At 59.9% G+C, this 50499-nt stretch carries 49 protein-coding genes, 6 tRNA genes and 1 pseudogene; 19 read left to right on the top strand and 37 right to left on the bottom strand.

The genetic code is table 11. The features are described from left to right. Nucleotides 1-189 precede the first annotated feature (189 nt). Nucleotides 190-432 (top strand): DUF2790 domain-containing protein, encoded by a 243-nt coding sequence (locus ACW9JE_RS06350; RefSeq protein ID WP_457432255.1) that lies wholly within the window; start codon nt 190-192, stop codon nt 430-432. 8 nt (nt 433-440) lie between these two features. Here the strand turns inward: ACW9JE_RS06350 and ACW9JE_RS06345 are convergent, their stop codons facing one another. From ACW9JE_RS06345 to ACW9JE_RS06335, 3 genes are read right to left on the bottom strand one after another with little or no spacing between them, the layout of a single operon-like run. Then, nucleotides 441-1709, bottom strand: coding sequence for an OprD family porin (locus tag ACW9JE_RS06345; protein ID WP_457432254.1), 1269 nt, complete (start codon nt 1707-1709; stop codon nt 441-443). 17 nt (nt 1710-1726) lie between these two features. Further along, nucleotides 1727-2947, bottom strand: a complete 1221-nt coding sequence (locus tag ACW9JE_RS06340) for a benzoate/H(+) symporter BenE family transporter (protein WP_457432253.1) — start codon at nt 2945-2947, stop codon at nt 1727-1729. Beyond that, a complete protein-coding gene (locus tag ACW9JE_RS06335) occupies nt 2944-4296 on the bottom strand; it encodes an aromatic acid/H+ symport family MFS transporter (protein ID WP_457432252.1) in 1353 nt (450 codons plus the stop codon). The genes ACW9JE_RS06340 and ACW9JE_RS06335 overlap by 4 nt, the downstream gene beginning before the upstream one ends. Before the next feature lie 208 nt (nt 4297-4504). On the opposite strand from ACW9JE_RS06335, the gene ACW9JE_RS06330 reads away from it, so the two are divergent. From ACW9JE_RS06330 to ACW9JE_RS06315, 4 genes are read left to right on the top strand one after another with little or no spacing between them, the layout of a single operon-like run. Continuing rightward, nucleotides 4505-5131 carry a DUF1780 domain-containing protein gene (locus tag ACW9JE_RS06330; protein ID WP_007970534.1) on the top strand — a complete coding sequence of 209 codons (627 nt, stop codon included), beginning with the start codon at nt 4505-4507 and terminating at the stop codon, nt 5129-5131. Then, a complete protein-coding gene (locus ACW9JE_RS06325; RefSeq protein WP_457432251.1) occupies nt 5128-5655 on the top strand; it encodes an MOSC domain-containing protein in 528 nt (175 codons plus the stop codon). Before ACW9JE_RS06330 ends, ACW9JE_RS06325 begins: the two co-directional genes overlap by 4 nt. Before the next feature lie 51 nt (nt 5656-5706). Beyond that, complete coding sequence (locus ACW9JE_RS06320; RefSeq protein WP_008022453.1) at nt 5707-5880, top strand: DUF3094 domain-containing protein; 174 nt, start codon at nt 5707-5709, stop codon at nt 5878-5880. Nucleotides 5881-5940: 60 nt separating this feature from the next. Beyond that, on the top strand, nt 5941-7239 hold the full coding sequence (locus ACW9JE_RS06315; RefSeq protein WP_457432250.1) for an NAD(P)/FAD-dependent oxidoreductase: 1299 nt from the start codon (nt 5941-5943) through the stop codon (nt 7237-7239). A 264-nt stretch (nt 7240-7503) separates the two neighbouring features. Here the strand turns inward: ACW9JE_RS06315 and ACW9JE_RS06310 are convergent, their stop codons facing one another. The 11 genes and pseudogenes from ACW9JE_RS06310 to rluD all read right to left on the bottom strand — a co-directional run bounded on the left by ACW9JE_RS06310 (nt 7504) and on the right by rluD (nt 14619). Beyond that, nucleotides 7504-8367 carry a methyl-accepting chemotaxis protein gene (locus tag ACW9JE_RS06310; protein WP_457432256.1) on the bottom strand — a complete coding sequence of 288 codons (864 nt, stop codon included), beginning with the start codon at nt 8365-8367 and terminating at the stop codon, nt 7504-7506. Further along, nucleotides 8359-9129 (bottom strand): annotated as a pseudogene (locus ACW9JE_RS06305) (MCP four helix bundle domain-containing protein); the annotation flags it as partial. The gene ACW9JE_RS06310 and the pseudogene ACW9JE_RS06305, both read right to left, overlap by 9 nt. Nucleotides 9130-9269: 140 nt before the next feature. Then, nucleotides 9270-9346: transfer RNA gene (locus ACW9JE_RS06300), tRNA-Pro, on the bottom strand. Between the two features lie 93 nt (nt 9347-9439). Next, nucleotides 9440-9515, bottom strand: a tRNA-Lys gene (locus tag ACW9JE_RS06295). 5 nt (nt 9516-9520) lie between these two features. Next, nucleotides 9521-9597: transfer RNA gene (locus tag ACW9JE_RS06290), tRNA-Pro, on the bottom strand. A 93-nt stretch (nt 9598-9690) separates the two neighbouring features. Next, nucleotides 9691-9766: transfer RNA gene (locus ACW9JE_RS06285), tRNA-Lys, on the bottom strand. A gap of 5 nt (nt 9767-9771) precedes the next feature. Next, nucleotides 9772-9848: transfer RNA gene (locus ACW9JE_RS06280), tRNA-Pro, on the bottom strand. A 9-nt stretch (nt 9849-9857) separates the two neighbouring features. Then, nucleotides 9858-9933 (bottom strand) — tRNA-Asn (locus ACW9JE_RS06275). Between the two features lie 306 nt (nt 9934-10239). Beyond that, on the bottom strand, nt 10240-12804 hold the full coding sequence (gene clpB, locus ACW9JE_RS06270) for an ATP-dependent chaperone ClpB (protein ID WP_224534181.1): 2565 nt from the start codon (nt 12802-12804) through the stop codon (nt 10240-10242). A 130-nt stretch (nt 12805-12934) separates the two neighbouring features. Then, entirely contained in the window at nt 12935-13660 is a 726-nt protein-coding gene (gene pgeF, locus ACW9JE_RS06265) for a peptidoglycan editing factor PgeF (RefSeq protein ID WP_457432249.1), read from the bottom strand. Continuing rightward, the gene (gene rluD, locus ACW9JE_RS06260) at nt 13657-14619 is read right to left on the bottom strand and encodes a 23S rRNA pseudouridine(1911/1915/1917) synthase RluD (protein WP_224534179.1); all 963 of its coding nucleotides are present in this window, start codon (nt 14617-14619) and stop codon (nt 13657-13659) included. Before rluD ends, pgeF begins: the two co-directional genes overlap by 4 nt. Before the next feature lie 151 nt (nt 14620-14770). Here rluD and ACW9JE_RS06255 point away from each other — a divergent pair, with 151 nt between their 5' ends. The 4 genes from ACW9JE_RS06255 to ACW9JE_RS06240 all read left to right on the top strand — a co-directional run bounded on the left by ACW9JE_RS06255 (nt 14771) and on the right by ACW9JE_RS06240 (nt 19075). Next, nucleotides 14771-15793 (top strand): outer membrane protein assembly factor BamD, encoded by a 1023-nt coding sequence (locus ACW9JE_RS06255; protein ID WP_175378822.1) that lies wholly within the window; start codon nt 14771-14773, stop codon nt 15791-15793. 135 nt (nt 15794-15928) lie between these two features. Then, nucleotides 15929-16162: a PP0621 family protein gene (locus tag ACW9JE_RS06250; protein ID WP_457432248.1), complete on the top strand. Its 234-nt coding sequence runs from the start codon at nt 15929-15931 to the stop codon at nt 16160-16162. Continuing rightward, nucleotides 16152-17741 carry a sensor histidine kinase gene (locus ACW9JE_RS06245; protein ID WP_457432247.1) on the top strand — a complete coding sequence of 530 codons (1590 nt, stop codon included), beginning with the start codon at nt 16152-16154 and terminating at the stop codon, nt 17739-17741. Before ACW9JE_RS06250 ends, ACW9JE_RS06245 begins: the two co-directional genes overlap by 11 nt. Then, on the top strand, nt 17738-19075 hold the full coding sequence (locus ACW9JE_RS06240) for a sigma-54-dependent transcriptional regulator (RefSeq protein ID WP_457432246.1): 1338 nt from the start codon (nt 17738-17740) through the stop codon (nt 19073-19075). Before ACW9JE_RS06245 ends, ACW9JE_RS06240 begins: the two co-directional genes overlap by 4 nt. A gap of 87 nt (nt 19076-19162) precedes the next feature. Here ACW9JE_RS06240 and thiO read toward each other — a convergent pair whose 3' ends face one another. Genes thiO through ACW9JE_RS06205 form a run of 7 tightly spaced genes read right to left on the bottom strand, consistent with a single transcriptional unit; the run spans nt 19163 to nt 25951 of the window. Further along, nucleotides 19163-20263: a glycine oxidase ThiO gene (gene thiO / locus ACW9JE_RS06235; protein ID WP_457432245.1), complete on the bottom strand. Its 1101-nt coding sequence runs from the start codon at nt 20261-20263 to the stop codon at nt 19163-19165. 57 nt (nt 20264-20320) lie between these two features. Next, nucleotides 20321-20722 carry a type IV pilin protein gene (locus ACW9JE_RS06230; RefSeq protein WP_457432244.1) on the bottom strand — a complete coding sequence of 134 codons (402 nt, stop codon included), beginning with the start codon at nt 20720-20722 and terminating at the stop codon, nt 20321-20323. Nucleotides 20723-20736: 14 nt separating this feature from the next. After that, a complete protein-coding gene (locus ACW9JE_RS06225; protein WP_457432243.1) occupies nt 20737-23844 on the bottom strand; it encodes a pilus assembly protein in 3108 nt (1035 codons plus the stop codon). Then, nucleotides 23831-24310, bottom strand: a complete 480-nt coding sequence (locus ACW9JE_RS06220) for a pilus assembly PilX family protein (RefSeq protein WP_224537559.1) — start codon at nt 24308-24310, stop codon at nt 23831-23833. The genes ACW9JE_RS06225 and ACW9JE_RS06220 overlap by 14 nt, the downstream gene beginning before the upstream one ends. A gap of 14 nt (nt 24311-24324) precedes the next feature. Beyond that, complete coding sequence (locus ACW9JE_RS06215) at nt 24325-25035, bottom strand: PilW family protein (RefSeq protein WP_224537560.1); 711 nt, start codon at nt 25033-25035, stop codon at nt 24325-24327. Next, on the bottom strand, nt 25032-25481 hold the full coding sequence (gene pilV / locus ACW9JE_RS06210; RefSeq protein ID WP_224537562.1) for a type IV pilus modification protein PilV: 450 nt from the start codon (nt 25479-25481) through the stop codon (nt 25032-25034). The genes ACW9JE_RS06215 and pilV overlap by 4 nt, the downstream gene beginning before the upstream one ends. Continuing rightward, the gene (locus ACW9JE_RS06205; protein WP_224537564.1) at nt 25478-25951 is read right to left on the bottom strand and encodes a GspH/FimT family pseudopilin; all 474 of its coding nucleotides are present in this window, start codon (nt 25949-25951) and stop codon (nt 25478-25480) included. The genes pilV and ACW9JE_RS06205 overlap by 4 nt, the downstream gene beginning before the upstream one ends. Nucleotides 25952-26081: 130 nt before the next feature. Here ACW9JE_RS06205 and ACW9JE_RS06200 point away from each other — a divergent pair, with 130 nt between their 5' ends. Then, nucleotides 26082-26627 carry a GspH/FimT family pseudopilin gene (locus ACW9JE_RS06200; RefSeq protein ID WP_457432242.1) on the top strand — a complete coding sequence of 182 codons (546 nt, stop codon included), beginning with the start codon at nt 26082-26084 and terminating at the stop codon, nt 26625-26627. Here ACW9JE_RS06200 and ispH read toward each other — a convergent pair. The 5 genes from ispH to ribF form a co-directional block, all read right to left on the bottom strand. Next, nucleotides 26596-27543 carry a 4-hydroxy-3-methylbut-2-enyl diphosphate reductase gene (ispH, locus tag ACW9JE_RS06195; RefSeq protein WP_175378834.1) on the bottom strand — a complete coding sequence of 316 codons (948 nt, stop codon included), beginning with the start codon at nt 27541-27543 and terminating at the stop codon, nt 26596-26598. The two genes, ACW9JE_RS06200 and ispH, sit on opposite strands and share 32 nt — an antisense overlap. A gap of 162 nt (nt 27544-27705) precedes the next feature. Then, on the bottom strand, nt 27706-28143 hold the full coding sequence (gene fkpB / locus ACW9JE_RS06190) for an FKBP-type peptidyl-prolyl cis-trans isomerase (protein ID WP_224537606.1): 438 nt from the start codon (nt 28141-28143) through the stop codon (nt 27706-27708). Nucleotides 28144-28150: 7 nt separating this feature from the next. After that, nucleotides 28151-28663, bottom strand: coding sequence for a signal peptidase II (lspA, locus tag ACW9JE_RS06185; RefSeq protein ID WP_457432241.1), 513 nt, complete (start codon nt 28661-28663; stop codon nt 28151-28153). Beyond that, nucleotides 28656-31487, bottom strand: a complete 2832-nt coding sequence (gene ileS / locus ACW9JE_RS06180) for an isoleucine--tRNA ligase (RefSeq protein WP_457432240.1) — start codon at nt 31485-31487, stop codon at nt 28656-28658. Before ileS ends, lspA begins: the two co-directional genes overlap by 8 nt. 13 nt (nt 31488-31500) lie before the next feature. Further along, nucleotides 31501-32439 (bottom strand): bifunctional riboflavin kinase/FAD synthetase, encoded by a 939-nt coding sequence (ribF, locus tag ACW9JE_RS06175; protein ID WP_224537574.1) that lies wholly within the window; start codon nt 32437-32439, stop codon nt 31501-31503. On the opposite strand from ribF, the gene ACW9JE_RS06170 reads away from it, so the two are divergent. Beyond that, nucleotides 32347-32622: a hypothetical protein gene (locus ACW9JE_RS06170; RefSeq protein ID WP_224537609.1), complete on the top strand. Its 276-nt coding sequence runs from the start codon at nt 32347-32349 to the stop codon at nt 32620-32622. The genes ribF and ACW9JE_RS06170 overlap by 93 nt on opposite strands. Here ACW9JE_RS06170 and murJ read toward each other — a convergent pair. Beyond that, a complete protein-coding gene (murJ, locus tag ACW9JE_RS06165; RefSeq protein ID WP_457432239.1) occupies nt 32569-34107 on the bottom strand; it encodes a murein biosynthesis integral membrane protein MurJ in 1539 nt (512 codons plus the stop codon). The genes ACW9JE_RS06170 and murJ overlap by 54 nt on opposite strands. 252 nt (nt 34108-34359) lie before the next feature. On the opposite strand from murJ, the gene rpsT reads away from it, so the two are divergent. Then, complete coding sequence (rpsT, locus tag ACW9JE_RS06160) at nt 34360-34638, top strand: 30S ribosomal protein S20 (protein ID WP_007970922.1); 279 nt, start codon at nt 34360-34362, stop codon at nt 34636-34638. 186 nt (nt 34639-34824) lie between these two features. On the opposite strand, the gene ACW9JE_RS06155 is transcribed toward rpsT, so the two are convergent. The 5 genes from ACW9JE_RS06155 to rplU form a co-directional block, all read right to left on the bottom strand. Further along, entirely contained in the window at nt 34825-35289 is a 465-nt protein-coding gene (locus tag ACW9JE_RS06155; RefSeq protein WP_175378840.1) for a CreA family protein, read from the bottom strand. A gap of 12 nt (nt 35290-35301) precedes the next feature. After that, on the bottom strand, nt 35302-36420 hold the full coding sequence (gene proB / locus ACW9JE_RS06150) for a glutamate 5-kinase (RefSeq protein ID WP_224537607.1): 1119 nt from the start codon (nt 36418-36420) through the stop codon (nt 35302-35304). 155 nt (nt 36421-36575) lie between these two features. Continuing rightward, the gene (cgtA, locus tag ACW9JE_RS06145) at nt 36576-37799 is read right to left on the bottom strand and encodes an Obg family GTPase CgtA (RefSeq protein WP_457432238.1); all 1224 of its coding nucleotides are present in this window, start codon (nt 37797-37799) and stop codon (nt 36576-36578) included. Between the two features lie 195 nt (nt 37800-37994). Further along, nucleotides 37995-38252, bottom strand: coding sequence for a 50S ribosomal protein L27 (gene rpmA, locus ACW9JE_RS06140; protein WP_003176049.1), 258 nt, complete (start codon nt 38250-38252; stop codon nt 37995-37997). Nucleotides 38253-38287: 35 nt separating this feature from the next. Further along, entirely contained in the window at nt 38288-38602 is a 315-nt protein-coding gene (gene rplU, locus ACW9JE_RS06135) for a 50S ribosomal protein L21 (protein ID WP_007950961.1), read from the bottom strand. Between the two features lie 239 nt (nt 38603-38841). On the opposite strand from rplU, the gene ACW9JE_RS06130 reads away from it, so the two are divergent. The 3 genes from ACW9JE_RS06130 to ACW9JE_RS06120 all read left to right on the top strand — a co-directional run bounded on the left by ACW9JE_RS06130 (nt 38842) and on the right by ACW9JE_RS06120 (nt 40786). Then, entirely contained in the window at nt 38842-39810 is a 969-nt protein-coding gene (locus tag ACW9JE_RS06130; protein WP_175378842.1) for a polyprenyl synthetase family protein, read from the top strand. 174 nt (nt 39811-39984) lie between these two features. After that, the gene (locus ACW9JE_RS06125; protein ID WP_008028840.1) at nt 39985-40326 is read left to right on the top strand and encodes a zinc ribbon domain-containing protein YjdM; all 342 of its coding nucleotides are present in this window, start codon (nt 39985-39987) and stop codon (nt 40324-40326) included. A gap of 202 nt (nt 40327-40528) precedes the next feature. Further along, the gene (locus ACW9JE_RS06120) at nt 40529-40786 is read left to right on the top strand and encodes a PA4570 family protein (protein WP_224537583.1); all 258 of its coding nucleotides are present in this window, start codon (nt 40529-40531) and stop codon (nt 40784-40786) included. A gap of 135 nt (nt 40787-40921) precedes the next feature. Here the strand turns inward: ACW9JE_RS06120 and ACW9JE_RS06115 are convergent, their stop codons facing one another. The 3 genes from ACW9JE_RS06115 to ACW9JE_RS06105 all read right to left on the bottom strand — a co-directional run bounded on the left by ACW9JE_RS06115 (nt 40922) and on the right by ACW9JE_RS06105 (nt 42586). Continuing rightward, entirely contained in the window at nt 40922-41539 is a 618-nt protein-coding gene (locus ACW9JE_RS06115) for an FKBP-type peptidyl-prolyl cis-trans isomerase (RefSeq protein ID WP_224537585.1), read from the bottom strand. 121 nt (nt 41540-41660) lie between these two features. Continuing rightward, nucleotides 41661-41969, bottom strand: a complete 309-nt coding sequence (locus ACW9JE_RS06110; RefSeq protein ID WP_175378845.1) for a DUF6482 family protein — start codon at nt 41967-41969, stop codon at nt 41661-41663. A gap of 128 nt (nt 41970-42097) precedes the next feature. After that, nucleotides 42098-42586, bottom strand: coding sequence for a TIGR00645 family protein (locus ACW9JE_RS06105; RefSeq protein ID WP_224537589.1), 489 nt, complete (start codon nt 42584-42586; stop codon nt 42098-42100). Nucleotides 42587-42745: 159 nt separating this feature from the next. Here ACW9JE_RS06105 and ACW9JE_RS06100 point away from each other — a divergent pair, with 159 nt between their 5' ends. Further along, nucleotides 42746-44575, top strand: a complete 1830-nt coding sequence (locus ACW9JE_RS06100; protein ID WP_457432237.1) for a hypothetical protein — start codon at nt 42746-42748, stop codon at nt 44573-44575. A 34-nt stretch (nt 44576-44609) separates the two neighbouring features. On the opposite strand, the gene ACW9JE_RS06095 is transcribed toward ACW9JE_RS06100, so the two are convergent. Beyond that, complete coding sequence (locus ACW9JE_RS06095; RefSeq protein WP_224537592.1) at nt 44610-44933, bottom strand: PA4575 family protein; 324 nt, start codon at nt 44931-44933, stop codon at nt 44610-44612. Between ACW9JE_RS06095 and ACW9JE_RS06090 the strand changes: the two genes are divergently transcribed. Further along, on the top strand, nt 44932-45120 hold the full coding sequence (locus ACW9JE_RS06090; RefSeq protein ID WP_224537593.1) for a hypothetical protein: 189 nt from the start codon (nt 44932-44934) through the stop codon (nt 45118-45120). The genes ACW9JE_RS06095 and ACW9JE_RS06090 overlap by 2 nt on opposite strands. A 123-nt stretch (nt 45121-45243) precedes the next feature. On the opposite strand, the gene ACW9JE_RS06085 is transcribed toward ACW9JE_RS06090, so the two are convergent. Next, nucleotides 45244-47682 (bottom strand): Lon protease family protein, encoded by a 2439-nt coding sequence (locus ACW9JE_RS06085; protein ID WP_224537595.1) that lies wholly within the window; start codon nt 47680-47682, stop codon nt 45244-45246. A 277-nt stretch (nt 47683-47959) separates the two neighbouring features. Between ACW9JE_RS06085 and ACW9JE_RS06080 the strand changes: the two genes are divergently transcribed. Together ACW9JE_RS06080 and ACW9JE_RS06075 are read left to right on the top strand one after the other, a co-directional pair. Then, complete coding sequence (locus ACW9JE_RS06080; RefSeq protein WP_224537597.1) at nt 47960-48448, top strand: DUF3015 domain-containing protein; 489 nt, start codon at nt 47960-47962, stop codon at nt 48446-48448. A gap of 93 nt (nt 48449-48541) precedes the next feature. Next, nucleotides 48542-50395, top strand: coding sequence for an Lnb N-terminal periplasmic domain-containing protein (locus ACW9JE_RS06075; RefSeq protein WP_457432236.1), 1854 nt, complete (start codon nt 48542-48544; stop codon nt 50393-50395). Nucleotides 50396-50499: the final 104 nt, after the last annotated feature.

Here is a 50499-nt window from a genome sequence, read left to right as displayed (position 1 = left end):
CCCGAACACCGCTGGGTGTCAGGCAGCCCGCGTCATCGTTGACGTCCATCGCGAGCGTGCTCGCTCCTACAGGGGAGTGCGCGCTGATTGTTACGTATTTCGCAAGACTGAATCAGATCCAGCCATCTTTATCGCGCAAGGCCGATGCCTAAAAATTCAGGCATCAGGATCAACCCGGAATGCAGAAAAATGAAAACATTGACCAGCCTGTTTCTGACCCTCATGGCCACCACGGCCATGGCCGCCGACAACCTGCCTTCCGCAGTCCCTTACAATCCCGCGCAACCGCTGGACATTGCCAAGGTGGTTTCCGTATCGGATACCGCGACAGCCTGCGGCGTGGTGCCGGCGACCATGGTGTATGTGGACCATCAGGGCCAGACCCATCGCGTGACCTACGAGGTCATGGGCAACTGCACCAGCAACCTGTGATCAGTCGCTCATAGCAGCGTCCAGGTGTAGCTCAGGATCAAGCGGTTCTCATCGATATCACTGCGGTAGTTGGAGCGCGCCATGGCATTGCGCACACGGATGCCGAGGCCCTTGAGGCTGCCGCTCTGCAGGACATAGCCAATATCCAGATCGCGCTCGCGATCCTTGCCCTCAAAGCCCTTGCCGGTGTCGACGTTGTTGCCCGAGATGTAACGCACGGTACTGGTCAGGCCGGGTACGCCGAGGGCGGCGAAGTCGTAGTCATAACGCGCCTGCCATGAACGCTCATCAGTGAAGGCGAACTCGTAGGTCGGCACCTCGTTGCCCAGCGGCGAGATGTTGGCAAAGACCCGCGGGAACGCCGTGTCGCCATACATCGCCTGATAGCCGACATAGAACGTGTGACCGCCGCGCTTGGCCGACAGCAGAGAGAAAAACGCCTGATTGTCGATATTGCCCAACAGCTTCTTGCCGTCTTCTCGGGAATCGAAGTAGCCGAGGTTGGCGCCCAGAACCCAGTCGCCCATTGGCTCGCTGTGCTTGAGGCCGAGAAAGCGCTGGTTGTAGATATCTTCCAGCTGCCCGTACCAGGCGCTCACTGAAGTGCGTTTCTCATTGAAGGCGTAATCGGCCCCGGCAAAATTGAAGCCGTCGCTGCTGACCTGACGCTGCGGCACATGGCCGAGCATGGCCTGCATTTTTTCATCCCCCGCCTCGTTGCGCAGGCTGGTTGAACTCAGGTGGCCGGCCTGCAGGGTCAGGCCAGCGATCTCGTTCGAGGTGATGCTCGCTCCCTGGTAACTCGGCGGCAGCAGACGAATATCGCTGAACACCAGCACCGGCAGGTTGGGTTGCAGCTCCCCCGCTTTCAGTTCGGTTTTCGAGAAACGCATTTTCAATGCGCCCTCCAGACGGCTGTAATTACTCGGCGCACGCCCGTCATCACCCACCGGCAGCAGACCGGTATTGACCCGATCCGGACTGCTGTCGAGCCTGAGCCCGAGCAGGCCTATCACGTCCACGCCGAAACCGACGGTGCCCTGGGTGTAACCCGATTTGACGTTGAGGATGAAACCCTGCGCCCACTCTTCGGCCTTCGATTGCGGATTTGTCCCGACGATGTCGGAGTAGTCCCGGCTGAAGTAGTAATTGCGCGCTTGCAAGGTGGCGGTGGTGTCTTCGATGAAGCCTTTTTCGGCGGCTATCGCGCCGGTGGAAAAACTCGAGGCGACAGCCAGGGACAACACGGAACCGGTTGCTGGAGAAATCTGTTTCATCGTTTTGTCTCTTATTTTTATTGATCGACAGGAACAGCTTGTTTTTGTGCAGCACTTTGGCTGCGGGTGGCGGGACGACGGGCGCTCAATATCAGGTGAGTGACCATGCCGAAAATCAGCCCCCAGAAAGCCGCGGACAGCCCCAACAACGACATGCCCGAGGCCGTGGTCAGGAAGGTCACCAGTGCGGCTTCGCGATCACTCGGCACGGCCATCGCACCGGTCAGCGCGCCGGCAATCGCGGCGAACAGTGCCAGTCCGGCCAGGGCCGCAATCAGCTCTTTGGGAAACGCCGAGAACAGTGAAACCAGCGTCGCGCCGAAGATGCCCAGCACCAGGTAGCACAGGCCGCCCACGACCCCGGCCACATAACGCTTGCCGGGATCTTCATGGGCCTCGCGGCCGGTGCAGATGGCTGCGGTGATCGCCGCCAGGTTCAGCCCATGGCAACCGAACGGCGCCAACAGCGCAGTGCCCAAGGCACTGCTGGCGATAATCGGCCTGGAGGGCGTGCCGTAGCCGCTGGCGCGTAACACTGCCATGCCGGGAACGAACTGACCGGTCAGCGCCACCATCACCAGCGGCAGCGCGATGTTCAGCGTCGCACTCAGGCTGAATGCCGGCGTGATCCACACCGGTGTGGCGAAACCGATGACCAGCGCCTCGCGGTGCAGATCGCCGGCGAGCAACGCCATCGAACATCCCACCAGCAGGACCATCAGCACCGCATAGCGCGGCACCAGCCGTTTGCAGATCAGGTAGGTGGCAAACATCGCCAGCACCAGTGCCGGTTTGCTCTGCAGCGAGACGAACAGCCCGGTGCCGAAGCTGAACAGAATCCCCGCCAGCATCGCGGCCGCAACCGCTGCCGGCAGCTTGCCGATGATTCGGTCGAACGCTCCGGAAATTCCCACCAGAAACACGATCAGGCTGCTGATCAGGTAGGCGCCCACTGCTTCGGACATGGAAATCCCCGGCAGCAGCGCCACCAGCAGCGCCGAGCCCGGCGCGGACCAGGCGATGATCACCGGCACCCGGTAGCGCAGACTCAGACCGATCCCCAGCACCGCACTGCCGATGGAAATCGCCCAAACCCAGGACGACAACACCTCCCGCGACAGATGGGCGGCATCGGCAGCCTGGAAAATGATCACCAGGGGACCGGCGTAGGAAATCACCGTGGCGATGAATCCCGCCACGGCTGCCGACAGGGAAAAATCCCGGAGCAACTTGTTCATGACACCTCGCCAACCGCGCTTTGAGGCGCCGCCAGCGATTGCCGGACGCTACGTCGACTGCTGACGGCGAACACGGTCATGGCGATGGCGGCAACCGCACCCGGCAAGGCGAAGGCCATGAAGTTCAGTTGCAGCGGCAGGCTGATCCCGAGCAAGGCACCACCTAGCAACGGTCCAACGATGGCCCCGTTGCGCCCGATGCCCGAGGCCCAGCCAAGGCCGGTGGAGCGGATGGTCATGGAGTAGAACTGCGCGGCGCAGGCGTACAGCAGAATCTGCGAGCCAATAGTAGTGGCGCCGGCAATCGCGATCAGCAGGTACAGCACCGGCATCGGGCTGTTGAAGCCGAGCAAGGTGATCGAGACGGCGCCCACCGCGAAAAACACTGCCAACACTCGCGGCAGGTTGAGTTTGTCACCCAGCACACCGCCGCCCACCGCACCGAAAATCGCGCCGAAGTTCAGCACCAGCAGGAACGACAAGCTCGAACCTAGGCTGTAGCCGGCATTGGCCATCAGTTTCGGCAGCCAGGAACTCAGGGCGTACACCATCAACAGACAGCAGAAGAACGCCAGCCACAGCATCAGCGTGCGCAGCGCCCGGCCCTCGCGGAACAGCTGCAACACCGGTGTGCCAGTGCCTTTTACTTCACTCATGAGCAGTTGATCGTCGGCCTGTGCGGCGTAGGACGGTTCGATGCGCTGCAACACGCTGCGCGCTTCCTCATGGCGCCCCTGGCGCAGCATGAAGCCCACCGACTCGGGGAGGAAATACATGATCAGCGGCAGCAACAACAGCGGCAGCACCGCCACGTAGAACACCGACTGCCAGCCAAAGCTCGGAATCAGCACGATACCCAGCCCGGCGGACAACATGCCGCCCACCGAATATCCGCTGAACATGATTGCGACCAGGGTGCTGCGGATTTTCTTTGGCGCGTATTCGTTCATCAGCGCCACGACGTTCGGCATCACTCCACCGATGCCCAGGCCGGCGATGAAACGACAGAGGCCGAATTCCGTGGGGTTTCGGGCGAAACCGTTGAGCACGGTGAAACCGCTGAAGAGGATCACGCAAATGGTGATGGCTTTTTTCCGGCCGATCCTGTCCGACAGTGGCCCGAAGAACAGCGCGCCGAACATCATCCCGAACAGCGCATAACTGCCCAGTGCCCCGGCTTGCAGAGGACTGAGCCCCCACTCCTTCATCAACATCGGCAGGACCACGCCGTAGATCACCAGATCGTAACCGTCGAAGATGATGATCAGGGCACACCAGAACAGCACCATCCAGTGAAAGCGGTTGAATCGAGCCTTGTCGATAACCTCGTGTACATCGATCTTGCGCATGGCATTTATCTCTTGTTGTTGTTTTTCAGATCGTCGGTAAGACGGCGAACGTCCGTACCGCCGATGCTAGAGATGCCGCAAGCGACTCAATATCCGCGTTGCGCAGATCGTTATCCGTTTTGTGCAGAGGGGTATGTCGAGCGAGGAATTGCACTGGCGAGGCAAACTGTTTTCTTTGCGATCACATTTGAGCGCTAAGCTTGGGCCTATGGATGATTCAGATTACCTACGCCTGCTGACCATCGCGGCCGAGCAGGCCAACGCTTTCCTGTCCAATGCCCGCAAATGGGAGCGTGAGCGTTGGGTCTGCCAGCGCCTGCTGCAAGGCTTGAACATTCCTTACCGCGCCGACGAGTTCGCCCCCGCCGGGGAGCCGCCGGACGTGCTGTTTCGCGATGCCAGTTTTGAAGTGTTTTTCGTGCTTGATGAAGGTCGGCGCCTCAACGATGAGTGGCGCGATGAACTGCAACGTCGGCGCAGTGCATTTTCCTTAAGCCAACTGGTACGCCGCGAAGCCAAGCCCCGGCGCATCCCGGCCAACGAGTTTCTGCTGCGACTGGCGCCGACCTTGCGCAAAAAAGCGCACAACTACAAGGAACGCGGCATGGATCTGGGGGAGCTGGACATCATTGCCTTCGCCAGCCTCAAGCGCGAAGTGCTGGACCTCAACAGCCACTTTCCACCGCCCACCGAGTACCTGCGCCAGGGTTGGCGCTCGCTGTCGCTGGTGGGACCTACCTTTGCTCGCGTGCTGTTCGCGCATCCCGATGCACCGGACTTTCTGCGCAGCAACCTGGGACGAAGCATCGTGTTCGATGTCGGGATCAGCCTGTGAGTCCATTGCAGGAGCTAATTGCCGAAGTCCCGCAAATCGGTCGCGTTCGATGGATCGGTGTTCGCCCCGAACGTCACGCCCCGATGATCGAACTCGATGCAGTCGAAGCACGACTTGAGGCCGGACTTACCGGTGATCGCGCCAGGCCCGGGGTGCGCAACGCGCGACAGGTGACGTTGATTCAGTGGGAACACCTGGCCGTGATCAGTTCGCTCATGGGACGCCCGGATGACAGACCGGTGCTGCCTGAAGATTTACGGCGCAATCTCGTTATCAGCGGTATCAATCTGTTCAGCCTCAAGGGCCGGCGTTTTCGCATCGGCCAGGCGATCTTTGAAACCACCGGCTGGTGTCAGCCGTGCGCGCGCCTTCAGAACAATCTCGGGCCCGGGACATTTCAGGCGGTGCGCGGACATGGCGGAATCACTGCCCGAGTGTTACAAAGTGGAATCATTCGCCTGGACGACAAGGTGAGCGTCGAGCCCATTCCGGACACCGGCTATGCTCCGTTCATCGCTCATTGAATCTGCCTGTAGCTTCTACACATTCAGCAACGTCTACCTGACGAGGCCTTTATGACCAGCCGCCTGAACCCCGATGACCAAAAGCATGTCGAAGAGTACCTGCAGTTGTCCCAGCACCAAGTCGAGCGCCGGCCATTCCGGCCGTGGATGCTCCTGGTGCTGGTATTGGCAGTGACCATTGGTCTTGGCCTGTTGAGCCGATTTATCAGTTACCTGACGCTATGAGCTGCCTTGCGCTCGCTCGGGTAACTGCACCGATTTCTTTTAGCCTTGCGAGTTATCCCCATGTCCCATCGTATCGTTATTGTCGGCGGCGGCGCCGGCGGTCTGGAGTTGGCTACCCGTCTGGGTAAGACTCTGGGCAAGCGCGGCACGGCCAGCGTGATGCTGGTCGACGCGAACCTGACCCACATCTGGAAACCGTTGCTGCACGAAGTGGCAGCCGGTTCCCTGAACTCTTCCGAAGACGAACTCAACTATGTTGCCCAGGCGAAATGGAACCACTTCGAGTTCCAGCTGGGGCGCATGAGCGGGCTCGATCGCGCGCAGAAAAAAATCCAGCTGGCCGCCACCTATGACGAAGCCGGCCTGGAGCTGGTGCCTGCGCGGGAAGTGCCTTACGACACGCTGGTGATTTCCGTCGGTAGCACCACCAACGATTTCGGCACTCAGGGTGCGGCGCAGCACTGCCTGTTCCTCGACACCCGCAAACAGGCCGAACGCTTCCACCAGCAATTGCTCAACCACTACCTGCGCGCCCACGCCGGGCAAAACGTTCAGGACGAGCAGATCAGCGTGGCCATCGTCGGCGCCGGTGCCACCGGGGTCGAACTGGCCGCAGAGTTGCACAACGCTGCCCACGAACTGGCAGCATATGGCCTGGACCGGATCAAGCCGGAAAACATGCACATCACCCTGATCGAAGCCGGTCCTCGGGTGCTGCCGGCGCTGCCGGAGCGCATCGGCGGGCCTGTGCATAAAACCCTGGAGAAGCTCGGGGTCAACGTGATGACCAATGCCGCGGTCAGCGAAGTCACGGCCGACGCCCTGATTACTGCCGACGGCAAGATCATCAATGCCGGCCTGAAAGTCTGGGCGGCAGGCATTCGCGCTCCGGGTTTCCTCAAGGACATCGACGGCCTGGAAACCAACCGCATCAACCAGTTGCAAGTCCTGCCGACTTTGCAAACCACCCGCGACGAGAACATCTTCGCCTTCGGTGACTGCGCCGCCTGCCCGCAACCGGGCAGCGACCGCAACGTACCGCCGCGCGCCCAGGCTGCGCATCAGCAGGCGTCGCTGCTGGCCAAGTCGCTGAAGCTGCGGATCGAAGGCAAGGCGTTGCCCGAGTACAAGTACACCGACTACGGCTCGCTGATTTCGCTGTCGCGTTTTTCCGCTGTGGGTAACTTGATGGGCAATCTGACTGGCAGCGTGATGCTGGAGGGGTGGCTGGCGCGGATGTTCTACGTGTCGTTGTACCGCATGCACCAGATGGCGCTGTACGGATGGTTCCGCACGGCAATGCTGATGCTGGGCAGCAAGATCGGGCGGGGGACTGAGCCGAGGCTCAAGTTGCACTGACACGGTCCAGTGTGGGAGCGGGCTTGCTCGCGAAAGCGGAGTATCAGCCAACATCAGAGTGTCTGGTCCAACGCTTTCGCGGGCAAGCCACGCTCCCACAGGTTTTGCGCCGACTGCAATTTCGGGTTACGACACAAACTCTGTGGGAGCGCGGCTTGCCCGCGATGACGGCATATCAGGCGGCATCAATGTCGACTGGTAGAACGCTATCGCGAGCAGGCTCGCTCCCACAGGTTTTTTCTCCCATCGATTTTTCTGCAGCGCTTAGACTCTGAAACGCCGCACCATCCCCTGCAGTGCATTGGCCAGTTGCGACAGCTCATGGCTTGAAGCACTGGTCTGATCCGCGCCGGCTGCCGAGCGCACCGACAAGTCACGAATGTTCACCAGGTTGCGATCGACCTCCCGCGCCACTTGCGCCTGCTCTTCCGCCGCGCTGGCGATGACCAGGTTGCGCTCGTGAATCTGGTGCACCGAAGCGGTGATGGTTTGCAGCGCCTGGCCTGCGCGTTCAGCGAGAACCAGGGTGCTGGCAGCACGGGTCGCGCTGGCATTCATGGCATCCAGGGCCAGGCTCGAACCGCTGCGCATGCCCTGCACCATCTGCTCGATTTCCTGGGTCGACTGCTGCGTGCGATAAGCCAGCGCCCGCACTTCATCGGCCACTACCGCGAATCCGCGACCGCTCTCCCCCGCCCGCGCCGCCTCGATGGCCGCGTTCAGTGCCAGCAGGTTGGTCTGTTCGGCAATCGCACGAATCACATCCAATACCTTGCCGATATCCTGAGACTGATTGGCCAGCGATTGCACCAACTCGCTGGTGCTCTGCACATCGTCGGACAGCGAACTGATGGCACTGGCCGTCTCACTGACCCGCTCCTGCCCCATTCGCGCCGATTCGCTGGACTGACGAGTGGCATCGGAGGTGGACACCGCGTTGCGCGCAACCTCTTCCACTGCGCTGGTCATTTCATTCACGGCGGTCGCCGCCTGCTCGATTTCGTTGTTCTGCTGTTGCAGGCCCTGGGTGCTGTCGAGGGTCACAGCGTTCAGTTCGTCAGCGGCGGTGGTCAACTGAGTCGCGGAACGGCTGATGCCCTGCAGGGTTTCCCGCAGGTTCTGCTGCATGGTGGCCAGCGCCTTGAGCAGGCGACTGACTTCGTCATTACCCCGGGTTTCGATCGGACGAGTCAGATCGCCTTGAGCCACATGCTCCGCGGCGATCACAGCTTCACTCAGCGGGCGCACGATGCTGCGGGTCAGCAACAAGGCCAGGGCGACTGTCGCCAGGGCCGCAAGGCCGATAAACAGGCTGACGATCGTGCGCGAGGTGTCGTAGTGATCCCGGGATTTTTCGCTTTCGGCCGCAACTTGACGGGTGAAGAGTTCCGCCAGGTCACTGAGTTGCTTGCCCGAGCCGTCGACCACGGTTTTCATATCGACCAGCAACAGTTTGGTCAGCTCGTCGCGACGCCCCTGTTCAGCCAGCGTGAAGGACTGGGCAATGCCGGCGCGGTAAGCGGTGAAGGTACTTTTGAACTGGTCATACAGTGCCCTGCCTTCGGGCGAGGTCACCAGCTTGTCGTAGGCGGCGATTTTCTCGCTCAGCTCCTTGTCCCGGGTATCCATCTGGCTGCGGTATTGCGCGATGTTCTTTGGGTCCTGGTCCAGGGCCATGCGCAGGGAAATGGTGCGGATGCGCAGCATGATTTCGCGGATCTCGTCACCGCCGCGAATGCTCGGCAGCCATTGTTTCTCCACCGCCACCTCGCTTTCGCGGATGCTCGACATTTGTCCCAGGGCAAAAATCCCGAGCAGTGCGACGAGCAATGCGATCAAGGCAAACCCCAGTGCGGCACGGGGGGCAATATTCAACTGACGAAGAAACATAACGAGCGCCTTTGTTTTTATTGGCTTGAGTGAAGGGCTGAACCCCGACAGCTCGTTATCGGCAAGTTGTACGATGACTTGAAGTGCTTTTTTGCAGGCAAAAAAAATCCCCGTATCTTTCGATACGAGGATTTTTAATATGGTCGGGGTAAGGGGATTCGAACTCCTGACATCCTGCTCCCAAAGCAGGCGCGCTACCGGACTGCGCTATACCCCGGTAAAAAAAAGGCACCTTTAAAAGGCGCCTTCTGCGAACAGAGCTTTTGGCGTCTGATCTTAAGATTCGATTCCAGCGAACTGGTCTCAAAAATGGTGGGTCGTGTGGGATTCGAACCTACGACCAATTGGTTAAAAGCCAACTGCTCTACCAACTGAGCTAACGACCCAAAAATGGTCGGGGTAAGGGGATTCGAACTCCTGACATCCTGCTCCCAAAGCAGGCGCGCTACCGGACTGCGCTATACCCCGGTAAAAAAAAGGCACCTTTAAAAGGCGCCTTCTGCGAACAGAGCTTTTGGCGTCTGATCTTAAGATTCGATTCCAGCGAACTGGTCTCAAAAATGGTGGGTCGTGTGGGATTCGAACCTACGACCAATTGGTTAAAAGCCAACTGCTCTACCAACTGAGCTAACGACCCAAAAATGGTCGGGGTAAGGGGATTCGAACTCCTGACATCCTGCTCCCAAAGCAGGCGCGCTACCGGACTGCGCTATACCCCGGCTTGAAATTGGCTCCGTGACCAGGACTCGAACCTGGGACCCAATGATTAACAGTCATTTGCTCTACCGACTGAGCTATCACGGAACTACACATTTCAATTTACATCTACAACGTTGGTGCTTTACAGCGTTCTCTTCAACTCGTTCGCATCGCTGCGTTCGTGTGTCTGAGGCGCGCTATTCTACAATCTTAAGCACCTCTGTCAACCCCCTAAATTGCTTTCAAGTTAATGATTTGCAACTTATTTCAGATTTCTACTCAGTGAGCGGAAACCCTGGCGGGTGACTTACTGCGGGGCGCACTTTACAAGCCTTTTCCTTTAACTTCAACAACCTAATGAAAAAAAGGCCTCGCAATGCGAGGCCTTTTTTTTTGTACCGCCGTTTTGGCTCAGTTGAAAACGATTTCGTCGTTCTCCACGGTGCCCTTCGCCGTGTCTCCCGGCATGAAGCGACCGGAGAGGATCAACTGCGCCAGCGGGTTCTCGATCCAGCGCTGGATCGCGCGTTTCAGCGGCCGTGCGCCATACACCGGGTCGTACCCTACCGCGATCAGCTTATCCATCGCTTCGGGGCTCAACTCCAGCTTCAGCTCGCGCTCGGTGAGACGGCTGCGCAGACGGCTCAACTGGATCTCGGTGATACCGGCGATCTGATCCCGTGCCAATGGCTCGAAGATCACCACTTCGTCGACCCGGTTGATGAACTCCGGACGGAAGTGCGAGGAAATCGCATCCATCACCGCCGCACGCTGGGCCTCACGGTCATCGATCAGTTCCTGGATCTGCGCCGATCCCAGGTTGGAGGTCATGACGATCACGGTGTTCTTGAAATCCACCGTGCGGCCATGGCTGTCGGTCAGACGGCCGTCTTCCAGCACCTGCAGCAGGACGTTGAACACATCTGGATGCGCTTTCTCGACCTCATCCAGCAGGATCACAGAGTAAGGCTTGCGACGCACAGCCTCGGTCAGGTAACCGCCCTCTTCATAACCCACGTATCCCGGTGGTGCACCGATCAGACGAGCCACGGAATGTTTCTCCATGAACTCGGACATGTCGATACGCACCATCGCCTCTTCAGTATCGAAGAGGAACTCGGCCAGCGCCTTGCACAGCTCGGTTTTACCGACACCGGTCGGGCCGAGGAACATGAACGAGCCACTCGGACGATTCGGGTCGGCCAGCCCGGCACGGGAGCGCCGCACCGCATTGGAAACCGCGACTACCGCTTCTTCCTGGCCGATCACACGCTGGTGCAACAGGCTTTCCATCTTCATCAGTTTTTCGCGCTCGCCTTCGAGCATCTTCGACACGGGAATACCGGTCCACTTCGACACGACTTCGGCGATCTCTTCTTCAGTCACCTTGCTGCGCAGCAACTGATTTTCGCTCTTGCCATGCTGGTCGACCATTTGCAGGCTGCGCTCCAGGTCCGGGATCACCCCGTACTGCAACTCGGCCATGCGGTTCAGGTCGCCTTTGCGGCGCGCTGCCTCCAGTTCCTGCCGGGACTGTTCGATTTTCTGCTGGATCTGCGCAGAACCCTGTACCTCGGCTTTTTCCGAGTTCCAGATTTCCTCGAGATCCGAGTACTCACGCTCATGCCGAGCGATTTCTTCCTGCAGTTTTTCCAGACGCTTCTTCGCCGCGTCGTCGCTTTCTTTCTTCAGTGCCTGGGATTCCACCTTCAGCTGAATCAGACGGCGTTCCAGACGGTCCAGCACTTCCGGCTTGGAGTCGATTTCCATGCGGATGCGGCTGGCCGCCTCGTCGATCAGGTCGATAGCCTTGTCCGGCAACTGACGATCGGTGATGTAGCGATGGCTCAGCTTGGCCGCCGCGATGATCGCGCCGTCGGTGATCGCTACCTTGTGGTGAACCTCGTAACGCTCCTTGAGGCCACGCAGGATGGCAATGGTGTCTTCCTCGCTCGGCTCATCCACCAATACCTTCTGGAAGCGCCGCTCAAGGGCCGCGTCCTTCTCTATATATTGGCGGTACTCGTTGAGCGTGGTCGCACCGACGCAATGCAGCTCGCCACGTGCCAGAGCCGGCTTGAGCATGTTGCCCGCATCCATCGAACCCTCGCCCTTACCGGCGCCGACCATGGTGTGCAGCTCGTCGATGAACAGGATGATTTGCCCTTCCTGCTTCGAGAGCTCGTTGAGCAACGCTTTTAGCCGCTCTTCGAACTCGCCGCGGTACTTGGCACCGGCAATCAGCGCGCCCATGTCCAGGGACAGCAGACGCTTGCCCCGCAGGCCATCCGGCACTTCGCCGTTGATGATGCGCTGGGCCAGGCCTTCGGCGATGGCGGTTTTACCCACGCCAGGCTCACCGATCAGGACCGGGTTGTTCTTGGTGCGGCGCTGCAGCACCTGAATGGTCCGGCGAATTTCGTCGTCACGACCGATCACCGGATCGAGCTTGCCGTCTTCGGCGCGCTTGGTCAGGTCGACGGTGTATTTGTCCAGGGCCTGGCGCGCCTCTTCGTGGTTGGGGTCATTGACCGCCTCGCCACCGCGCAGGTTGTTGATCGCGTTCTCCAGGGCTTTCTTGCTCACGCCCTGGCCCAGCAGCAATTTGCCGAGCTTGCTGTTCTCGTCCATGGCGGCGAGCAGCACCAGCTCGCTGGAAATGAACTGGTCGCCCTTCTGCTGGGCCAGGCGATCGGCCTGGTTGAGCAGACGCGCCAAGTCCTGCGACATGTTCACGTCGCCGGTTGGATTCTGGATTTTCGGCAGCTGGTCGAGCTCTTTGGTCAGCTCTTTACGCAGGCTGTTGACGTCGAAGCCCACCTGCATCAGCAGGGGCTTGATCGAACCGCCCTGTTGTTCGAGCAGGGCCTGCATCAGATGCGCCGGCTCGATGGCGGGATGGTCATGACCGACGGCCAGGGATTGGGCGTCGGATAAAGCTAACTGCAATTTACTGGTTAAACGATCTATACGCATGGGTCACCTTCCTTTTGAGCAGGCCGGACCTATAGAACATCCTGAATGAAGAAACCTGCCAGATACCACACTAGATGTGGCCGATTCTGGAAGATTCAAGCGTCGGAGTGTTGATGCAGGTCAGGCAAGTCTAGCGGTCGAGCCAGACCAGGGAGGCAAACCTGCCGGTGCGCGATGCACGGCGGTAAGAGAAGAAGCGCGGGTCGGTCACGGTACAGAATCCGCCACCGTAAACGGCTGTGACGCCGCGAGCGGCCAAGCGCAAGCGGGCTAACGTATAGATGTCTGCCATGAATTTGCCGGCATTTGCACTGGGTACAAAAGCTTTGGCGGCCTCAGGCAATTGTTCAATGAAGACCTGGCGCACTTCCGGACCGACCTCAAAGGCCTGCGGGCCGATGGCCGGCCCCAGCCAGACCAGTACGTCCTCGGGCGCTACGGCCATTGCATCCAGTGTCGCTTCCAGCACACCGGCCGCCAGTCCGCGCCAGCCAGCGTGAGCGGCTGCGACGCGAGTACCGGCACGATCGCAAAACAATGCCGGCAGGCAATCGGCGGTCATCGCCGCGCAGGCGATGCCGGGGGTCGACGTCCAGCTGGCGTCGGCAGTGACGACCTGGCTGGGGTCGGCATGCGCCACGGCAATGCCGTGAACCTGCTTCAACCAGGCCGGCTGCATGGAGAAGTGATCGGTGAGTCGACGGCGATTTTCGGCGACAGCCTCGGGGCTGTCCTCGACATGATCGCCCAGATTGAGGCTGTCGAACGGCGCCAGACTGACGCCGCCCGCACGGGTGGTGACACAAGCTTTGACCCCGGCCGGCGCGGGCCAGTCTGGAATCAGCCAGTCACTCATCCGACAAACGCCTCGCGGTCTTGCTTGAGCAGGGTCAGCAACCAGACGAAGTCTTCCGGCAATGGCGACTCCCAGCTCATGCGCTGCCCCGTGGTCGGGTGCTCCAGTTCCAGGAACCGTGCGTGCAGGGCCTGACGCGGGAAGTGCTTCAGCGACTCGACCATGGTCGGGTTGGCGGCTGGCGGGATGCGGAAACGACCACCGTAGGCCGGGTCTCCGACCAACGGGAAGTTGATGTGCGCCATGTGCACGCGAATCTGGTGCGTACGACCGGTTTCCAGCTTGACCCGCACATGAGTGTGCGAGCGGAAGCGCTCCAGCACGCGGTAATGGCTGACGGCCGGCTTGCCGCCTTCCATCACGGCCATGCGCTGGCGCTGCTGGCCGTGGCGACCGATCGGCGCGTTGATCTTGCCCCCGGCAGTCACCACACCGATCACGATGCATTCGTAGATACGGCTGACACTGCGACTCTGCAATTGGGCGACGAGCTTGGTCTGCGCCTGAATGGTCTTGGCCACCACCATCAGACCGGTGGTGTCCTTGTCCAGACGGTGCACGATACCGGCGCGGGGCACATTGACGATGTCCGGCACATGGTGCAGCAGGGCGTTGAGCAAGGTGCCATCAGCGTGGCCGGCAGCCGGATGCACCACCAGGCCCGCAGGCTTGTTGATCACCAGGATGTCGTCGTCTTCGTAGACGATGTCCAGCTCGATGTCCTGGGCGACCCATTCGCCCTGGGCTTCCTGCTCGGCGGTCAGTTCGAGGATGGAGCCGCCATGCACGATGTCGCGCGGGCGGATGACCGCACCGTCCACAGTCAGGCGGCCTTCTTTGATCCAGGCGGAAAGGCGCGAGCGAGAGTGCTCAGCGAAGAGTTGGGCGGCGACTTGATCGAGGCGTTGGCCGCCCAAATCGGACGGCACCTCTGCGCGAAGTTCAATTTTATCGGACATGCTCGGACTGGGCGTCGGCACAGCCTTTGGTTTCGGCTGCGCGCTTGTGGTTAAATACGGCGTCTTTTGCCCCGAGGCTATTCAACGGGGCGCTCATCATAACAGGACGGCCACGCCCAAGACAGCGGCCGTCATAGGGACGCAAGCCGCTATGCAAGTGAAACACCTGCTGCTGATCGCCATCCTCGCATTGACCGCTGCTTGCTCATCGAAGGAAGTCGTAGACGAGAACCTTAGTGAAGTCGAGTTGTACCAACAGGCTCAGGCTGATCTGGACAACAACAGCTACACCAGCGCTACCGCCAAGCTGAAGGCTCTGGAGTCGCGTTATCCGTTCGGTCGTTATGCTGACCAGGCGCAGCTGGAACTCATCTACGCCAACTACAAGAATGCGGAGCCTGAGGCTGCCAAAGCCGCTGCCGAGCGTTTCATCCGTCTGCATCCGCAGCATCCGAACGTCGATTACGCCTATTACCTCAAGGGCCTGACTTCGTTCGATCAGGACGTCGGCCTGCTGGCCCGTTTCCTGCCGCTGGACATGACCAAGCGTGACCCGGGCGCCGCGCGCGACTCCTATAACGAGTTCGCCCAGCTGACCAGCCGCTTCCCGAACAGCCGTTACGCACCTGACGCCAAGCAGCGCATGATCTACTTGCGCAACCTGCTGGCCGCCTACGAAATTCACGTTGCCGACTATTACCTGACCCGTCAGGCCTACGTCGCTGCCGCTAACCGTGGTCGCTACGTTGTGGAAAACTTCCAGGAAACCCCATCGGTCGGTGACGGCCTGGCGGTGATGACCGAGTCGTACCAGCGTCTGCACCTGGACGAACTGGCTGCCACCAGCCTCGAAACCCTGAAGCTCAACTACCCGAACCACCCGACTCTGGTGGACGGTCAATTCGTGCCGACGGTCGACGAAGCCGACAACCGCTCCTGGCTGAGCAAGGCCACCCTGGGCCTGATCGAATCCCGCCCGCCGCTGCCGCCGGGAGAAACCCGCGCCAACCAGGACGTGCAGAAGCAGTTCCAGGACGCGAAAGACGCGATCCCGAACGAGCTCAAGCCTAAAGATGCCGACGGCGACGTGATCGAAGAAGAAGACCATGAAGCGGAAGGCAACAACGAAGACCGTTCGTGGTTCAGCTACATGACCTTCGGCGTGTTCGACTGACACCACCGGTGGTAAAAGAAAGGGAGACGTGAGTCTCCCTTTTTTATTGCGCCTTTTTTGACATGCGCATTTGCGCTGTGCGCCCGTCATGACCTTGGCTAAACTGCCGGTTCATCAGTCAGAAAGCTGCTCATCATGCTTCGTTTATTATTCTGGATCGCGGTGATTGCCGCCGCCGTATGGTTCTGGCGCAAGTACAAGGGCCAGGCCGCAGTACCCAAGTCCCCCGCCGAGCTGGAAGCGGCACCGATGGTCCGCTGCGCCCATTGCGGCGTGCACCTGCCGCGCGATCGCGCCGTCAGCTACCAACAACAATGGTATTGCAGCCAGGCGCACCTGGAGCAAGGCCCCGGTTCCAGTGATCGCTGAGGCGTCCAGTCAAGGCAACAAACAGGCCCAGCGACTGCTGCGCCTTTATCACCTCTACCGTTTAAGCGTCGGCATCCTTCTGGTGCTGCTGATCTCCAGTAACATGGACAACCAGTTGCTGACATCTGCCAACGACCAGTTGCTGCGCACAGGCAGCTGGCTGTACCTGGTGCTGAATATCCTGCTGGTGGTGTTCTTCGAGAACACCCGGCATCCGGCGCAACTGTTTGGCCTGGCGCTGCTAGATGTGTTGCTGCTATGCGTGCTGTTCTACGCCGGCGGCGGCGTGGCCAGCGCCCTTGGCAATTTGCTGATCGTCTCGGTGGCCATCAGCAACACACTGCTGCGAAGGCGCATCGGCCTGTTGATCGCCGCGATCGGTGCGCTCGGCATCATCGGTTCAAGTCTCCTCCTGAGCTTCAGCCATCCTCCAAGCCCCAATGATTATCTGCAGGTCGGCACCCATGGCGCCCTATGCTTCGCCGCGGCCTTGCTGGTGCAAGGCCTGATCCGTCGCCTGGAAGTCAGTGAAACCCTGGCCGAGCAGAAGGCCAGCGAAGTGGTCGGCCTGGAAGCGCTCAATGCGCTGATCCTGCAACGGATGCGCACCGGGATTCTGGTGCTCGATGAACAACGACGGGTGCAACTGGCTAATCACAGCGCCCTCTCCCTGCTCGGCAGTGCCCAACTGGAAGGTTGCCTGATCGATGATCATTTCCCCGCACTGGTCGAACGTCTGGAGCTGTGGCTGAGCAATCCCACACTTCGCCCCCAGAGCCTGAAAATCGCCGGTAGCGGGATGGAACTGCAGCCCAGCTTCATCGCGCTGGACCCGAGCCCCCAGCACCAGACCCTGGTTTTTCTCGAAGACCTCGCACAAATAGCCCAGCAGGCCCAACAGCTGAAACTCGCCGCCCTCGGGCGCCTGACTGCCGGCATCGCCCATGAAATCCGCAACCCGCTGGGTGCCATCAGTCATGCGGCGCAGTTATTGCGAGAATCCGAGGAACTGAGCAGCGCCGATCAACGTCTGACTCAGATTATTCAAGATCACTCTCAGCGAATGAATCGGGTTATCGAAAACGTCCTGCAACTGTCCCGCCGCCAGCAAACCGTCCCGCAACGGCTGGACCTGAAGCCGTGGCTGGAACATTTCGTCACTGAAATCAGCGAGGGCGCGACCGAGCGCCAGCGCATTCATCTGCACATCGCGCCCGGGGATTTCACGACCCTGATGGACCCGAACCAGTTGAACCAGATTCTCGACAACCTGATCCGCAATGGCTGGCGCCACAGTGCCCAGGACCACGATATTGCGCAGGTCTGGCTTGAATTGTTCATCGATGCCGCAAGTCAGTTGCCCATTCTGGAAATCCTCGACGACGGCTCCGGTGTCGCCCCCGACCATCAGGCGCAACTGTTCGAGCCGTTCTTCACCACCAGTCATCAAGGAACTGGACTGGGGCTCTATCTGTCCCGTGAGCTGTGCGAAAGCAACCAGGCCCGCCTAGACTTCAAACCACGCCAAGGCGGCGGCTGCTTTCGCATCACCTTTGCTCACGGACGGAAACAAAGTTGAACACGAGCCCACGGCAAAAAGTCCTCATCGTCGACGACGAACCGGATATCCGCGAACTCCTGGAAATCACCCTGGGACGGATGAAACTCGATACCTACAGCGCTCGCAATGCTGCGGAGGCCCTGGCCCTGCTCAAGCGCGAGGCCTTCGACCTGTGCCTGACCGACATGCGCCTGCCGGACGGTACGGGCCTTGAGCTGGTCCAGCATATCCAGCAACGCTACCCCAACGTGCCCGTGGCGATGATCACCGCCTACGGCAGTGTCGACACCGCAATCAACGCCCTCAAGGCCGGCGCGTTCGACTTCCTGACCAAACCGGTGGATCTCACCCGACTGCGCGAACTGGTCACCAGCGCCCTGCTCCTGCCCGCCCCCGGCATTGCCATCGACCGGCGTCTGCTGGGCGATTCCCTGCCCATGCGCAACCTGCGCAAACAGATCGACAAGCTGGCGCGCAGCCAGGCGCCGGTATACATCAGCGGCGAATCCGGCAGTGGCAAGGAGTTGGTTGCAAGACTGATCCATGATCGCGGACCACGGGCCAACCAGCCTTTCGTTCCGGTCAACTGCGGCGCCATCCCTTCGGAGCTGATGGAGAGCGAGTTTTTCGGCCATCGCAAAGGCAGCTTCAGCGGCGCCATCGAGGACAAACCCGGGCTGTTCCAGGCCGCCCATGGCGGTACCCTGTTTCTCGATGAAGTGGCCGACTTGCCGCTGCCGATGCAGGTCAAACTGCTGCGGGCGATTCAGGAGAAAGCCGTGCGCAGCGTCGGCGGACAGCAGGAGGTGGTGGTCGATGTGCGCATCCTGTGCGCCACCCACAAGGACCTCGCTGCCGAAGTCGCGGCCGAGCGCTTCCGTCAGGATTTGTACTATCGCCTGAACGTGATCGAGCTGCGGGTGCCGCCCTTGCGCGAGCGTCGCGACGACATCGAACCACCGGCCAACCATATGCTCAAGCGCCTGGCTTCAGACACTGGCGAACCGTTGGCAAAACTTCATCCGCAGGCCCTCGATGCGCTGAAAAGCTATCGTTTTCCGGGCAATGTACGGGAACTGGAGAACATGCTCGAGCGGGCGCATACGCTGTGCGAGAACAAGCAGATCGAAGCCGGCGACCTGCGCCTGGCCGAGGGCAACAGTAGCGCAGAGGCCGGGGTGCCGGACCTCACGCAGATCGATAACCTTGAGGCGTATCTGGAAAATGTCGAACGCCAGCTGATTCTCCAGGCGCTGGAAGAGACACGCTGGAACCGCACGGCGGCGGCACAGCGGTTGAATCTTTCATTCAGGTCGATGCGCTACCGGCTGAAGAAATTGGGTCTGGATTGAGGGCCCTTTCGCGGGCAAGCCTCGCTCCTACAGACGGTGATAACCCTGTAGGAGCGAGGCTTGCCCGCGAATGCATCCAACTGGAAATCAGATACGACCACTCGGCGCATACGGCGCCGGATCAATGATCGGCTCCCTGCCCAGCATCACATCGGCAAACAACTGACACGACGCCGGCGCCAGCACCAGGCCGTTGCGGAAATGACCGCAGTTGAGCCACAGGCCCTCGAACCCCGGCACGCGGCCAATGTAGGGAATGCCCTCCGGCGAGCCCGGCCGCAGACCGGCCCAATGCCCCACCACCTCGGCATCCGCCAATGCAGGAATCAACTCCACCGCGGAAGCCTTGAGGCTTTCAAGCGCCGAGTCGGTCGGCGTCTTGTCGTAGCCTTCGTGCTCCAGCGTGCTGCCAATGAGAATGTGCCCGTCGCGACGGGGAATCGCATAACGCCCCTTGGCCAGCACCATGCTCGGCAGAAAATCCGCCGCGCACTTGTAGAGAATCATCTGGCCTTTCACAGGTTCGACAGGCAGATCCAGGCCCAGGCTCTTGAGCAAGTCGCCACTCCAGGCGCCAGCGGTCAGAACCACTTGATCGCCACGGATCACGCCAGTAGACGTCTGCACGCCCACCACCTTTTCGCCTTCGCGAACAAAGCCGCTGACTTCGCATTGTTCCTGAATCGTCACGTTCGGCAGTGCCTGCAACGCCGCCTTGAGGGATTTCACCAGACGCGGATTGCGCACGTTGGCCACATCGGCCATGTAGATCGCCCGGGAAAAACCACTGCCCAATACCGGCACGGCGTCATGAGCCGCCGAGATATCCACAGCCCGCAGCGGACGTCTCTCCCGCGCGGCCCAGGCCAGGGCTTCGGCTTCATCATCCAGGTCCAGCCAGTACAGGCCGGTGGTGTGTACTTCGGGATCGACGCCGGTGGCGGCAAACAGGCGCTCACCCAGCTGTGGATAAAAATCCTGGGACCAATGGGCCAATGCGGTGACCGCCGGGTTATAGCGCCATGGATAGAGCGGCGAGACGATACCGCCCCCTGCCCAGGACGACTCCTGGCCGACACTGGAACGGTCCAGCAGCACCACGCTCTGCACCTCGGACGCCAGATTGAATGCCGTCAACAGGCCGATGACCCCACCGCCGACAATCACTACTTGCTGTTGCCTGATCATGTATTGAACCAACCGATAAATAGACAGGGGGCGCAAAAGGTGCCCGAAAAAGAAAACTCAACGACCCCAGCAATCCTTGGTGGTCAGGCCGGCGGTGGCATTGACCATGCCCCGGGCACCGGTATTGGCGATGGTGAAATCACCGCACTTGTCCGTTGCCATGCTCGTGCCCGACTTGCGTACCGCCGTCAGCAGAAATCCCTGATCGCTGAGGGTCTGGCTGATGGTGTAGTAATCGTTGCCGCCGCTCAGGCCGGTGGCACCGGTGTAGACGTTTTTCTGGGAATAGAAACGTTCGAGGATCTGCGCCTGTTCCGAGAGCAGGCCGGCCACTTCAGCGCGTCGGCCCTTCTTCAGGTATTCGGTGAAACTCGGGGCAGCGATGGTCATGACGATACCGATGATGGCAATCACGATCATGATTTCGATCAGGGTAAAACCGCGGTTGGATCTGTGCATGCCTCAATTCTCGCTTACTGAATTTGTCGCCACATGATGCGACGGCTGCCGCCGCCGGATTTTTCCACCAGCGTGGTGATGCCGCCACTGGAATCGTTCACGATCTTGCGGGTCGCGCCATTGACGATGGCATTGAGGGTCGGGATGCCCCCGCTGAAGACCACCCCGCTGGAGATCGTGTCGGTACTGTCGACCACGCCGTCGTTGTTGGTGTCGAGCACCGCGTAGTTGAGCATCTTACCGCTGAACGCATCGAGTTCGATCAGTTTGCCGGTACCGAAGCTCGCGCAAGGGTCCGTGGTGTCAACGCTGGCCGTGGTGAAAATGATTCGCCCGAGCACCAGGCTGGCCTGATTGATCACCCGCTCGCCGGTCAGCGCGTTGTTATACACCAATGGCAGGAACCAACCCTTTTTCCCGGGATAGGTCACCTCGTTCTGGCTGGTGGTGACGAACTGCCCGCTACTTCCCGAAAACACGCCGGTGATCGATTGCGCCTGCAAGCTTGCAGTCGTGATCTGCCCGGCACCGCCCTCGGCATCCCAGACGGCGTAGAACGCCTGCAAATCCTTGTTGGTCTTGTCCGTGGTCTCGTTGAATTTGCCGGTGCCGAAGAAAATCTCTTTGCCCCCAAGCGAATTATCCGCCAGCAAAGGTTGAGCGGTGATTGGCTGAGTGGCGCCGCCAACGGTAGTGAACAACGGCTTACCGGAAAACGCCACGCCCCAGCTATCGGGGTTGGTGCTGCTCAGATCGAATTTCCACAGCCGTCCACTCAGGTCACCGCCATAGGCCGCCTGCACCACATTCTGCGAGTTCACGCGCAGCTTGACCGAAGACAGGCCGTTATCGGCGTTGGTGCCATCGGCAACGATCTTCCGGATCAGCGACCCGTCGCGAACATCCACGACATACAACGCCACCACACCGGTGTTGCTGCCATAGCCGTTGGAAATGAACGCGGCCCATCGACCATCGGACAAGCGCGCCACTTCGGGACGTGCATAGGCATAACCCAGATCATTGAAGACGTTCGCGGGATTGGCGGTGGCCGGCGCACTGATTTCCCACAATGCCCTGATCGCATTACCGGCCGAGGCGTCGAACAGTTGCAGCGCATAAAAGGTCCGCCCACCTGCTCCGGTACCGCCCAGCGCGAGGGTCTTCCAGGCACTGTTGAGCTGGGCATCGAACACGCCCACCTGTCCGTCCACCAGAAACTTGTGACTGACGCCGTTGATGTAGGTCGTATCAGCGATATAGCGCAGCGATGGCAGCACACTGGACGGCATGTAGGCGTAACGCCGTGCGCCATTGCCGGAGTTGATCACACTGACGAATCCGTCATTGGCGTTGACCACCAGGCTGGTGTTCATGTTGGCCGCCTTGGTCGCCAGGTAGGTGCTGTAGGAGGTGTCGCCCGACAGGTCGGAAGCGGTTTTCTCGGTGGGGGATGCCAGCACCAGCGGCGAGTTGACGATGTCCCCCAGCAGTACGCTGCGCACCTTCAGGCCCGTTTTGTTGGTGCCCTTACCCCACTCCACCAGATCGTTGCCGGTGATGCCCGTGGGCAAGCCTTGGTTGAGAGCCGTCTGCTGGGGTGTGGAAAAGTTGCCGAAGGCCAGGGTGACTGGCGCGTTGGTCTGAGTGTTCCAGGATTGGTAAGTCGGTGCCGTGGCGCTCGGAATGATGGCGGTGTCGGTGGTCCACTGCACCGCGTTTGTATTGACGGTACCGTTGGCGTTGAAGCCGAACGCCTTGATCGTGCCGCGCCAGTCCTTGGGGTCGTAGCTGGTCTGGAAGTAACTGGTTCCACTGGCGAGAATCGTGCCGCTGGTCACGCCGCTGCCACCGGAACCGGCCTTGGAGGTGATCTCACTCAACGCCTGGGACAATGCCGTGCTCAACCCCGCACTGTCCGTCGCCTGGTAGTACTTGCCCTGACCGTAAGCGGCGGCATCCGACAGCATCTGGTTGGCCGCGGTAAAACCTACGGTGTAGGTGTTCATGTTCTGCTTGGGAAAGTCCGCCGCGTTCCAGCTCTTGTTCGCCAGGTCCACCCCGGCGGAACGCATGTCGATGTCGAAAGCGAACTTGGCGATGTCATCCAGGTAAAGCGTGTCCCCTTCGGTGTCGCCATTGGGGTTATCGCCGTCGTTGGCGCTGTTGCCGTCCCAGTTCGGCAGGCGGGTGCCTCCAAGCGGATCGTTGGTGGGAAACGTGCGGTCGTAGGTCGGCAAGCCGTCGGTGATCACCACCCCATAGTTTTTCTGGCAACGGTATTGGATCGGGCTGGTATAGGTGCTGGGCGTGGAGTTGTAATACGGCGCCAGGCCGCGCATGTAGCGGGTTATTTCGTAATAGGTTTCTGCCAGCGGGGTATTGGCGATCGCACTCAATCCGTTGATCGAGTTGATCAATGCCGTGTAGTTGGCATTCGCCTGCGCCTGGGTGACCGTGCCGCTGACGGGGGACAGGTCGCTGATGGGGCGGGCGATGAAACCGCCAGGCCCGGGGTTGCCGCTGACGGGCGGATTGAAGGTCGACAGACCGATTCGCAGGGAACGGTTGCTGGTGACCAGCGAGGTCGAAACATCCTGCGCCACGCTGATCCGGTAATCGTTGGGAATGGCGCCGGTGGTGTAGTCACGACTCACACCGTTGGCCTGCGATACCAGATAAGACAGATAGTTCGCCGTATAGCGGGTGTTCTGATTGCCCACCGGGTCGGGCAATTTCAGACAGATCGAGCCCAAGCCCAGCAGACCACGATAGAAACCGAACCAGTTGCCATTGGTCGAACAGCCGCCGCGATTAAGGCTCGACAGGGCGATGTTGGTATCGCTCATGTCCAGGTTCTGGCCACTCAGACATGAGAAATCGGAGCTGCAGTTCGCAATCTGTGGGCGGCTGACGGTCGGGTCGAATCCCGCCGCCCAGATGATGTTGTTCATGCTCCCGGAATCGTCGATCAACAGCATTACGTTGGGAGGCACCGCCGCCGCGCTCAGCAACGGAGAATCCGAAGGCGTGAAGGCGTACACCGGCGCGGACAGATACAGGCCCGCCGCGACGCCACACAGCAACCGCCAGATGCGCGAGCGACTGTCAGTACTTGGCATAGATGCTCTCCACCACGCTGCGCGAACTGCCCGCGATGCCGACTGCGGTCACGCGGTACAACGTTGCCGAAGTGTTGCTCGGCACGTTCACCGCCGTGATGGAAGTGCCGATGTTCTGCACGCCATAAAAGCCGTTGCCCGAGGCGATCCAGGTCACTCCCGAAGTGGAGTTGAGCCCGGCGGCCTTGATCGTCGACGACTCGGCCGGCGGAGCGCATTGCGTCGTGCCGCTGCACACTGCCAGCGCATAGCTGTCGAGCTGCACCGCGCTTTCTCCCACCCGCAACGCTGCTTCCGCAGTCTGGAATGACTGGTTGCGCAGGCTCACGCTGCCGGCCATTTTTTCCTGCAATGTGGCGTTCTGCATCGAGGAAATCCCGATCAGCGTCAGCAGCAACAGAAACACCAGACTGACCAGCAGCGCCATGCCTCGCTGGGAAGAAGGTGTCATCGAAGGTTTACGCATCGTCGGCACTCCCCTCATGGCAAGCGATTGCGCAAGGCGGCAACGACGTTGAAGGTCTGTTTGCTCACGCGGTTGGCGGGATCGACGAGTGTCAGGCTCAGTCGCACGCTGCGAATGCGAGCCGGATCGGCCGGATTGGTGCTGTAGCTGGAGGCCGCCGTATCGGTGGCGGAACTGGCCAGGCCAAAGCTCACACTGAAGTCACTGACGTTATCCACCAGGATGGACTGGGTGGGTGTGCCGGCGCCAACGCCCATGGTCAGAGCGCCGTTTTTCAGGCTGTAGATGATTCGCCGGATGGGAAAGGCCAACTGGCCTGTCCCGGGGTTTTGCGCGCCGGCGTACGCCGTCGCGGTGTTTCGACAATCGGAAACCACGGTCCAGGTCGGCGTGCCGCCACTGTTGCCAACGTCCGCGGTCACCAGGGTCAACTTCAGGTTGGCGTTGTCCCAGCTGATCGGCGTGACCTGGCTGGCATTGAACATCGTCGCCGAATTGGCTTCAGTGATCGTCCCCAGGCAGCCGAACATCCCGACCATGCGGATTTCCTGGATCATTTTGCTCAGGACGAAACGCGCATCTTCCTGGATGGCGGCAGCACTGTTCTGACTGACGAAGGTGTTTTTCGCGGCGATGAACACCTGCACCACGCCCAGCACTACGATCAGGCTCAAGGTCAGGGCGATCAAAAGTTCGATAAGGCCGAAGCCTTTCTGGCGGCTCATGGCGTGGCCACCGGGTCGACGGTTGCGCGACTGGTCAGTACGAAGCTGCGACGGGAGTTGGCGGTGTTGGCCGCCCGGGAGTCATCCCAGGTAATGGTGATGGTGTATACGCGCTGGTTGAGGGCGATGCTGCCGGTGGCGGTCGCACCACCGAAACCGACGATATTGTTGGTGAAATCATAGAGGTCCTGGTCCCGGGCCACGCTCAGGTTGCCCGAGGTCGGTGGTGTCACGGTGTAATCGGCGGCGGAGTTGGCGCGAATGCGGTCCATCATGTCGTAGGCGATGAAGCTGGCCTGACTGGTCATGCGCGCACTGTCGGTGTACTTCAGCGCATTGAGTTGAAACGCCGCCGCCCCCAACAGTCCGACACTCAGAATCAACAACGCCACCAGGACTTCAATCAATGTCATGCCTTCCTGTGCACGCTTGCTCCATGAACTCATCCGCAACTTCCACCCAATAGAATTCGTCCGTTCAGACACACATACAGCGTCCTGCTTTGTGCTCCCAGCACGTAGTTGATCACCAACGCTGTCGACGATGATGCCAACCCGCCAAAGCTGTTGAAGTCGATCGCGCTGACTCCTGAGGGTAGCGTCAGACTCGCACCGCTGCTCATCGCAGGCACAACACGCAACACATTGGCGGGCGTTGCGGTGCTGTCGTACACCGACAATTCTCCGGTCCAGACACTGCCCCCCGCGGTGGGGCGCACCCGGATGGCCACTCCCCTGTCGATCGCTTCGAGGCGGGCGAAGTTCAGGCTCCGTTGTAAATCACCGACCTCGGTATCGGCCTGGGTGATTTGCGTGGAACGGGTGAACGCCGGCACCGCCAGAGTGATCAGGACCAGGAAGATCGCGATGGCCACCAGCAATTCGATCAGCGTGAAACCTTTTGAACGATGATCCATCGGTGCCCTCCTTTGCCGTCCGCTATACCTGCAGTTACACGCTAGAACATTCGAGCGCCGAAGCGAGATTGTTTCGCCATTACTCGTGCACGGATTGCACGGGCCATCACACTCCAGGGAGGGAGATGTCATGCATCAACGAGGTTTCAGCCTGGTTGAGTTACTCATGGGACTGACAATTGCCGGGATTGTTCTGCATTTGGTCAGTCCGGCGTTTGCGGCTGTTGTCGAAGCGAATCATCGCGAGGAAGCAGCAAGGTCACTGGCCAACGGAATGCGAAGCGCAAGAAGTGAGGCGATATCGCGCAACCAGACTGTCGTCATTCACGGAATAGACGGCGACTGGGGTCAGGGCTGGCGAATCATTTTGGATATCAGCGGCAGAGGCCATGAAGACGCCAGCAACCCGCTGCTGATCGAACGCCGCAGCGGACGCTCATTGGCCGTGTTCGGCAATCAACATATCACCACCTCCGCACGCTTCAGCCCATTGGGCGCCCCGGAACATAATGGCCGTCAGGCTGGAACGTTATTCATCTGCGCAGCGCGCGAACAGGTGAGTATGCATCAGGTAGTACTGGCGCCCAGCGGCCGAATCAGCCTGCGCAGCAATAAGACTGCACAGGAGTTGTGTGCGAAAGGGCTCAAAGCACCGAACGAACGCGTAGCTCTTTAGGCATGGAGAACGTGATGTTTTCCTCACGACCGGCCAATTCGTCGGCACCGGTAGCACCCCAAGCCTGCAATTGCTGAATCACGCCGCGGACCAGCACTTCCGGCGCAGAAGCGCCCGCAGTGATACCGATGCGCTCGACGCCGTCGAACCAGCTTTTCTGCAGGTCTTCGGCACCGTCGATCAGGTACGCCGGCGTGGCCATGCGCTCGGCAAGTTCACGCAGACGGTTGGAGTTGGAGCTGTTGGGGCTGCCGACCACCAGTACCACGTCGCATTCATCAGCCAGTTGCTTGACCGCATCCTGACGGTTTTGCGTGGCGTAGCAGATGTCGTCCTTGCGCGGACCGCCAATGGCCGGGAAACGCGTACGCAGGGCATCGATGACGCGGCTGGTATCGTCCATGGACAGGGTGGTCTGGGTGACGAACGCCAGTTTTTCCGGGTTGCGCACTTGCAGCTTGGCGACATCTTCCTCGTCTTCGACCAGATAGATCGACCCGCCATTGGCTGGATCGTACTGGCCCATGGTGCCTTCGACTTCCGGGTGACCGGCGTGGCCGATGAGGATGCATTCACGACCGTCGCGGCTGTAACGCGCGACTTCGATGTGCACCTTGGTCACCAGCGGACAGGTGGCGTCGAACACTTTCAGGCCACGGCCGGCGGCTTCGCTACGAACAGCCTGGGACACGCCGTGGGCACTGAAGATCACGATGACGTCATCCGGCACCTGATCCAGTTCCTCGACAAAGATCGCGCCACGGTTGCGCAGGTCTTCGACGACGAACTTGTTGTGAACCACTTCATGGCGCACGTAGATCGGCGGCCCGAAGACTTCCAGGGCGCGGTTGACGATTTCGATCGCCCGGTCCACACCGGCGCAAAAGCCACGGGGGTTGGCGAGTTTGATTTGCATGCTGTGCCTCGTGTCTTGCGCGCAAGAAATAACGGAAACTGTGAAAAACATTGTGGGAGCGGGCTTGCTCGCGAAAGCGGTGTGTCAGACAGCATCTATGTTGAATGTCAGTCAGCATTCGCGAGCAAGCCCGCTCCCACATTTTTGACCGCGTCAGGTCAGTTACAGCGCCTTGACGGAGATGATTTCCACGTCAAAGGTCAGTGTCTTGCCTGCCAGCGGGTGGTTGAAGTCGATGGTCACTTGCGTGTCGTCGAACTCTTTCACCACCCCCGGCAATTCAGTATTGGCCGCATCGTTGAAGATCACCAGCAAACCCGGCGAGAGGTCCATGTTCTGGAACTGCGAGCGCGGGATGATCTGTACGTTCTGCGGATTCGGCTGGCCGAAGGCGTTTTCAGGTTCGACGGTCAGGGTACGTTTGTCCCCTGCCTTGAAACCGAACAGCGCCGCTTCGAAGCCTGGCAACAGGTTACCGTCACCGACCTTGAAGGTCGCCGGGGCCTTGTCGAAGGTGCTGTCTACCGTGTCGCCGTTCTCCAGGCGCAATGCGAAATGCAAGGTGACTTCCGTGTTCTGACCGATACGTTGTTCAGCCAATACCTGTTCAGTCATGAACGGTTTCTCCGGTTTTCTTACTTTTGAACATGTCCAGTGCCAGCATCACCGCGCCTACAGTGATGGCACTGTCGGCAAAGTTGAACGCCGGGAAGTACCAGCGGTTCTGCCAGTGCACCAGGATGAAATCGATCACATGGCCCAGGGCAATGCGGTCATACAGGTTGCCCAGCGCGCCGCCCAGCACCAGTGCCAGGGCGACGGCGAGCCAGGTTTCGTTGCGACCCAGGCGCTTGAGCCAGACCACCAGCACCCCACTGACCACCACGGCGATCAGGGCGAAAAGCCAGCGCTGCCAGCCGGAGCTGTCGGCCAGAAAGCTGAACGCTGCGCCAGTGTTATAGGCCAGGGTCCAGCTGAAGTAATCGGGAATGATCACGATCTGCTGGTACATCTGGAGTCTGTCTTCGAAGTAGAACTTGCTGGCCTGGTCGATGACCAAAACCAGCAAACTCAACCAGAGCCAGCTCAGCCGTCCAAAACGGCCAATGGCATTAGGCATAGTGGCGAACCTCGCCGGCGCCGCTGATGTTATCAACGCAACGACCGCAGATTTCCGGATGCTCCGGGTTCACGCCGACGTCTTCACGGCAATGCCAGCAACGGGCGCACTTGGCGTGAGCCGACTTGACGATCTTCAGCTTCAGGCCGCTGACTTCGGTCACCACGGCGTCAGCTGGAGCCTGTACCAATGGCGCAACGCTGGCGGTGGAGGTGATCAGCACGAAGCGCAATTCGTTGCTCAGCTTGGCCAGGTCGGCAGTCAGGGCGTCTTCGGCGAACAGCGTCACTTCGGCTTGCAGGTTGCCACCGACGGCCTTGGCCGCACGCTGGATCTCCATTTCCTTGTTGACCGCTACTTTGACCGCCATGATGCGGTCCCAGTACGCACGATCCAGCTCGAAGCCTTCCGGCAATTCGCTCAGGCCTTCGTACCAGGTGTTGAGCATCACCGATTCGTTGCGCTCGCCCGGCAGGTACTGCCACAGCTCGTCGGCGGTGAACGCCAGGATCGGCGCGATCCAGCGCACCAGCGCTTCGGAGATGTGGAACAGCGCGGTCTGGCACGAACGACGGGCCTTGCTGTCGGCGCCGGTGGTGTACTGGCGGTCCTTGATGATGTCGAGGTAGAAACCGCCCAGCTCCTGCACGCAGAAGTTGTGGATCTTGGAGTAGACGTTCCAGAAGCGGTATTCGCCGTAGTGCTCTTGCAGCTCGCGTTGCAACAGCAGCGTGCGGTCCACGGCCCAACGGTCCAGCGCCAGCATTTCATCGGCCGGCAGCAGGTCGGTGGCCGGGTTGAAACCGGTCAGGTTCGAAAGCAGGAAACGCGCGGTGTTACGGATACGACGATAGGCATCGGCGCTGCGCTGCAGGATCTGCTCGGAAACCGCCATCTCACCGGAGTAGTCGGTCGAAGCCACCCACAGACGCATGATGTCGGCGCCCAGGGTGTCGTTGACCTTCTGCGGTGCGATCACGTTGCCTAAGGACTTTGACATTTTGCGGCCGGACTCGTCGACGGTGAAACCGTGGGTCAGCAGCTCGCGGTATGGCGCGTGATTGTCGATCGCGCAACCGGTCAGCAGGGACGAGTGGAACCAGCCGCGGTGCTGGTCGGAACCTTCCAGGTACAGATCGGCGCGAGGACCGGTTTCGTGACCCATCGGATGCGAACCGCGCAGGACGTGCCAGTGCGTGGTACCCGAATCGAACCAGACGTCCAGGGTGTCGCTGATCTTGTCATACTGCGGCGCTTCATCGCCCAGCAGCTCGGCGGCATCCAGCTTGAACCAGGCTTCGATGCCTTCGACTTCGACACGCTTGGCCACGATTTCCATCAGCTCGACAGTACGCGGGTGCAGCTCGCCGCTTTCCTTGTTCAGGAAGAACGGGATCGGCACGCCCCAGTTGCGCTGACGGGAGATGCACCAGTCCGGACGGTTGGCGATCATCGAGTGCAGACGCGCCTGGCCCCAGGCCGGGACGAACTTGGTGTCTTCGATGGCTTTGAGCGAACGCTGGCGCAGGGTGTCGCCGGTGGTTGGCTGCTTGTCCATGCCGATGAACCACTGCGCGGTAGCGCGATAGATCAGCGGGGTTTTGTGGCGCCAGCAGTGCATGTAGCTGTGTTCGATGACGGTGGTGTGCATCAATGCACCGACTTCGGTCAGCTTGTCGACGATGGCCGGATTGGCCTTCCAGATGAACTGGCCACCGAAGAATTCCATCGAAGGCACGTACACGCCGTTGCTTTGCACCGGGTTGAGGATGTCGTCGTTGACCATGCCGTATTTCTTGCAGGTCACGAAGTCGTCCACGCCGTAGGCCGGGGCGGAGTGAACCACGCCGGTGCCGGCGCCCAGTTCAACGTAGTCGGCCAGGTACACCGGCGACAGGCGGTCGTAGAATGGGTGACGGAAGTTGATCAGTTCCAGAGCGGAACCTGGAGCGGTGGCCAGCACCGAGCCTTCGACGCCGTAACGGGACAGGCAGGATTCCACCAGCTCCTCGGCCAGGACCAGCAGCTTGTCGCCGATATCGACCAAGGCGTAGGTGAATTCAGGGTGAACGTTCAGCGCCTGGTTGGCCGGGATGGTCCACGGGGTGGTGGTCCAGATCACGATCGAGGCGGGTTTGGCCAGCGACGGCAGACCGAAAGCGGCAGCCAGCTTGGCTTCGTCGGCAATCGGGAAGGCTACGTCGATGGTCGAGGACTTCTTGTTCTCGTACTCGACTTCCGCTTCAGCCAGGGCCGAACCACAGTCGAAGCACCAGTTCACGGGCTTGAGGCCCTTGAACACGAAACCGCCCTTGACGATTTCGGCCAAGGCGCGGATTTCACCGGCCTCGTTCTTGAAGTCCATGGTCTTGTACGGGTTGGCGAAGTCGCCCAACACGCCCAGACGGATGAATTCGGATTTCTGACCTTCGATCTGCTCGGTGGCGTAGGCACGGCACAGCTCGCGGGTCTTGTCCGCGCCAAGGTTCTTGCCGTGGGTCACTTCGACCTTGTGCTCGATCGGCAGACCGTGGCAGTCCCAGCCCGGAATGTAAGGCGCGTCGAAGCCCGACAGGGTCTTCGAGCGAATGATCATGTCCTTGAGGATCTTGTTCAGTGCGTGACCGATGTGAATCGTGCCGTTGGCGTAGGGAGGACCGTCGTGCAGGACGAACTTCGGACGATCCTTGCCAATCTCGCGCAACTTTCCGTACAGGCCAATGCTGTCCCAACGCTGCAGAATCTGCGGTTCGCGCTGAGGCAGGCCGGCCTTCATTGGGAAGGCGGTGTCCGGAAGGTTTAGCGTGGCTTTATAGTCGGTCATTTAAGGCTCTTCATTAGCGATGGGCGCTAGGTGCGGCTAGTGCACGGGCGGCGGCGACATCCGCGTTGATCGCCGTTTTCAACGCCTCCAGAGAGGCAAAACGCTGCTCTTCACGCAGCTTGTGGTGGAAAACCACCGTCAGACGCCGGTCATATAGATCGCCGGCAAAATCCAGAAGATGTACTTCAAGGTGGGCCTTGCCATCACCTTGGACCGTAGGCCGCACGCCGATATTGGCGACGCCGGGCCAGGTCTTGCCGTCGATGTCCACATTGACCAGGTAAACCCCGGTAAACGGCACGCGACGACGCTTGAGTTGAACGTTGGCAGTGGGCGTGCCCAACTGTCGAGCGAGCTTCTGACCGTGCAGCACACGACCGGCAATCCGGTACGGGCGGCCGAGCAGGCGTTCGGCGAGGGCAAAATCGGCGGCGGCCAAGGCATTGCGCACCTGGGTGCTGCTGACCCGGATGCCTTCCAGTTCGACTGTCTGCGCGGCCTCGACGGTGAAGCCCTGCATGACGCCAGCCTGCTGGAGGAAATCGAAATCCCCCGCCCGGTCGCAACCGAAACGGAAATCGTCGCCGACCTCAAGGTGCTGCACACCGAGGCCATCGACCAGAATGGTATCGACGAATTCGCTGGCGCTAAGCTTGCTCAGGCGCTGGTTGAAGGCCAGGCACAGGACCCGGTCGACGCCTTCGGCGGCCAGCAGTTGCAGCTTGTCCCGCAGACGGGTCAGACGCGCGGGCGCGGTGTCGGGGGCAAAAAACTCCCGGGGCTGCGGCTCGAAAATCACCACGCAGCTGGGCACGCCCAACTCGAGCGCACGCTCACGCAGCCGCGCCAGGATAGCCTGGTGGCCACGGTGTACACCGTCAAAGTTGCCAATAGTGGCGACGCAGCCCCGATGCTGGGGGCGCAGATTTTGGAGGCCTCGAACCAGCTGCATAACGCGCTTCTTGCTCATAAAGTGGTCGATTATAACCACACCGGGCGGCCGACGACAGGCAGCACCGCAACCCAAAGTAAACGAGCCGACAAAAATGCCGGCTCGCTGCTGTTTATCGAGGAATGTTCCTCAGCTCAACGCCTTGCGATTGAAGTCGCGCAGGCGGAAGCCCATCAACACTAACATGCCGAAATACGCCACCACACCTGCAACCACCAGGGCGCCCAGGCGCAGGAAGCGTTCGAGCATCTGCCCTTCGCCCCAGGCCGGCATGAAATGCATCCCCGCCAGCAGCACGGCGGACATCACCGCCACCGCCACCACCAGCTTGAAAGCGAATTTGGCCCAGCCCGGTTGCGGCTGATACATCTGCTGCTTGCGCAACTGATAGAAGAGCAATCCGGCATTCAGGCAGGCCCCGGCACTGATAGCGAGCGCCAGACCGGCATGGGCCAGCGGACCAATCAGCACCAGGTTGAAGAGCTGAGTGACTACCAGAGTGAAAATCGCGATTTTCACCGGCGTCCTGATGTTCTGTTGCGCATAAAAGCCCGGCGCCAGCACTTTGATCACGATAATCGCAAGCAAACCGACCGAATAAGCGATCAGCGCCCGCTGGGTCATGGCGGCGTCAAATGCATTGAATTGACCGTACTGGAACAGCGAAACCGTCAGCGGCTCGGCGAGGATCCCCAACGCCAGCGCGCAAGGCAGCACCAAGAGGAAACACAGACGCAGGCCCCAGTCGAGGATCCGCGAATACTCCTGACGATCCTTGTTGGCGTAGGTCTTGGCCAGGGTCGGCAGCAGAATCGTCCCTAGTGCCACGCCCAACACGCCGGACGGTAGCTCCATCAGGCGATCGGCGTAATACATCCAGGACACGGAGCCTGCGACCAGAAACGAGGCAAAAATGGTGTTGATGATCAGGGAAATCTGGCTGACCGAGACCCCGAGGATCGCCGGCAGCATCTGCTTCATCACTCGCCAGACGCCGGTATCGCGCAGGTTGATCCGCGGCAGCACCAGCATGCCGATCTTCTTCAGGTGTGGCAGTTGATAAAGCAACTGCGCCAGACCACCGACCAGAACAGCCCAACCCAGCGCCATCACGGGCGGATCGAAATACGGCGTCAGGAACAGCGCGAAGATGATCATGCTGACGTTCAGCAGGGTCGGCACGAACGCCGGGACTGAAAAGCGGTTCCAGGTGTTGAGGATCGCACCGGCCAGCGAAGACAGGGAAATCAACAAAATATAGGGAAAGGTCACCCGAAGCAGGCTGGAGGTCAGCTCGAACTTTTCCGGGGTGTCGGTGAACCCCGGCGCGGTGACCCAGATGACCCAGGGCGCAGCCAGCATGCCCAGCACCGTGACCAGTGCCAGGACCAGCGTCAACAGGCCCGAGACGTAGGCGATAAAGGTTCGGGTCGCCTCTTCGCCCTTCTGGCTTTTGTATTCGGCAAGAATCGGCACGAACGCTTGGGAAAAAGCTCCCTCGGCGAAAATGCGTCGCAAAAGATTGGGCAGTTTGAAGGCAATAAAGAAGGCGTCGGTCGCCATTCCCGCGCCGAAAGTGCGCGCAATAAGGGTGTCACGAACAAATCCCAGAATCCGGGAAAGCATCGTGATAGAGCTGACGGCGGCCAACGATTTGAGCAGATTCATTGAAAGAGTTTGTGCCTGTCGATAAACAGCAGGCGAACTGTGCGCCTACTTGTGCGATACTCCGCGCCGCAACAGCACAGAGCCAAAGCTCGCGAGTTTACAGGTCACACGCCGGAAAGAAATATCCCGTCGCACCACGCCTACCACTTAGCGGAACGTTTCAAGCGCCCTTGACAAGACTTCAACTCATCGGCATGATTCGCGGCCTATTTTGTTTGCTATTTCCTAAAAAGTCTTTCGAGGAGCTCGACGGTGGCCAACTCACCTTCCGCCAAAAAACGTGCAAAACAGGCTGAGAAGCGTCGCAGCCACAACGCCAGCCTGCGTTCCATGGTTCGTACCTACATCAAGAATGTAGTTAAAGCCATCGACGCAAAAGACGCTGCTAAAGCTCAAGCTGCATACGTTCTGGCTGTGCCTGTTATCGACCGTATGGCCGATAAAGGCATCATCCACAAGAACAAGGCTGCTCGCCATAAGAGCCGTTTGAATGGCCACGTTAAGGCCCTGAACGTTGCCGCTGCTGCCTAAGCGACTCGTTCACTAAAAAACCGACCCAAGGGTCGGTTTTTTATTGCCTGCGATTTAGCGATCACACCGGAAAAAACTGTGGGAGCGGGCTTGCTCGCGAAAGCGGTGTGTCAGCCGACGATGATATCGACTGACAGGACCCCTTCGCGAGCAAGCCCGCCCCCCACATTTTGATTTGCGCTGGACTTATTGAGCGCTCGCCCACGGCAAGATCGGAATCGCAGTCACCGCATTCTGCGGGCTACCCTCGATCAAGCGATCGCTGTACACCAGGTAAACCAGGGTGTTGCGCTTCTTGTCGAGGAAACGCACCACCTGCATGGTCTTGAACACCAGGGAAGTGCGCTCCTTGAACACCTCTTCCCCATCCTTCAGCTCACCCTTGAAGTTGATCGGTCCGACCTGGCGACAGGCGATGGACGCCTCTGCACGATCCTCAGCCAGCCCCAAACCACCCTTCACCCCACCCGTCTTGGCGCGGGACAGGTAGCAGGTCACGCCCTCCACTTTCGGATCATCGAATGCCTCGACGACGATCCGGTCATTGGGACCGACGAACTTGAACACGGTCGAGACCTGACCGATTTCCTCGGCCGATGCCAGCAACGGCATCGCCAGCAGCAAGCCCAACAATCCTTTTGCAAAACGCATTCAGGTATTCCCTCAGACCAGGATCAGGTTGTCACGGTGAACCAGTTCCGGCTCAGCCATGTAACCCAGCAAACCGACAATCGCATCAGACGACTGACCGATGATTTTTTGCGCTTCCAGCGCGCTGTAGTTTGCAAGGCCACGAGCAATCTCCCGACCGTCCGGCGCCACGCACACCACCATCTCGCCGCGACGGAAACTGCCCTGGACCAGTTTCACGCCGACCGGCAGTAAGCTCTTGTTGCCCTGAGACAGCGCCGTTACCGCACCCGCATCCAGCACCAGGGTGCCGCGAGTCTGCAGGTGACCGGCCAGCCACTGCTTGCGCGCCGCGAGCATGCCGCGCTCAGGCGACAGCAATGTACCGATGCGCTCACCCGCCTTGAGGCGATCCAGCACACGCTCAAGACGCCCGCCAACGATGATCGTGTGCGCACCAGAACGCGCAGCCAGACGCGCCGCACGCAATTTGGTCTGCATGCCGCCACGACCCAGCGCACCACCAGTGCCGCCCGCTACTGCGTCGAGCGTCGGATCATCGGCACGCGCTTCGTAAATCAGCTGGGCATCGGGGTTGTTGCGCGGATCAGCGTCGAACATGCCGTCGCGGTCCGTCAGAATCACCAGCAAGTCCGCCTCAACCAGGTTGGCCACCAGCGCCGCCAGGGTGTCGTTGTCACCGAAACGTATTTCGTCGGTAACCACGGTGTCGTTCTCGTTGATCACCGGGATGACCTTCAATTCGACCAGCGCGCGCAAGGTGCTGCGTGCATTCAGATAGCGCTTGCGGTCGGACAGGTCATCGTGAGTCAGCAGAATCTGCGCGGTGTGCCGGCCATGCTCGGCAAAGCTCGATTCCCAGGCTTGCACCAACCCCATCTGTCCGATTGCAGCTGCGGCCTGGAGTTCGTGCATCGCACTGGGTCGCGAGGTCCAGCCCAGACGGCTCATGCCGGCCGCCACCGCCCCGGAGGACACCAGCACCAGCTCGACGCCCGCCTCATGCAAGGCCACCATCTGCTCAACCCAGACACCCATTGCCGCGCGGTCCAGGCCCTTGCCGTCCGCCGTCAGCAAAGCGCTGCCGATTTTCACGACCCAACGCTGCGCACCCGTCACCTTGCTCCGCATCATCTTCAACCTTAGCTCGAGGGCAGCGCGACCTGGCGATGCCCGTAACGTTATTCGTGACTACCAGTTTCCAGAACCATCGATTTCCAGAGCTATCGATTTCCAGATACTAAAACGCCGCTCAATTGAGCGGCGCTTAAGTTTATCGCAACGGATCAGTCACGCACGTAAATGATTTCCGGACCGTCTTCATCATCCACATCTTCTTCATCCCAATCATCGTCACCGATGTCGTGGACCGACTTCACGCCACTGCGACGCAGGGCACGCTGGTCGTCCAGCGCCTGCAACTGGGCACGGGCTTCGTCTTCGATGCGCTGATCGAGATCAGCCAACTCTTCCTTGTAAGACGGATCATTGGCCAGACGGTCGGCACGATCTTCCAGGTAACGCATGATGTCGTGGCACAGGCGCTCGGTGTTCTGCTTGGCGATGGCCGAGATCACGTAAACCGGACCAGTCCACTCCAGGCGATCGACGATTTCCTTGACGCGGGCATCGTGCTCTTCTTCGAGGATCTGGTCGCTCTTGTTCAGGATCAACCAGCGATCACGCTCAGCCAGGGACGGGCTGAACTTGGTCAGCTCGTTGACGATCACTTCAGCCGCGTCAGCGGCATCGGTTTCATCCAGCGGCGCCATATCCACGAGATGCAACAACAGACGGGTACGCGACAAGTGCTTGAGGAAGCGAATCCCCAGGCCCGCGCCATCGGAAGCACCTTCGATCAGACCCGGAATGTCCGCAATCACGAAGCTTTTCCAGCGGTCGACGCTGACCACACCCAGGTTTGGCACCAGCGTGGTGAACGGATAGTCGGCGACCTTCGGCTTGGCGGCCGACACCGAACGGATAAAGGTACTCTTGCCAGCGTTCGGCAAGCCCAGCAGACCCACGTCCGCCAGCACCTTCATTTCCAGCTTGAGGTCACGCTGCTCGCCCGGCTTGCCCGGCGTAGTCTGGCGCGGCGCACGGTTGGTACTGGATTTGAAACGGGTGTTACCCAGACCGTGCCAGCCACCGTGGGCCACCAGCAGCTTCTGACCAGCCTTGGTCAGGTCGCCGATCACTTCCTGGGTAGCGGAGTCGATTACCGTGGTGCCGACCGGTACGCGCAGCACCAGGTCTTCACCCTTTTTACCGGTGCAGTCGGTGCTGCCGCCGTTGGAACCGCGCTCGGCATCAAAGTGCCGGGTGTAACGGTAGTCGACCAGGGTATTGAGGTTCTCGTCGGCGACCATGAAGACCGAGCCGCCATCACCACCATCACCACCGTTCGGACCACCGTTCTCGATGAATTTTTCGCGACGGAAACTCATGCAACCGTTACCGCCGTCGCCTGCCTTTACTCGAATCGATACTTCATCAACAAACTTCATAACAAAACGCCTCTCGCCATACGGACGAGCCGAAAAAAACTAGACATAAGACTCTTGCAAAAATGAGCGCAGCGACCTCAATCCACGACCGCAAACCCAGCGCGCCGACAGCCCATACAAACAGTTTTGCAAGAGACTCACCCCACAAACGAAAAAGCCCCGTCGCGAGACAGGGCTTTTCCAGCGATCGCGCAATTAAGCCGCGACTACGCTCACGTAACGGCGGTTGAACGCGCCTTTTACTTCAAACTTGATCACGCCTTCGATTTTCGCGAAGAGGGTGTGATCCTTACCCATGCCAACACCGTAACCGGCGTGGAATTGGGTGCCGCGCTGACGCACGATGATGTTGCCCGGAATGATTTTCTGGCCGCCATACATCTTGACGCCAAGGCGTTTGGCTTCTGAGTCGCGACCGTTACGGGTACTACCACCAGCTTTTTTGTGTGCCATGAGTTCAATTCTCCTAGTGAGGAATTAGGCTGAAATTAAGCCTGAATACCGGTGATTTTGATCTCGGTGTACCACTGGCGGTGGCCCATACGCTTCATGTGGTGCTTACGGCGACGGAACTTGATGATGCGGACTTTATCGTGACGACCTTGGGAGATCACTTCAGCCACAACGGTAGCGCCAGCAACAACTGGAGCACCGATATTCACGTCGTCACCGTTGGCAACCAACAGAACGCGATCAAAGGTAACGGATTCGCCGGTAGCGACTTCCAGTTTTTCGATCTTCAGGTATTCACCTGGGGCGACTTTGTACTGCTTGCCGCCAGTAACGATTACTGCATAAGACATGGTATTTCTCCGATAATCCTGCTCACCCAGCTCTTTATAAGAAGAGGTATTGGCTGGCATGGCTGCATGGGGCTGGAGGCCCGCTTGCAATTGCGTAAGGCAGGTGCTGCCCAGGAAGTTCAGGGTGCGCGATTGTACGCAAGGCACGAGCGCCTTGCAATAGGCCGTCCATCGCGCCTTGACAGGCCTGGACGTGGGTCCTAGCATGCCGCGCAACCCTTCTGGAGCGACTGTCGCTGATGCAACCCCAAGCTTTCTACCGCGCGGTCGCGGACGATTTTAGCGCCGTCGACGGCATCATCAAGAAGCAGCTGACTTCCCGAGTCCCGCTGGTATCGAAAATCGGCGATTACATCACTTCGGCCGGCGGCAAACGCCTTCGTCCATTGCTGGTATTGCTGTCCGGCAAGGCCCTGGGCCGCGAAGGCGACGATCTGCGCCTGCTGGCCGCGACCATTGAATTCCTGCACACCGCCACCCTGCTGCATGACGACGTGGTCGACATGTCCGGAATGCGCCGTGGCCGTTCGACCGCCAACGCCATGTGGGGCAACGCGCCAAGCGTGCTGGTGGGCGACTTCCTGTACTCGCGCTCCTTCGAAATGATGGTCGAACTGGGCTCCATGCCGGTGATGAAGATCCTTTCGCAGGCCACCCGCGTGATCGCCGAAGGCGAAGTGTTGCAGCTGTCCAAAGTCCGTGACGCCAGCACCACTGAAGAAACCTATATGGAAGTCATCCGCGGCAAGACCGCGATGCTCTTCGAAGCCTCGACCCACAGCGCCGCCGCCCTGTGCGGAGCCACGCCGGAACAGGCCGAGGCCCTGCGCACCTTTGGCGACCACCTGGGCGTGGCGTTCCAACTGGTCGACGACCTCTTGGACTACAAGGGCGATGCGGAAACCCTGGGCAAGAACGTCGGCGACGATCTGGCCGAAGGCAAGCCAACCCTGCCGCTGATCTACACCATGCGCGAAGGCACGCCGGAACAGGCTGCCCTGGTGCGCAAGGCGATCCAGAAAGGCGGTATCGAAGACCTGGAAAGCATCCGCATCGCCGTGGAAGCCTCCGGCTCGCTGGAATACACCGCGCAATTGGCCCGCGACTACGTGGCCCGCGCGATCAAGTGCCTCGAAGCGCTGCCAGCCAATGAGTATCGCGACGCGCTGGTGGAGTTGAGCGAGTTTGCGGTAGCCCGCACGCACTAACTCCCTGCTACCTGTAGGAGCGAGCTTGCTCGCGATGGAGGTCAACGATAACGCTGGCATTCAGAGTGCCAGCGGTGGACTTGAGACCCTCGCGAGCAAGCTCGCTCCTACAGGGATTCTGAAAAACCCTATACAATGTGCGCTTTTTAGCGATCCTGAATTCAAGGAGCCTTAGTGAGCACGTTGCCACCCTGCCCGAAATGCAATTCCGAATACACCTACGAAGACGGCGCCCAGCTGATCTGCCCCGAGTGCGCCCACGAATGGTCCGCCAGCGGCGAAGCTGAAGCTGCGTCCGATGACGCGGTGAAAAAGGACTCGGTGGGCAATGTCCTGCAGGACGGCGATACCATTACCGTCATCAAGGACCTGAAGGTCAAGGGCACCTCCCTGGTGGTCAAGGTCGGCACCAAGGTCAAGAACATCCGCCTGTGCGACGGCGACCATGACATCGACTGCAAGATCGACGGCATCGGCCCGATGAAGCTCAAGTCCGAGTTCGTCAGGAAAGTCTGATTTCGCTGCATTCCATCCCGTGCCCGCCGCGGGATGGCGCTTCACCCTCCCCCATCTCGCTCGAATCCCCGCAATAGCAAAGCGCCAGCCGTTTTGACCTTACGCAATCTTTACCCGGAAAAATCCGCCATTCGCCAATCGTCTCTTGCTATTTATTGAATAGGAATTATTCTCATTGAAACCCAATCAATGGAGATGAGACATGACTTATCTGATCGATGCCTGGCTGGACCGCCCGCACCCGTACCTGAGGATTCTGCATCGGGAAACCGGGGAAGTCTGTGCAGTGCTGGAGGAGGAAGCCTTGAGCGAGCTGCAGGATCAGGGTGACCTGGATCTCAATGGCTTGAGCTCGAACGAGCCGGTGGTGCTCAAGGAAGTGGTGAGGAATCTGTTTCTGTTCTGCTATGCGCGGGCGTTGCGCCCGGTGGCGGATCTCAATGGCAAGTTCCACCCATGAAACGCTGTAACTGTAGGAGCGAGCTTGCTCGCGATGGTGGCTCAGACAACGCGGGCTTTCAGCAAGCCCGCGTTTTCGTTGAAGTCCATCGCGAGCAAGCTCGGCTCCTACAGGTAAATCAGTAATCGGCGAGGATTACAGAACGTCCAGCAGCTCGACGTCGAACACCAGTACGCTGTGCGGCGGGATGCTGCCAACGCCTTGAGCGCCGTAAGCCAGTTCGCTCGGCACGTACAGGCGCCATTTGCTGCCGGCATTCATCAGTTGCAGGGCTTCGGTCCAGCCGGCGATCACGCCGCCAACCGGGAATTCTGCAGGCTGGCCGCGCTCGTAGGAGCTGTCGAACACAGTGCCGTCGATCAGGGTGCCATGGTAGTGGGTACGCACGCTGTCTTCACGGGTCGGCTTCGCGCCTTCACCGGCGGTCAGAACTTCGAACTGCAGGCCAGAAGCCAGAGTAGTGATGCCGTCACGCTTGGCGTTTTCAGCCAGGAAGGCCAAACCTTCGCCAGCGGCTGCTTCAGCCTTGGCTGCAGCTTCGGCCTGCATGATTTCGCGGATCACCTTGAAGCTGGCGGACATCGCTTCCTGGTCAACACGGCTAGGCTGGCCGGCGAATGCGTCGGTCAGACCGGCCAGGATCGCGTCCAGGCTCACGCCCGGTGGCGGGTTGTCGCGCAGTTGGTCGCCCAGCTGACGGCCAATGCCGTAGCTGACGCGGGTTTCGTCGGTGGACAGATTTACTTCGGACATGACACTGCTCCGCTGTGCGAACGCCCGAAACGTGCCGTGCATGCACAGCGCGTCCCGAAGCGCCCGGAACCAAAAAGGGTCAGCAGACTAGCACAGATGCCATGGTGTTGATCAGAGGCCGTCAGCGCTGCGACGTGGAGCGTTGCTCGATCGGCACCTTCAGGATTTCATCGATGCCGCCCATCCCGCACATCTCGTCATGGACCAGGTGGTGCACCAGATTGAAGTTCAGCTTGGGAAAGGAGCGCAGCATGTCACGGGCATGCTCCACCGAGCGCAGGTGCATCATGTGGCCGTGGGTATCGCTCAGGGGGTAGGCGGCGCCGTGCATCCGCGCCTCCAGCAGGTAGATTCCGCCTTCCAGGGAAATCAGGTTCAGCTCATCGAGCTTCCCGGCGACGGCATAGGCATTCAGCTCTTGCAGGTTCATGAACGCACCTCGTGCAATGGCGAGTCATCACACTCACAGGCATATGCCTCGGCGCATCAAAGTACAACCCACCCGCATGACCGCCCGTCTGTTTCCCGTCATTGATGGGAAACAGACGGGCTATGCGATCAGTGCTTGGTCACTTTGTCCAGGTAACCCATGGCGAATGCCGACACGACGAACGTCATGTGGATGATCACGTACCACATCAGGTGCTCGGGATCGACGTTCTTGGCGTCCATGAAGATTCGCAGCAGGTGGATCGAGGAAATCGCCACGATCGACGCCGCCACTTTCATCTTCAGGGAAGACGAGTCCATGGTGCCGAGCCAGTTGAGCTTTTCCTTGGAGTCGTCGATGTCCAGTTGGGAAACGAAGTTTTCGTAACCGGAAATCATCACCATCACCAGCAAGCCACCTACCAGCGCCATGTCGATCAACGACAGCAGCACCAGGATCAGGTCCGATTCGGCCATCGAAAAGACATTGGGGATGACGTGAAAGACTTCCTGGAAGAATTTCAGTGCCAGGGCCAGCAGTCCGAGAGACAGGCCGAAGTAGATCGGCGCCAGCAGCCAGCGGGAGGCATACATTGCGTTTTCGATAAAGCGTTCCATTGAATCTCACACAAGGTCTGAAAATGGCCGCGAGTATAACAGCCGCCCGTTACACCCAGAAACCGTTGGGAAATCCGCCACCTGCGTGTGTATGTCGAAATTTTTCTGCTAGTGTCCAAACCATTGACAGTTCAGTGCCATCGGACAGGAAGACTGGAAATGGATGTGCGTTTACCTTTGACCAGTGTCGCGATCCTTCTGGCGCTAGCGCTGAGCGGCTGCTCGCCCGACGAGGAGAAACACGAGGTCAGCCTTGAGGAAAAGACTGCGCGGTTCGAAAAATCCCTCGATGCCATCACCGACCCCAAGCTCAAGGACGCCGTGGCCGAACTCGGTGGCTCGCTGTTGCTGCTGGAACGGGCGCAGCTCAAGCTCGACACCAAGCCTGTAGTGACCGAATATGGTGAAGACGCCCTCGCCGTGCTCAAGCACTACCCCACGCCCCAGGCCCTGGTCGACACCTACATCAACGGCCTGTTCGTGCTGCACAAGGACTCCAGCTCCGATTACCTGACCGATCTGCAGCCGGTGTTTCCCTTCAACTTCAGCATTCCAGCCACCTTCCTTTTCCCCCACGGCCTGGAATGGCAGTCGGTGACCCTGAGCAACAAAAGGGTGATCGCCTTTCAGCCGGAATGGTCGGAAACCGATCCCGGCATCCAGTTGAGCCCGTCCAGCTCGAACCTGACCAACCCCGATGACCTGACCGTGACCTACCCGTTCATCGAGGGTCTGGACGTCGACATCAAGAACCAGCCGCAACCGGTCAGCCTGCAAGGCAAGGTGGAAGTCATCGCGCCACGCAGGCTCTACAGCTTCGACCTGAGCAAAAAGGACGTCGGCCAGACCCGTACCAACGACAACCTCAGCGTCACCCTGGTGAAGCTCGGCAATAACTACGCGGAAATAGAGTTCAGCAACACCGCGCCGCAGGCCCCTGAGGTCGGCGATACGCCCCTGAACCCACTGATCGTCCAGGCGCGTGACGGCACAGGGCAATTTCTTTCCCGCTCCGGCTCGATCAACGAGACCGCCGCGCAGGTGACGTTCTATCAGAGCCAGCTGGCAAAAATGCAGCAGCAAAAGGGCTGGAGCGAAGCGTTCGAAAAGCAGATCAATGAGGAACAGCGCGCCTTCGAGAAGCAACAGACCCGCCATTACTCCAAGGTGTACTTCAACGGGGCGATCGACACCCTCGAAGTCAGCCTGCTGGATTTCTCCACGGTCACCGTCACCCGCAAGGACCTGAACCTGCCGGTGCGGCGCTTCGATCGCCACACCACACAGAAATCCATTCAACCTCTGGATCTGCCAGTGCTGGTATATGACGACCAGGCGCCGAGCTGGCTCAAGGGCGCGACGCTGACTGAGGATCAACTCAAGAGCAATGTCAGCATCAGCCAGTCGGTGGATGATCCGAGTGCGGCACGCATCGAGTTCAGCCACCTAAGAACCTTCAATGACGAACTGCTCGGCACGTCCTTCAACCCCGGTGAAAGCCCGGTGAGTTTCTTCACCGAGAACAGCAAAGGCAAACTCGACGAGCCTATTGAATTGCCTGCGGAGGCTTATGAGGTCGACCCGCTGCGCGGCACCATTACTTACGACTTGAACCTGTTCCCGGAAACCCCGGCCTACGCCGTGGGCTCCATCCCGCTGTTTCTCGCCACGGTCGACAAGCAAACCGTCGACGCCAACAAACTGCCAAAGGGTCTGGAGCTCAAGGGCAATGCGCTGGTGGTGGATCTGAAGGAATTTCCGGAAACGGACTGGCGTTTTTACGCCAAGGACGACAGCGGTCACTACCTGAAGGAAATACTTGCGGTCAACCATGACGCCAGTACAGAAGGCCCGTCGCTATTTGCCGTGCACTATTTCTACGGGCAACCCACGCGCCTGGAAACCTACCAACGAACTGACCTCGCCACCGTGCAATACGGCTACGAGGTCAAACTCGACAAGGCGGACATGACCAAACTGGTCGAATAACGTCGTCAATGCTCTGGCCGTAGCTATAGACCATCTATGGACCGCCCAGGCTGCGGCCACGTCCCCCGTTGATTTCCCGTAGCTGGGCTTGCAGGTGCAGACACCAGATCTGCGGGTCGTCGGCCAACTCATATCCGTGCAGGGTCAGGCTTTCAACAATGGTATCGAGGATGGATTCAGCCACGAACGGACCATGGAACGGGCCCTGGGCTTTGATGGCTGAAGGTTGTTCACCGGCCATCCCGGCGGCGAAGAGCAAGGTCCACATGCCGTTATCGCCGGCCAAGGGTTTGATGGCGCATTCGATACGGGTCACGAGACCCAGGCATTGACGGGTGAGGCAGAGGTTGCGCGACATGGCGGCGACCCTCGGTAAATCCGGTATTCAGCCTCCATGGGAAGCTGTTTCATTCCTGATTACTGTCTCTATCCTTGAGCAGAGAATAGAAGAAAAGTTCGGGATGCAGGCTTTTCGACACCAGAAGGCGCCGAGCGGTCATTGTGTGAATATTGACGCCAGAGTGATGGCACTTTCTCGGTTTTGACTGGCTAAAAAATGTGGGAGCGGGCTTGCTCGCGAAGGCGGTCTGCCAGTCGATATTTGTGCTGACTGACACTACGCATTCGCGAACAAGCCCGCTCCCACAGTTGGAGGGTGTTGATTCAGATCAGGCGGGTTTGGCCTCGGCCAGCGCTTCGACCGCCATTTCTTTCTCGGCTTCTTTCAGGTCGTCCTCACTGATCATTTCGGCGATGACCCGCAGACGCTCCACCACCCGCGCGTTGACGCTGCCTTCCGGGAACTCGCCGTTCTCGTCCGGCTCGCCCGCAGGCTCGCCGACCAGCAGGCTCAGGGCCTCGTCCGCCTGGCGCACCGCATAGACGTGGAACTGCCCCGCGCGCACCGCTGCCAGCACTTTCTCGTCGAGCATCAGCGTGGCGACGTTGGCCTGCGGAATGATCGCGCCCTGCTCGCCCGTCAGACCGCGGGCTTCGCAGAGACGGAAGAAGCCTTCGATCTTCTCGTTGACCCCACCCACCGCCTGCACTTCGCCGAACTGGTTGATCGAGCCGGTGATGGCAAAGCACTGCTTGAGTGGCGTTTTCGACAGCGCCGAAATCAGCGTGCACGCCTCGCCGAGAGAAGCACTGTCGCCGTCCACGTAACCGTAAGACTGTTCCAGGGCGATACTCGCCGAGATCGCCAGCGGGAATTCCTGGGCATAACGACTGCCCAGATACCCGGTGAGAATCATCACGCCCTTGGAGTGAATCGGCTGGCCGAGGTTGACCTCACGTTCGATGTCGACGATACCGCTGCCGCCCGGATACACCGTTGCGGAAATCCGCGCCGGCACGCCGAAGGCCGAGTCACCAACCTCCAGCACCGTCAGACCGTTGCACTTGCCGACCGCCGCGCCTGCGGTATCGATCAGGATGATCCCCGCCAGCATGTCGTCGAGAATCCGCGCCGAGACGCGCCCGGTGCGGGTCGCCTTGGCCTTGAGCGCACGCTCGATGTGACCGGCGTCGGTCATCTCGTCCCCGGCCAGATGGCGAATGAAATCCGCTTCGCTAACCAGCTGGAACAGATCGCCGATACGCGCCGACAATCGCCCCTGATGCTCGGCCAGACGCGCGCTGTAGGTCGCCAGACGCGCCACCGCATCGGCGGTGAGCGGCGCCATGCCTTCCTCGGAGGTTCGGGTTTTCAGCAACTGGGCGAACTGCTCCAGGCTTTCGTCGACCATCGGGATGTCTTCATCGAAATCCACCAGTACGCGGAACATTTCCTGGAAGTCCGGATCCAGGTCCTGCAGCGTGTAGTAGAGCGAGCGGGCGCCGATGATGATGACTTTGACCGCCAGCGGAATGTGCTGCGGCGTCAGGGTGACGGTGGCGAAACGGCCCATTTCGCTCAGCGGCGATTCCATCTTCAGCTTGCGCGATTGCAGGGCGCGTTTCAGCGCGTCCCACACGAACGGCTCGCCGAGCATTTTTTCCGCTTCAAGGATCAGGAAACCGCCGTTGGCCCGGTGCAACGCACCCGGGCGCAGCTGGCGGTAAGTGGTGTACAGCGCGCCCTGGTCGGTGCTGTATTCGATGCGACCGAACAGGTTTTCGTAGGTCGGGTGCGGTTCGAACACCACCGGCGCACCACCGCTGACGGAGTGACCGACCACCAGACTCGGCGCGTATTGCTCCTCCAGCATCTTGCGGGCGACAGCGTCAGTCTTGCTGTCGTCCACCAGTTGCTCGACCACGGTCTTGAGCAGGTAAACCTGCATCGCTTGCAGATAACCGCAAACCGCAGCGTTCTCGGCGTACTTTTCCGACAGCGGCGCGAGCAACGGCTGCAAGGCCAGGGTGATGGTTTCTTCGTTGAGGTGGCGCAGCTGATTGCTCGACTCGCGCTTCCATTGCGGCAGACTGGCGAGCTCCTCGTTCAGGCGCTCTTCCAGATCGGAAATATCCTCGTGGAAACGCTCGCGCTCGGCTTCCGGCAACTGGGCGAATTCCGCCTCGTCCAGGGCCTTGCCTTCGAGCATCGGAGTGAACGCGATGTTGCTGCTGTCGCGATAGAGCGCGACGTCTTTTTCCAGGGCCAGACGCTCGATCACGTCCAGCGCCTTGTCGTAGCGCTGGTTGAATGCGCGGTCGATGGCGCTTTTTTTCTGCTGGTAGGACGGGTGTTCGAACACCGCCGGGAAGGTGGCCAGCAGGTTGTCGATCAAACCGTTGATGTCACCGATGAACGCACCGGCGGTACCCGATGGCAGCTCCAGCGCTCGCGGCTCGCGCGGCTCATCGAAGTTATTGACGTAGACCCAGTCCGCCGGGGTCTGCAGGCGCTTGCCTTCGGCTTTCAGGTAGCGTTTGACGAACGAAAACCGGCCGGTGCCGGGTTCGCCCATGACGAATACGTTGTAACCGGGGCGTGGCATGGCCACACCGAACTGCAAGGCTTCGACCGCGCGTTCCTGGCCGAGCACACCGCGAAAAGGCTCCAGATCGTTGGTGGTAGAGAAGCTGAACTGTTCAGCGGAAAACGGACGGGTCAGCGCTTCGGGCGCTAGACGCAAGCTGGCAGCAACAGGATCAGGCATCGGGCTTCCTTACATCAGGCGGGGCAGATAGCGGCATTCTGGCGCTGCCTGTGCCGAACTGGCAAGGAGCGCCTCAGGCCAAAGCATAGACAAGAGCAAACCCCGGCACCGAGGTGCGCCAAATCACAGTTTTGAACCAGGTTTTTTTGCAAAAAATTACGGAACCCCGCGATCGTGCCTAAACTCCAAACTGCGCGGCTGGAGTTATAACCGGCCCGACTGGAGCCGTTAGCCGGCCCAGACCCCTAATTGGTATGCACATTAAGAGAACAAAGCTATGAAACGGATTCTTCTCGGTACTCTCTTCACCGCTGTATCCATCAACGCCATGGCACAAGCGCCAGGCGGCCCGGATTGTGGTTGGGGCAACATGCTGTTCGAAGGTCAGCGTGGCACTCCGGCTCACTTTTTGGCATCCACCACCAACGGCACTTCCGGTAACGCAACCTTCGGCATGACCTCGGGCACCAACGGTTGCTCCACCAACGCGTCGCTGACCTATGGCGGCAAATCCTGGTTTGCCATGAATGGCATGATGAACGAGCTGTCCGAAGACATGGCAAAAGGCAACGGCGAAGCGCTGACGACCTATGCCGTGGTCCTGGGCGTTGCGCCGGAAGATCGCGCGCACTTCGCCGCCGTCACTCACGAGCACTTCCAGCAGATCTTCAGCAAGGCGGATGTGACCGCCGAAGACGTGCATACCAACACCATGGCCGTTCTGAAGAGCGACCCTCGTCTGGCCAAGTACGCCACGCAGGCTTAAGCTCGGCCCTGCCCCGCTTCTTTCGGGAAGCGGGTTTTATTTTTTGGACCTGCCCCTCCTTGGGTCTTTTTCTCACGTACTAAGTTGCCACCTATGCTCAAACGCCTCGCCTGGCTGGCGCTCTGTGTCTGCGCCCCGCTATCCGCCGCGCCACACATCGATATTCAACGTTTGCAGCAACTGGCCAACGACCCCTTCTGGATTTCCCTGGGCCATTACGAAACCGCCAAGCTCGGTGGCTGGCGCAGCTATGTCAGCGACAAGAAGTTCTTCCTGGCCCCTGATGGCAACTCACACCCTGGCCACGAACTCGCCGCCACCGTGCAGGCCTTGTACGCGCCGGCCAGTGCCGGCGAGCAGCACGCTCAATGCGTCTATCCGGCACGTACCCGCTGGCTGAAAGACCAGCTGAACCTGACCGATCTGCCAACGCCAGACTGCGCTGAGTTCAAAAAATGGTTCAAGGACGTCTCGCCCCACAGCGCGGTGATGATTTTCCCGGCGGCCTATCTGAACAGCCCGTCCTCGATGTTCGGCCATACCCTGCTGCGCATCGATCAGGCCGAAGCCCAGAGCGACAAGACCTCGCTGCTCAGCTACGCGATCAACTTCGGCGCCTACATCGAAGGCTCGGACAACAGCATTCTGTACGCCTGGAAAGGCTTGATGGGTGGTTATCCAGGCCTGTTCGCGCTGGTGCCGTATCAGGAAAAACTCTCGGAATACCGCAGCCTGGAAAACCGTGACCTGTGGGAATACCGGTTGAATCTGACCCAGGCTGAAACCGCGCGCATGGTCGAGCATGTCTGGGAGTTGAAGCAGATCCAGTTCGACTACTTCTTCTTCGACGAAAACTGCTCCTATCGCCTGCTGGAACTGTTGCAAGTGGCGCGCCCGAGCCTGCGCCTGACCGAACAATTCCCGCTGACCGCCATTCCCACCGACACCGTCAAGGCGGTGAAAGAGGCCGGGCTGGTGGAATCGATCCAGTACCGCCCTTCCCGCGAACGGGAATTGCTCGCCCGTGCCGAACCACTGAGCGATGAAGAACAGCAGTGGGTGTTGAAGGTCAGTGCCGATCAGACACAGCTGCAAACCGCGGAATTCAAGGCGCAGCCCCGGGACCGCCAGGCGCTGATCATCGATGCGGCCTATCGGCTTGAACGCTATCGCGCCAATGGCCAGGAACGTGACCCGGCGCGGGCGCAACGCAGTTTCGAACTGCTGCGGGCGATCAACCAGAACCCGGCGCCGGAACTGGAAATCCCTCAGCCCGGCTTGCCCGAGGACGGCCACGAATCACGCACCTGGCAGGCCGGCATCGGCACCCGGGGCGACCGGGCTTTCGGCGAATACGGCCTGCGCATGGCGTATCACGATCTCAACGACAATTCCGAGAGTTTTCCCCTCGGCGCGCAGATCGAAATCCTCCAGCTGAAATTGCGTCAGTACGAAGGCAATGAGTGGCAGGTGCAGCAACTGGATCTGGCGACCATTCGTTCGCTGACCCCGCGCAACGAGCTGCTGCAACCGCTGTCGTGGCAGGTCACCGGCGGCCTGGAGCGAGTGCCGGGCAAGCATGACGACGAGAATCTGGTCAGCCACGTCAATGGCGGTGGCGGCGGTACCTGGCAATTGGCCGACGATATGCTGGGTTTCGCTCTGGGCACCGTGCGTGTGGAACACAACAACGATTTCGCCGAGTTCGTATCACCTGCGGCGGGCTTCAACACAGGGGTGCTGTGGAAAAATCCGTTGGGCAACTTCAGCCTGGAAACCAAAGGTGATTTTTTCACCAATGGCGAAGTGCGTCGCAGCGTGAGCCTGAATCAGCAATGGGAGTTGTCGCGCAACCTCGGACTGCGTCTGAGCGCCCAGCGCGAGTTCAGTCATCTGGCCTCGCCCGAGAATGAAGTGATGCTTGAGGTGAAGTGGTATCACTATTGAAAACCGTAGGAGCGAGGATTGCCCGCGAAGGCGGTGTTTCAGGCGATAGAAACGCTGGATGTGCTTGCCCCCTCTCAGGCAAACCCCCCTCCCCCCCCGAAAGC

Source organism: Pseudomonas sp. SDO55104_S430 (genome assembly GCF_054070595.1).
Note: the sequence above shows the minus strand (reverse complement) of the source record. Positions and strands in the feature narration are given on the sequence as shown.

Coding starts and splice junctions, on each gene's coding strand:
- ACW9JE_RS06350 (WP_457432255.1), top strand. CDS start 190: ATGAAAACATTGACCAGCCTGTTTCTGACCCTCATGGCCACCACGGCC.
- ACW9JE_RS06345 (WP_457432254.1), bottom strand. CDS start 1,709: ATGAAACAGATTTCTCCAGCAACCGGTTCCGTGTTGTCCCTGGCTGTC.
- ACW9JE_RS06340 (WP_457432253.1), bottom strand. CDS start 2,947: ATGAACAAGTTGCTCCGGGATTTTTCCCTGTCGGCAGCCGTGGCGGGA.
- ACW9JE_RS06335 (WP_457432252.1), bottom strand. CDS start 4,296: ATGCGCAAGATCGATGTACACGAGGTTATCGACAAGGCTCGATTCAAC.
- ACW9JE_RS06330 (WP_007970534.1), top strand. CDS start 4,505: ATGGATGATTCAGATTACCTACGCCTGCTGACCATCGCGGCCGAGCAG.
- ACW9JE_RS06320 (WP_008022453.1), top strand. CDS start 5,707: ATGACCAGCCGCCTGAACCCCGATGACCAAAAGCATGTCGAAGAGTAC.
- ACW9JE_RS06315 (WP_457432250.1), top strand. CDS start 5,941: ATGTCCCATCGTATCGTTATTGTCGGCGGCGGCGCCGGCGGTCTGGAG.
- ACW9JE_RS06310 (WP_457432256.1), bottom strand. CDS start 8,367: ATGCAGCAGAACCTGCGGGAAACCCTGCAGGGCATCAGCCGTTCCGCG.
- clpB (WP_224534181.1), bottom strand. CDS start 12,804: ATGCGTATAGATCGTTTAACCAGTAAATTGCAGTTAGCTTTATCCGAC.
- pgeF (WP_457432249.1), bottom strand. CDS start 13,660: ATGAGTGACTGGCTGATTCCAGACTGGCCCGCGCCGGCCGGGGTCAAA.
- rluD (WP_224534179.1), bottom strand. CDS start 14,619: ATGTCCGATAAAATTGAACTTCGCGCAGAGGTGCCGTCCGATTTGGGC.
- ACW9JE_RS06255 (WP_175378822.1), top strand. CDS start 14,771: ATGCAAGTGAAACACCTGCTGCTGATCGCCATCCTCGCATTGACCGCT.
- ACW9JE_RS06250 (WP_457432248.1), top strand. CDS start 15,929: ATGCTTCGTTTATTATTCTGGATCGCGGTGATTGCCGCCGCCGTATGG.
- thiO (WP_457432245.1), bottom strand. CDS start 20,263: ATGATCAGGCAACAGCAAGTAGTGATTGTCGGCGGTGGGGTCATCGGC.
- ACW9JE_RS06230 (WP_457432244.1), bottom strand. CDS start 20,722: ATGCACAGATCCAACCGCGGTTTTACCCTGATCGAAATCATGATCGTG.
- ACW9JE_RS06225 (WP_457432243.1), bottom strand. CDS start 23,844: ATGCCAAGTACTGACAGTCGCTCGCGCATCTGGCGGTTGCTGTGTGGC.
- ACW9JE_RS06220 (WP_224537559.1), bottom strand. CDS start 24,310: ATGCGTAAACCTTCGATGACACCTTCTTCCCAGCGAGGCATGGCGCTG.
- ACW9JE_RS06215 (WP_224537560.1), bottom strand. CDS start 25,035: ATGAGCCGCCAGAAAGGCTTCGGCCTTATCGAACTTTTGATCGCCCTG.
- pilV (WP_224537562.1), bottom strand. CDS start 25,481: ATGAGTTCATGGAGCAAGCGTGCACAGGAAGGCATGACATTGATTGAA.
- ACW9JE_RS06205 (WP_224537564.1), bottom strand. CDS start 25,951: ATGGATCATCGTTCAAAAGGTTTCACGCTGATCGAATTGCTGGTGGCC.
- ACW9JE_RS06200 (WP_457432242.1), top strand. CDS start 26,082: ATGCATCAACGAGGTTTCAGCCTGGTTGAGTTACTCATGGGACTGACA.
- ispH (WP_175378834.1), bottom strand. CDS start 27,543: ATGCAAATCAAACTCGCCAACCCCCGTGGCTTTTGCGCCGGTGTGGAC.
- lspA (WP_457432241.1), bottom strand. CDS start 28,663: ATGCCTAATGCCATTGGCCGTTTTGGACGGCTGAGCTGGCTCTGGTTG.
- ileS (WP_457432240.1), bottom strand. CDS start 31,487: ATGACCGACTATAAAGCCACGCTAAACCTTCCGGACACCGCCTTCCCA.
- ribF (WP_224537574.1), bottom strand. CDS start 32,439: ATGCAGCTGGTTCGAGGCCTCCAAAATCTGCGCCCCCAGCATCGGGGC.
- murJ (WP_457432239.1), bottom strand. CDS start 34,107: ATGAATCTGCTCAAATCGTTGGCCGCCGTCAGCTCTATCACGATGCTT.
- ACW9JE_RS06155 (WP_175378840.1), bottom strand. CDS start 35,289: ATGCGTTTTGCAAAAGGATTGTTGGGCTTGCTGCTGGCGATGCCGTTG.
- proB (WP_224537607.1), bottom strand. CDS start 36,420: ATGCGGAGCAAGGTGACGGGTGCGCAGCGTTGGGTCGTGAAAATCGGC.
- cgtA (WP_457432238.1), bottom strand. CDS start 37,799: ATGAAGTTTGTTGATGAAGTATCGATTCGAGTAAAGGCAGGCGACGGC.
- rpmA (WP_003176049.1), bottom strand. CDS start 38,252: ATGGCACACAAAAAAGCTGGTGGTAGTACCCGTAACGGTCGCGACTCA.
- rplU (WP_007950961.1), bottom strand. CDS start 38,602: ATGTCTTATGCAGTAATCGTTACTGGCGGCAAGCAGTACAAAGTCGCC.
- ACW9JE_RS06130 (WP_175378842.1), top strand. CDS start 38,842: ATGCAACCCCAAGCTTTCTACCGCGCGGTCGCGGACGATTTTAGCGCC.
- ACW9JE_RS06120 (WP_224537583.1), top strand. CDS start 40,529: ATGACTTATCTGATCGATGCCTGGCTGGACCGCCCGCACCCGTACCTG.
- ACW9JE_RS06115 (WP_224537585.1), bottom strand. CDS start 41,539: ATGTCCGAAGTAAATCTGTCCACCGACGAAACCCGCGTCAGCTACGGC.
- ACW9JE_RS06110 (WP_175378845.1), bottom strand. CDS start 41,969: ATGAACCTGCAAGAGCTGAATGCCTATGCCGTCGCCGGGAAGCTCGAT.
- ACW9JE_RS06105 (WP_224537589.1), bottom strand. CDS start 42,586: ATGGAACGCTTTATCGAAAACGCAATGTATGCCTCCCGCTGGCTGCTG.
- ACW9JE_RS06100 (WP_457432237.1), top strand. CDS start 42,746: ATGGATGTGCGTTTACCTTTGACCAGTGTCGCGATCCTTCTGGCGCTA.
- ACW9JE_RS06090 (WP_224537593.1), top strand. CDS start 44,932: ATGGCGGCGACCCTCGGTAAATCCGGTATTCAGCCTCCATGGGAAGCT.
- ACW9JE_RS06095 (WP_224537592.1), bottom strand. CDS start 44,933: ATGTCGCGCAACCTCTGCCTCACCCGTCAATGCCTGGGTCTCGTGACC.
- ACW9JE_RS06085 (WP_224537595.1), bottom strand. CDS start 47,682: ATGCCTGATCCTGTTGCTGCCAGCTTGCGTCTAGCGCCCGAAGCGCTG.
- ACW9JE_RS06080 (WP_224537597.1), top strand. CDS start 47,960: ATGAAACGGATTCTTCTCGGTACTCTCTTCACCGCTGTATCCATCAAC.
- ACW9JE_RS06075 (WP_457432236.1), top strand. CDS start 48,542: ATGCTCAAACGCCTCGCCTGGCTGGCGCTCTGTGTCTGCGCCCCGCTA.